Here is a 55,708-nt window from a genome sequence, read left to right as displayed (position 1 = left end):
ACACGGCGATTGCCGTCTCCCGCGTCGGCGGCTTCACCCGGCTCGCCGTGGCGCCCTCGGCACGCACGAAGCTGTTCGGCGGACAGGGATTCCTCGCCGACACGACGGGCGAGGAAGACAGCGCATTCCGTCCGCGGGCGTTCGCCTACATCGTGCTCGGCGAAACGGGGGCGTCGCTGTCGGGCGGGTCGCGGCCTGCGGCCTGGGCCACCTTGCGCGGCGCGTTCGATGACGTGCGCATGTTCGGCGCGCGTTACATGAGCCACAATGAGGGCAACGTGCTGACCCGGATGGACGCGCAGGCGCTTATGCCGGCGGTGAAGGGCGAGCAGCTGATCGTGTTCCAGGCGAGCCGGGCGAGCGACCTCAACGCAATCATGGATTTCAAGGAGCAGAACCCGTCGCTGAAGATTGCGATTGTCGGCGCGGATGAAGGCTGGCGGGTGGCCGACCGCCTTGCCGCGCTCGACATTCCGGTGATCGTCGATGCGTTCTCGAACCTGCCGGCGACGTTCTCGCAGCTGGCCGCGACCAGCGAGAACGCAAAGCGACTGTCGGAAGCCGGCGTGACGGTGGCGATCGTGAACCTCGACAATGACAGCCATCTTGCGCGCCTTGCGACCCAGATCGCGGGCAATGCCGTCGCCAACGGCATGTCGTTCGATGCCGCGATGGAAAGCCTGACGACGGCGCCGGCCGAGATTTTTGGCATGACGGGGCTCGGCGTTCTGGCGCCCGGCGCGCGGGCCGATGTCGTGGCCTGGGACGGCGATCCGCTGGAAGTGGCTTCGGCGCCGAGCGCGGTTTTCATCGACGGCGAGACGCAGTCGATGGTGACCCGCCAGACCAAGCTGCGCGACCGTTACCGCACGCTGGACGAGAGCCAGAAGCCGTTCGCCTACAGGCACTGACCGGACTTCGCGCAGGAGGCGTATCCGGCCCGATCCTTGCTTGAACAGGCGCAGACCCCGGGGGTTTGCGTCCGGGATGGCAAGGGGTGGTTCATGGCGACGGGAATCCTGACCGATTGGGACAGCCAGAAGGCGTCCCGCTTTGGGAAAGACCTGATCGTGGCGGGCCATACGCTGCACCAGCGGCCGATGTTCTCCGATGACGGGCTGGCGGACCTGCTGGACCGCTATCCGCGCGAGGCGTTCGGTATCCACACGATGGGTACGCAGCGCTCCGACAAGGACGGCTTCCGGAAGGGGATTCCGGGCAACCTGAATGGTGCGCAGCTGCTGGAAGCTGTGAAGCGCGGCCGGCTGTGGATCAACCTGCGCAATGCAAACGCCCACCTGCCGGAATATGCGGCGCTGTGCGATGAGATGTTCGGCGAGCTCGACGCGGCCAACGGCGTCAAGACGATGAAGCGCGATGTCGGCGTGCTGATCTCCAGCCCGAACGCGCGCGTCTTTTACCACCTCGACATTCCGCTGGTGACGCTCTGGCAGATCAAGGGCGAGAAGACGATGTACGTCTATCCGCGCGGGGGGAAGTTCGCGACAGACCCGCAGATCGAGGCGATCGTGCTGCGTGAGCAGGAGGAGGAGATCGACTACGATCCGGCTTTCGACGCGGAGGCCACGGCCGTCCACATGAAGCCTGGCGTGGTGGCCAACTGGCCGCAGACGGCGCCGCACCGGATCGACAATGGCAACTGCCTGAACGTCTCGCTGTCCTGCGAATTCATGACCTTCGACGCGCTGGTCCACGCCAATGCGCTCTATGCCAACGGGGCGATGCGGCGGTGGTGGGGGATGAACCCGTCGATCGAGCGCGACGGCCACATTACAAAAATTTCAAAGGCGGGACTGGCCCGCGGCCTGAAGCTGTTCAACTCCCGTAAATCTTTCGAGAAGCACGCTCGTCCGACCTTTGTTGTCGACCTTGATGCCGAAAACGCCGTGCGGGACCTGTCTGCCGCATAGCCGCCGCAATCGGGGGCGATGACTCACCACCGCTCGGGACGGGTAGAGTCATGTTGATCGCGTTTTTGATGTCGCTGGCCATGGCCACGGGCTCCGGCCCGATGCATGCGGCCCTGGAAGCCACAGAGGCGCCCGAGACGCTGCGCGCCGCGTTTACGGTCGAACTGGCCTCCAACAGTGCGCGCCAGACCTATTATTTCGATCCTCGTCTTGCCGCCGGCGCGCGCTGGGTGCTCGTGTCGCGCTATGGCAATGATCCCGAGCTTGACCGCGTGGCCGCCGACTGGGCCGCAGAACTCGCGCCCGACAGCCGCCTGTTTCCTGACGACCTGCGCGCCAGCCTCGGGCCATCGGTGGACGTGAACACCGATGGGGACGCCTGGCGGCTGAGCTTCCGCCACCATCCGAACTACAACGACACCGAGTTCGACGTCTGGGCCGCCGAACGGCTGAAGGCGACCGCTTGGCTCGACCCGGTGGGCGAGCGATTCCAGCGCATCGACTACACGCTGCCGAAGCCGGTGAAGGGCCCGTCCGGCGGAAAGCTGACGCGGTACGACCAGAGTTATGAGCTCAAGACCGAGCCGCACTGGGGCTTTTCCTATGTGTCGGGGTTCACGGTCGATCTCGAGGCGCGGGCGGCTTTCAAGAAGATCGAGCGGCGCCTTGAGGCGCGCGTGACGGACGTCACCTTCTTTTTCGCCAGCCCGAGCGCCGAGGCGGAGTTCGATGCGCGGCGGGCCGCGACGCTACAGATGGCCTCTGGATTCGCCTCGCCGCCGCGCTAGACTCTGCGGCATGACGATTCACATGGTGAAGCTCTGCGTCGGCGCCGACACGATCGACGACCTCGCCGACTGGCAGGCGCGCCAGATGAAGAAACTGGCCAATCCCGTCCACCACACCCGCATGGCGCCGAAGCGCGCCGAGGAAATGCTTGACGGTGGGTCGATCTACTGGGTGATCAAGCGGGCCATCCGCGTGCGCCAGCGGATCGTCGACCTGCGGGCGGTCGAGGACGATGAGGGGCGCGCGATGTGCGAGCTCGTATTCGACCCGGTGCTGGTGCGCACCTATGCCCAGCCGAAGCGGCCTTTCCAGGGATGGCGCTACCTGAAGCCCGGCGAGGCGCCGCGCGACCTGAAATCGGGCGAAGCGGCCGTGGACCTGCCCCCGAGCCTTGATGAAGCGCTGAAAAGCGCAGGCGTCTGGTAGGTCGCCGCTTCCCGTCAACGGATAGTCCGGTTGACCCGATCCCCCCACATTCTACGCCTTGTGGAGTAAGAGGGGGGAATTGTGCATGAAATCCTTGGCCTGGATCCTGATGGCGAGCGCGCTGAGCGCGTGTGCCACGCCGCGCATGAGCGCGCCGATCGCCCGCGACACGGTCGCCTATTCGAACGAGATCGCGCGCGCGCAGCAGGAACAGCTGCTGCTCAACATCGTGCGGCTGCGCTACAATGATGCCGTCAGCTTCGTCGAGATCGAGAAACTGACGACGGAAGACACAAGGTCGGTGGGCCTGGGGCTCGCCACGGCTTTTGGCCTCGATGACGGGCCATTCAATGAGGTGCTCGGCGCGGACGCCGCCGTCGGCAAATCGGAAACGCCAACCGCGATCTACAACGTGCTGCGCGGGGGAGCGTATGCGCAGCAATTGCTGCAGCCGGTGGCGCCGGAGTCGATCTTCCTGCTCAGCCAGTCCGGCTGGAGCGTCGAACGCCTGTTGCTGTGCTGCGTCGCGCGGATCGGCGATCTCGACAATGCGCGCTCGGCCGCCGGGCCGACGCCCGAACTGTTGCCGGACAACCGGGACTTCCGCGAACTGGCGCGCCTGATGCGCCGGCTGCAATTGTCGGGCGACCTGCTGGTGCAGGTGCTGGACGACAAGACTGACCACCCTCCGCGCGTGATTGTGACGTGGCATGCCGGTTCGGCAGACGGGGAAGCGCTGGCGGGCATGTTCAAGAGCCACAAGGTGGCGGCCGCCTTCAGCGTCGAGAATGAGCTCTATTCCGCCGAACTTGCCACCCGCAGCGAGAAGAAAGGCGATGCGCCGCTGCGCGGGCGCAGCCTGCTCGGCATGATGGCCGCGCTGTCGCACACGGTCGATGTGCCGCCGGAACACCAGGCGCTCGTCATGCAGACACAGGGCGGCACGCCGGGCGCGGGGCCCGGACCCTGCAAGCCGGCTGCGCCTTGGGGTGAGGTGATCGGGGATTATTTCGCGGTCAGCTGGAGCCGCGAGCGCCCGGACACCGCGTCTGTGGCGGTGCCGTATCGCGGTGTCTGGTTCTACGTCGACGACAGCTGCCGGAATGCCAAGTCCACCCTCGACCTGATCGGCCACCTGTACGCGCTGCAGGCGGGGCTTAGCCAGTCGGGCGCGCGCGACACGTTGTTGCTGATCGGCGGTTGAGAAAACCGCCGGCCGGCATTGAAAACGCCCTCAGGCTGTTGGAAACAGTCGCATTCCTTCTTTGAGACCTGAAAGGCCGCCCGCATGCCCCAGTTTGACATGATCCTGATCACGCCGCGCGAGGCGCAGGGCGCTGATGTGCTGGAACACACGGCCGGCTCGCCCGTGCGTGAGGGCGGCGGCGACGAAACCTACCGGTGCGGCGGGTGCAAGACCAAGCTGCTGGTCAACGTGGCGCACCGCGACGCCCATGGCGTGGTCGTGAAATGCGGGAAGTGCGGCAAGCTGAACACGGAACCGCACCATCATCACCATTGAGCGCTGCTGACAGGACGCATGCATCGACTTTGAGGTTGCGGGCCAGTATGGCCAGCCGATGACCGACTTTCTCAGCCAGTACGGCTTCCTCATCATTTCGCTTGTTGCTGTCGGCCTGTTCGCCGGACTGGTGGCAGGGATGTTCGGAATTGGCGGCGGCGCGGTGATCGTGCCGGTGCTCTTCTTCCTGTTCGACGGGATGGGATTTTCCGAGACCGCGATGCACGTCGCCGTGGCGACCTCGCTGGCGACGATCATCCTGACGTCCATGCGCAGCGTCGCAGCTCACAACAAGCGCGGCGCGGTTGACTGGGAGGTGATCCGGGGCTGGGCCCCGTGGATCATGTTCGGCGCGGCCTGCGGGATCGGCCTGTCGGGCCTGATGTCGCGGCAGATGCTGCTCGGCCTGTTTGGCACGCTGTTGTTCCTGCTCGCGGCCCAGCTCGCCTTCGGGCGGCCGACCTGGCGGCTCGCCGAGCAGATGCCAACCGGCGCCGCGCGCGCCGGATTCGGCACGTCGGTCGGGATCCTGTCGGCGCTGATGGGGATTGGGGGCGGAACCTTCGGCGTCAGCCTGATGACGCTGTGCGGCGTGGCGATCCACCGCGCGGTGGCAACGGCGGCCGGTTGGGGCGTTGCGATCGGCTTGCCCGGCGCGATTGCCGCAATCTTCGTCGGCTGGGGGCGTGACGGCCTGCCGCCTCTGTCGATGGGGTTCGTGAACCTGCCGGCATTTGCCCTGATTTCGGTGTTCACCGTGATGATGGCGCCGGTCGGCGCAGCGCTTGCGCACAAGCTGCCGGCCGACAACCTGCGCAAGCTGTTCGGTCTGTTGCTGGCTATCGTGGCGGCGCGGATGGTCTGGCAGGCGGCCGGCGGCTGAGCCTCAACCGCGCCAGAAACGCGGCGTGAGGACGACGAAAACGACCAGGAATTCGAGCCGGCCAAGCAGCATCATCACGGTACAGACCCACTTCGAGGCGTCGCTGAGGATGCCGTAGTTTGTCGAAGGGCCGACGACGGGACCGAGGCCCGGACCGACGTTGGAAATGCAGGCTGCAGCGCCGGAGATGGCGGACATGGTATCGAGTCCGGTGAACGAGAGCAGCGCCGCGCCGACCATGAAGGTCACGAGATACAGGAACAGGAACACCATCACCGACTGGAGCGTGTCTTCGTCGACGACGCGCCCGCCATAGCGGATCGGCGCCTTGCGGTGCGGCTGGACCATGCGCTGCGACCAGGCGATGAGCGCCTTGGACGTGATCTCCAGACGGAACATCTTGATGCCGCCGGCGGCCGAGCCGGCACACCCGCCAAGGAAGGTGACGAACAGTAGCACGGCGGCAACCGGCGGGCCCCATGTGTCGTAAGGTGCGGTGGCGAAGCCGGTGCCCGACAGGACCGAGAACACGTTGAACACCGCCTGCACGCCTTCGTTCCAGCGCTCGCTGAAGGTCGCCTGGGTGAAACTTGCCTCGCGGTAGAGGATGACGATGACCGACACGACGATGCCGATGCCAAGGAAAACGCGCGGCTGGGGATCGCGCAGCAGCGGGCCGGGGCGGCCATTGAGCAGCATGATGGCGAACAGGCTGAACGGCATTGCGGCGACCGACATGAACACGATTGCCACATAGATCGCGCCGGTGCCGTTGAACGTGCCGAACGAGGCGTCGTAGGTCGAGAAGCCGCCGGCCGAGAGGGTCGACATGGAGTGGTTGATCGCATCGAACCAGTTCATGCCGGTGATTCCGTAGAGCAGCGCGCACAGCGCGGTGAGCGTCACATAGGCGAAGCCGATATACGCGGCGATATCCGACACCTTGGGCAGGAACTTGCCCGTGCGGTCCGAGCTTTCGAGGTTGAACAGCTGCATGCCTCCGACCCGGAGCTGCGGCAGCACGGCCACCGCCGTCACGATGATGCCGACGCCGCCGATCCAGTGAAGGATGGAGCGCCAGAGGAGAAGCCCGCGGGGCATTGTATCGAGCCCGACGAGCACGGTGGCCCCGGTCGTCGTCATGCCGGACACGCTCTCGAAGAAGGCGTCAGTGATCGAATAGCCGGACACGAGGAAGGGCAGGGCGCCGACCGCGTTGATGACCACCCAGATGCTGACGGTCAGGAGGAAGGCTTCGCGCTGGCCGATGTTGAGGTCGTCGCTGCGGGCCATGACCCACAGGAGGCTGCCGACGAGGAAGGAGATGGCGCCGGACATCACGAAGACGTGCTGCTTGTCGGTGCCGTCGGCGATGTCGATCAGGGCGCAGGGGATCATCGCCGCCGTGACCAGCAGGATCATCATTCCGAGCGCGTAGATGACGGGGCGGAGCTGCATGCGCGCGCACCTTAGGCCGTAAACCCTGCAAAGGTGTCAATACGCGCCTTCCGGGCCCGGAAGCGCTGGTTGACCCTGGGGTAGTGGCACGGCTAGAGCGGCGGAACTGGTTTCATTTGCAACCCTTTCTGAGTCGCGCCGATGTTTGATAACCCCTCGTTTGACGGCCATGAGGGCGTTCATGCCTTCCACGACGCCGCCACCGGCCTGAAATGCGTGATCGCGGTGCATTCCACGGCGCTTGGCCCCGCCGCAGGTGGCTGCCGGATGTGGAACTACCCGACCGGCGACGCGATGCTCACCGATGTACTGCGCCTGTCGCAGGGCATGAGCTACAAGAATGCGATGGCCGGCATCCCGCTGGGAGGCGGCAAGGCGGTGATCTGGGGTGATCCGAAGTCCGGCAAGTCCCCAGAGCTGTTCCGGGCGTTCGGGCGCGCCGTCGAAAGCCTCGCCGGCGTCTATTACACCGCCGAAGATGTGGGCGTGGATGTCTCCGACATGACGGTCGTGCGCGAAGAGACCCGGTACGTGGCGGGCCTCGATGAAGGCGCAGCGGCCAGCGGCGATCCATCGCCGGTGACCGCGCGCGGGGTGTATCTCGGCATCCGGGAAGTCGCGCGGCGCCTGTTCGGGACGGACGACCTCAACGGACGCACGATCGCGGTCCAGGGTGTCGGATCGGTGGGGGGCTATACCTGTGACCATCTCGCCGCCGCGGGCGCAAAGCTGATCATCACAGACATCGACCAGGAAGCGCTGGCCGAGGTGGCCCGGCGGACGGGCGCGCAGGTCGTGGCGCCGGCAGATATTTATGACGTGGAAGCCGACATCTTCTCCCCGAACGCGCTAGGCGCGGTGGTCAACGAGAAGACGCTGGCGCGCCTCAAGGTCAAAGGCATCGCTGGCGGCGCCAACAACCAGCTGGTCGTGCCCGAGATGGGCGAGTTCCTGCGGCGCAAGGGTATCCTCTATGCGCCGGATTATGTGATCAATGGCGGCGGCATCATCAACGTGGCGGCCGAGATTTCGGGCAGCTATTCGCGCGAATGGGTCGACGCGACCCTTGCGCGCCTGATCGTCACGCTGGGCGACGTACTCGACGAAGCGCTCAGGAATAATCAGCCCACGAACTATGTGGCCGACCGGATCGCTCGGGCGCGGATCGCGGCTGCGCGGCCAATTACGTAGAAGCCCTTAATTTCGACCCGCGACTGTCGTATTATCTAGTCTTCAACGACCCGCCCCCGGGCCAGAAGGAGGCTGACATGTCGATTTATGCCGTGCTGCAAGGAGTGGTCGATACTGACCGCGAAACCACCCAATCCGCCGTCGCGCTGGCGCGGCTCCTGAAACGACCGCTCACCGGCGTGTGCGCCTTGCCGGATCCGCAATCCGCCCTGATGGTGGTCACCACGCCGGAATCTGCCGGCATTTCGGCCGCCGCCGCAAAAAGCCTTATCGACCTGCAGAAGGACATGCTTGAAGCGGCAGAAAGCGCGTTTCGCGACGCGACCGCATCAAGCGGCGTTGACAGCACGTTCCTGCACCGCGTCGGAACCGCCGAGGGCATTGCGGCGAGCGCTGCGACCTTGTCCGAGGCCATCGTCTTTCCTCGCAGCGCTGCGCAAAGCGGTGAGCCGCTGTCGATCGCGTTCGATCATGTGATGATGGACGAACGCCTGCCGCTCATCCTCGCCGGCAACAAGCCCTATGCGGCTGGCCCCGTGATCATCGGCTGGGATGGTTCGAGCGGCGCAGCGCGCGCCGTGCGTTTCCATGCGCCGTTGATCGAAGCCGCGGGCGAGGTGATCGTTGCGCAGAACCGGCAGGACGCGGAGCGCGATGGCGCGCGGCCGCAAGTGTCGCCGGACTCGCTGGTGAAATGGCTTGGCTATCGCGGCGTGAACTGCCGCACGGAAGCGATTGAGGGCGACGTGGCCGGCGCGCTGCTGGGCCTTGCCGACCGGTCTGGCGCGACATTGATCGTAGCCGGAGCATATGGACATTCGCGCCTGGGAGAGCGCCTGTTTGGCGGAACCAGCCGCCGTTTGCTGGCTGCCGATGTGGCGCCGGCGCTCGCGCTGGCACGCTAGGCAAAGGGGAGACTGGAAATGACGTTGCAACGCATCACGCTGCAGCTCGCGCGCAATCCCGGCTTGCCGGCAGGCGCCGCCGACCAAGGCTACACGATCATCGCGCCGGTGACGAAGGACGGCAAGCTGGACGCCGACGCATGGCGCGCGCACCGGAAGGCGTGCCGCGTGGTACGGTTCCATCCCGATCCCGCCGAAAGGGCCGATGGATGGCTGAGCCATCGCGGCAAACATTGGTTCTTCCACTACGACGAAGAGGCCGAAGGAGAGGATGAAGCCGTCTTCCGGCTGGCCGAGCACACCTTCCGCGAAGGCGAGTATGTCACCATCGATCATCCGGGCCGCGAGGCACAGACCTACAAGGTGACGGACATCTCGCCGGCCTGACGGGCGGCAGGTGTTGACGAAACCTGAAGGCGGCGCACCGAATTTCCGCACGGGGCTCAGCGCGATGTTTTCCTTAATGGCTTAGACAAGCCTCATGGAGAAGATTGCTGCCCCTATCATCGCGCTCGTGAGCATATTCCTGTATTTCACGCATGACGCCGGATTCAACTTCGAACGCGCCAGCCTCGAGAAGCGGATCGCGTTTGTCGAGCGCCAGGCGCATCAGGCCGCCGATGGCGGGCATTTCACCGTCAGGTCCGGCGCAGACGCCTTCTATATTTCAGGCGACCAGATGCTGGCGCGACTGAAAATGAGCGCTGATGGACTGGCTTTCGGCCGCAACCGCCCGGCAATGGTCCGCCAGGCATGTGAAGGCTACGTCGGCTCGTACCTGGACGAGCACTCGATTGCGCTGCGGCTCGAATTCTACCGCGATGCCGGCACGATGGCCGGCACCATTTCCCTGTCGCCGAGCGCCTGCGCAAGCTACGTCGCGCAGGCCAGCAAAGGCTAGAAGTCGAAACGCACCTGCACGCCATAGGTGCGCGGCTCGTTCACAAAGCCTGTCAGGTTATTGAAGTCGATCGCGCCTTCGAGCGCCTCTTCATCCAGGATGTTCCGCACAAAGACGGAGGCATCATAGCCGCGGTCGGACTTGTAACCGAACTTCAAGCCGCCTTCCCAATAGCCTTCCTGGCCGAACTCGACGCTGTCATACAGGAAGAAGTTCGTCTGGCCCTTGTAGGCCCAGTCGGTGTAGCCGTAATACTCGCCGCCCATCACCGGGATGGCGTAGCGAGCAGTCATGTTGGCGATCCACTCGGGCGCATTCGGGAACGAATTGCCAGAGATGTTGTAGCCGAGCAGGTTGCCGAGGCCGTCGAACACAGCCGGATCGAGTACCGTGCAGCCGCCGCCGCAACCGGGCGCCAGCAGCACATCATCCTTGATCTCGGTCTTGTTGTAGGAAAGGCCCGCCGTGACGAACAGGTTGTCGAGCGGAACGGCTTCGGCGTCGATTTCAAATCCGTAGCCTTCGCCCTTGTCGCCGTTGAACAGCGCGACGGTATTGTTGATGCCGCCCACGATGGTGAGCTGCTGGCCTTCAAGGTTGTAGAAGAACACGTTGCCGTTGAGCCGCAGGCGGCCGTCGAGCATTTCGCTCTTTGCCCCCGCCTCGTAGGACAGCACTGTTTCGGAGTCGGCGGTCGAGAAGTCTTCGCCGAAGACGAGGCGGCCCTGGGTTGAGGGGCCGCGGAAGCCGCGCGCGATGCGCGCATACAGGTTCAGGTCGTCCGTGTACGCATAAGTGGCCGAAATGTCCCAGCTGATGTCGTCGTCGGATGTGCTGCCGGTGATCGGTCCGAGCGGCCCGGCGCCAATGGGGCTTGTGAGCCGCTCGACGGTGAAATCCTTCTCCTCGTCCGTCCAGCGCGCACCGCCGGCGACCGTCAGCTTGTCCGTTAGATCGTAGGAGAGGGAGGCGAAGATGCCGATACTGTCCGTCTTGCCCGAGCGGGTCGCGCGGCCGTTTTCGGGTTGGCCGGGCGTCAGGGAGTCGAAGCTGAGCGAGGTGATGAAGACATCCTCGTTGAACAGGAAGACGCCGGCCTGGCCGCGCAGGGCGCCGCCGGCATCATAGGCAAGACGCAGTTCGTGCGTCGTCTGCTCGAGGTCATCGACAGCGCCGGAGCTTTCCGAAGGGAACGGGATGAAGCCCGGTCCGAAATTGCCGGCGCCGAGGAAGGCAGCACCGAAGCCGCCATCGATGTCGCCGCGGCTTTCGATTTCGGCCGTTTCATAGCCGAAGACGTAGGTCGCCGTGACGGACTTGGTCAGGCCCTTGTCGAGACGCAACGTGACGCCGGAGGTGTCCTGCGTCAGGAAGTTCTGGCCATCGAAGAACACGGTATCTCGGTCGAAGCCGGCGCCGAGGCCCTTGCGGCCGGCATCGATGATGTTGGCGCGGAACAGGCGCGCGTCGCCATCATTCGAGCGTGCGTGCAGGTTCAGGAGCGCGGTGAAGTCATGGCCTTGCGGCGTGAATAGCACCTGGCCCCGGCCTGCGACTTCCTTGAAGCCCTCATAACGGTCGTCTTCGCCGGTGAAGGCGTTGTCAACGTATGGGTCGCGCTCCTGGTAGAGCCCCGAGACGCGCACCGCCAGCACGTCGTCGATGACGGGCAGGTTCAGTGCGCCTTCGAAATCGCGGGTGTTGTAGTTGCCGTAGGCGGCGCGGATGTAGGCTTCGAATTCATCCTGCGGCTTGCGCGAGTCGAACTTGATGATGCCGCCCGGCGTATTGCGGCCGAACAGCGTGCCCTGGGGTCCGCGGAGGACTTCGATCTGCTCGAGGTCGAACACCGGGAAGCCCTTCAGGATCGGGCTCTCGTAGGGCACGTCGTCGTAGACGAGGCTCACCGGCTGGGAGGCGTTGAGGTCGAAATCTGTGTTGCCGATGCCGCGGATGTAGAAGCGAGGGAATGCGCGTCCGAACGAGCTTTCGGCGATGACGCTGGGCACGCGGGCCGAGAGGAAGCGCACATCGGCGCCAGATGATTTGAGCGTGTCGAGTTTTTCGTCCGACAGGGTCGACACCGAGATCGGCACATCCTGGAGATCTTCCTCCACCCGCTGCGCCGTGACGATGACAGCGCCGAGCCGGGCTTCTGATTCGTCGTCCGTGGACTGGGCGAGCGCGGGCGCGGCGAAGGCCGAGAGCGCGATGAAGCTGGCGCCGGCAATCATGCGGCGGAACGAGGAGTAGGACGGCATGATGATCACCTGGTGGGAATGGCGGGGAGGCACGCATCGACGCTGCTCGCGTCCGAGCGGGTCTCTCACACCGGCGGGCAAAAAAGAATGCAGGTCGCCAATCAGGCGAGTGCTTTTGCGCCGATCTTCAAGACAGCGTGCTTTGATCGCCACAACTGCCTGAAGTTGAGGCTAGTTCCAGGGATTGAAGCGCCGCGGATTGCCGGGCTCGGGCGCGGCAGGTGCGGTCTCGCCGGGCAGGTCCATCGGCCCTGCCACCGGCGTCGATGGCGGATAGGACTCGGCACTCACTGTGTCGTCATAGTCGCTGGGCGACACATCCGGCAGGTCCAGTGTGCCGTCGATGACGATCCGCTTCGGCGCTTCGGCTTGTTCCGCGGCAGGCGCGGGCGCAGCGGACGTGGATGGATGCGACGGTGTGCCGACTCGCTGCGCCGCGCCGAGGCCGAAACCGAACGGGATGGAGGACAGCGAAATCGGCTGGGTGAGCGTCGGAACGACAGGTGCGGGCGCTGGTTCAGGCGCGGGCGCGGGTGAAGGTTCTGGAACGTGCTCGGGTTCCGGCGCGGCCTGGACCGTCACGGGTTCCGGTTGAGGTTCGGGGGCTGCGACTTCGAGTGCGGTCTCAACCGGCGCGGCCGGCTGCTCCTGAACGAACTCGCCGAAGGTGCCGAACGAACCGGGTTCGTCGGACGCGGCGAGCTCTTCGGGCGCCTCGATCGCTGCCTCAATCACGACTGTCGTTTCGGGTTCGGGCTCGGCAACGATTACGGGTGCGGCGGCGATTTCAGGTTCGGGCTCAGGCTCCGGTTCGGGGGCGGGCGACACGGCGACCACTTCGGCTACCGGTTCAGGCTCCGGTTGCGGTTCGGGCTCAGGCGCGGCCAATTCTGCCTGCGGCGCGGGCGCAGCTTCGGCTGCCGGGCCGTTGATCTGGTCGGCGAGCGTCGCCACAGCGGCCGTGATCTCGGTTTCGCTTTCGCTCGGCAGTGTTTCGTCGGTGGCCGCGTGCGGCGCTTCGATCAGCCGGACGGGCGGCGCGGCTTCAGCGCGTGCCGCCTCGGACTCGACCGCGTCGAGGCCCGCGAGCAGGGTGCGGATCGCCTTTTCGGTGCCGCGCGCATGGCGATAGGCTTCGCGGTAGAGCTCGGCGATGAACTTGGAATAGGGCCGGCCGAGGGAATCGACATCGTCGGCGAATTCTTCCGGCTGGCAGGTTTCGATCTCGCGGCCGAGCGCGTCGGTCAGCAGCACGGCGTGAGGCTCGGGCGTCAGCACCACGCGGTAGCCTTCCGTGTCATGCACGACGGCGGCGTTCTCGCCTTCGGTCCAGGTGACCCGCTGCTTGCGCGTCATCTCGTTCAGCTTGTCGATGAGACGCTTGGTGGAGGGATGCAGCATTGCGGCTTGCTTTCCTGTTGGGGCAATTCGTGACTTTGGCGTCAGGTTAGCCCGCCCGGCGCCAAGTTTCAAACCTTGGAACCAGAATCCCTGCAAACGGCGCCGAATCGGCTGGCCTGCACGCGGTATGCCAGGCGCTCGGTGCGATCAGGGCACTTCGGGCGCAAATCTCAATTCCACCAGCAGGGCATCGCCGTTGGGCCGGTCTGCCGAATCGGCACCGCCTTCGAGCCGGTAAACGCGGGTGAACTGCTCCGGCGCGGCGGGGTCCGGGCAGGTGAATTCATGACCGCCATTGGCGGGCAATGGATCGGCGCACAGCGCGCGCTTTTCAAGCGGCAGTTCGGCGAAGCGGGCTGCCCCGATCTTTTCACCAAGCGGTCCATGCACATCGCCCGACCGGCTGCTCACGATGGCCACGTATCCGCGTGACCAGTCCGACTCCACAATGAAGCGGGCCGCTTCGCTCCCGTCCGGGCGGATTTCGAAGCTCGATGCGCCGCTTTCAGGATCTACGATGGGAATGACATCGAAGTCCGGGAAAGCCTTTTCCACGGCCGAGACGGTAAACGCCGTGTCAGCGTCCAGGGACGCAACGCCGGCCGCCGAGATCGTGCGGCGGGTCGCATCGCGTACTTCGCCGCGTACCCGCGCAATGTCCTTGATGAAGCTTTTGACGGGCTGGTCTTCGACCACCGAAAGATCGGTGCGAAAGCCGCGCACGATGCCGTCCGGGGAGACGAGCAGGTAGCTTGGCGTCCAGCTGATCTGCAGGGCATCGCGGACGCTGGCGTCCGTGTCGATGACCACCGGGAATGAATAGCCGGCCGAGGCGAAATAGGCATCGAGTGATCCGTATTTTCCGAACATCTCTTCCGGCGTCGCCCGCGCCGCGCTGGCGGGCACATGGATCGACAGGAAATCGAGATCCGGATCCTGGGCAATCGCGCGTTCGAGAGCGGCGACATACGGCCCGTCTGCAACGCAGTCGCTGCACCAGGCGCCCCAGACATCGATCACCGTCCAGCGGTTCAACGCCGTTGAGTCAAACGTACGGCCGTCGGACATCGGCGCAGTGAAGGCAGGCAGCTTCTGGCCCAGCAGGGCATAGGCGAACGGGCGGCCTTCGGCGTCGCGATAAACGCCGTCGCCCTTGGTGTCGGCTGCGCTCTGGGGCGGTGTTTCATTCGCGGTCAGGAACTTCGTGGCCTTCACGTTTGCGGCGGACTCGGACGGCGCGGCTTCGGGCGCCGCGACGGTGTTTTCGGTGACGTCTGGCGCTTCGCACGCTGCAATCAGGACGAGGGCGGACAAGCTGAAAAGGGCGCGCGGGGACATGCGAAAGCTCCAGGAACTGGTCATTTCATTGCCACGGTACTGCGGCATCTAGAAGGCAGCGCGGCTTCACATACGCATGAGAAAAGGGCGGCCCTTACGAGCCGCCCTTTTCAGTTTGACCGAAGTCAGGGTCAGATCAGTTGTAGAATTCGAACAGGCCGGCTGCGCCCATGCCGCCGCCGATGCACATGGTGACAACGCCCCACTTTGCTTTGCGGCGCTGGCCTTCGAGCAGGATGGAGCCGGTGCAGCGTGCGCCGGTCATGCCGAACGGGTGGCCGATGGAGATGGCGCCGCCGTTGACGTTGTATTTCTCGGGGTCGATGCCGAGACGGTCACGCGAATAGAGGCACTGCGAGGCGAAGGCTTCGTTCAGTTCCCAGAGGTCGATGTCCTGGACCTTCAGGCCGTGGCGCTCGAGCAGGCGGGGGACGGCGAAGACCGGGCCGATGCCCATTTCGTCCGGGTCGCAGCCCGCAACGTTGAAACCGGCGAAGCGGCCGAGCGGTTTGAGGCCGCGTTTTGCAGCTTCCTTGGCTTCCATGACGACGACGGCGGCGGCGCCATCCGACAGCTGCGAGGCGTTGCCGGCGGTGACATATTTGCCTTCCTTGACGACCATGCCGCCCGAGAAGACCGGTTTCAGGCCGGCAACCATTTCATAGGTCGTGCCCGGACGGTTGCAGTCGTCCTTGTCGGCAACGACATCCTGGAAGGTTTCTTCCTTGGTGTCTTTGTTGATCAGTTTCATGCGGGTTTTCAGCGGCACGATTTCCTGCGCCATGTAACCCTTCTGCTGGAATTCGGCCGTGCGGCGCTGGCTCTCGACAGAGTACTCGTCCTGGTATTCGCGGCTGACCTTGTAGCGGTCGGCGACGATCTCGGCGGTTTCGATCATCGTCATCCAGATGGCCGGCCAGGTTTTCGCGAGTTCCGGCTCGAAATACTTGTAGCGGTTCGACTGGCCCGAGCCCTGGACGAGGCTGATGCTTTCCACGCCGCCGCCGACGGTGACGGCTGCGCCTTCGTTGATCACGGTGTGCGCGGCGTTGGCGATGGCCTGCAGGCCCGAGGAGCAGAAGCGGTTGATGGTGGCGCCCGACGTCGTGGAGGGGCAACCGGCGGCCAGCGCCGCGTTGCGGGCGACGTTGTGGCCGGTGGCGCCTTCCGGCGCGGCGCAGCCGAGGAAGACGTCTTCGACGGTTGCGGCTTCGACGCCGGCGCGCTCGAGGGCGCCCTTGATGGCGTGGCCGGCCATCGTGATGCCGTGGGTGTCGTTGAGGGCGCCGCGACCTGCTTTGGTCAGGGCGGTACGGGCTGTAGAGACGATAACTGCTTCGCGCATGGCTTCCTCCGGAATGATTGGCGTCTTGTTGCGCCGCACCCTATCGAGTGGAATCCGGCAACACCAGACTTCCCTTAACGTCAACTTGGCCTCTCGTTGCCGGTTGAAGCTGGCTTCCGGCGCGATTAGCACTGCTGAAGCCATCCAGTCCGAAAGGAGCCGAAATTGAGCCGACCCTATTCGATGCGCACCTTCGCGGCTTTGATCACGCTGACAGCGGCGGCCTGCACCACACAGGCGCCGGAGATCGTCCCGGTCGTTGAACCGGCGACGCTGTCCGAATGGGGTGCACACCTGGCGGCGGACGCGCGGGCCATGCATCAGCAGATCGCGGACAATCATCCTGGCAGCGTCGACCCGCTCAATCCCGGCTTTGCGGCAATCAATGATGCCGCGCTCGCCCGCGCACTTGAGCATGCGCCAGAAGCGCAGACGATGGCTGGCTGGTGGTGGGGCCTGCGCGAGTATGCGGCGGCCTTCAATGACGCACACCTCGAAATCTTCCTGAAGGACCAATCCCTCAGCTTCCAGCAGGAGTGGGCAGGCTTCCTGACCGCTTGGCGCGCAGGAGAATTTGTGGTCGGCGTCCGCGACGAGACTGCCGCTGAGACGCCGCCCGTTGGCGCTCGTCTGGTCAGCTGTGACGGGGTGGAAGCGCAGGCCTTTGCGGCTGACCGCGTGGGGCGATTCCGCGGCCGCTGGGACATGGACGCCCAGAAGCTGACGCAGGCCCCCTGGCTGTTTCGCGATACCGGGAATCCCTGGGTGGCAAAGCCGCAGGAATGTCTTTTTGAGGCAGGCGGCCAAACTCAGGCTTACAGGATAAACTGGCATCCCCTGACGCTGGATGAACTGGGGCAGAAGCTTGATGCCGTTCGTCCGCCCATGCGTATCGATATTTACCTCAAAGCCCTCGGCGATGGTGGCTACTGGATCGCCCTGCCGGATTTCACGGGCGACCCGGACGCAACCCTCTATCCGAAACTTTCGGCATTGATGGACGAGATCGCGGCGAAGCAGGCGGATCTGCGCGCCGCGCCCTACGTCGTTCTGGACCTTCGCGACAATGGCGGGGGCTCGTCGCGCTGGTCGCAGATTGTCGCCGATGCGCTGTGGGGCGAGGGCTGGATCGCTGCCCATCCGGTGCCGGCTTCGACTTCGGTTGATTGGCGCGCGTCGCCGGCCAACCTTGCAGCGCTCGAGCCATATGTCGAACAGTTCCGGCAGGCCGGTGATCCCGTGATGATCAACTGGATCGAACAAGTCGTCGGCGGGCTCCGGCGCGCGATGGAGGCGGGCGAGCCTTACTGGGTGGACGTGAGCGGCGAAGAAACGGAAGCCAGCGTTGAAGCCGGCGCGCCGCCCGTGTCGCTGACGGACGGAAAGGTCTTTGTACTGACGGATGCGGCCTGCTTCTCCGCCTGTCTGGATGCCGTAGACCTGTGGAAATCAGCGGGCGCGATCCAGATCGGGCAGGTGACCGGCGCGGACACAGTCTACATCGAGAATCGCGAAGCTGATCTTGCCAGCGGCTTTGCGGGGCTTTCCTTGTCGATGAAGGTCTACCGTGGCCGCAGCCGCGGAAACAATGAACCGCAAGTGCCGGAAATCTTTTATCCGGGCGATCTCGGCGATGACGGGGCCGTCGAGGCCTGGGTCAGCAAACTGGGCAGCGGCGACTGAAAAAAGCCCGCCGGGTGACCGGCGGGCTTTGTCGTCAGGGTAGGGCCGGAAATCAGGCCGGAGTCTTGGCCTTCGGTGCAGCGGCTTTCACAGCGTCGTCCACATAGGCTTCGAACTTCTTGAAGTTCTCGACGAACATGTCGGCAAGCTTGGCGGCCTGTGCGTCGTATGCCGCCGTGTCCGCCCAGGTCGAGCGCGGGTCGAGAATCTTGGAATCGACGCCTGCAACGGCGGTCGGCACCATGAAGCCAAACGTGTCGTCCTTGCGGAACTGAACATTGTTCAGCGAGCCATCGAGGGCAGCGTTGAGCAGGGCGCGGGTGGCCTTGATCGGCATCCGGTTGCCCTGGCCATACGGGCCGCCCGTCCAGCCGGTGGACACCAGCCAGCAATCCACGTCATACTTGGCGATGAGGCGGCGCAGAAGATTTCCGTACTCGGACGGATGACGCGGCATGAACGGGCCGCCGAAGCAGGTCGAGAAGGTGGCCGATGGCTCGGTCACGCCCTTCTCGGTGCCGGCAACGCGCGCCGTATAACCCGAGAGGAAGTGATACATCGCCTGCGCCGGGGTCAGCTTCGCGATCGGCGGCATGATGCCGTAGGCGTCGGCCGTCAGCATGATCAGGTTTTTCGGCTGGCCGCAGCGCCCGGTCAGCGAGGCGTTCGGGATCGCTTCGATCGGGTAGGCGCCGCGCGAATTTTCAGCGAGGGCTGCCGAGTCGAGGTCAAGCTCGCGCGTGGCGGGATCCATCACGACGTTCTCGAGCACGGTGCCCCACTGTTTCGTGGTCGCGTAGATTTCCGGCTCGGCTTCTGCCGACAGCTTGATCATCTTGGCGTAGCAGCCGCCTTCGAAGTTGAAGAGGCCGTTTTCCGACCAGCCATGTTCGTCATCGCCGATCAGCGTGCGCGAAGCGTCTGCCGAAAGCGTCGTCTTGCCGGTGCCGGAGAGGCCGAAGAAGATGGCGGCGTCGTCCTTGTCGGACGTGTTGACCGAGCAGTGCATCGGCATCACGCCTTGGTCGGGCAGCAGGTAGTTGAGGATCGTGAAGACCGACTTCTTCGTTTCGCCGGCATAGGACGTGCCGCCGATCAGCACGAGGCGCTTGGCAAAGTTGACCGCGATCACGGTTTCCGAACGCGTGCCGTGTTTCGCAGGATCGGCGCGGAAGCTCGGGCAGTTGATGATCGTGAAGCCCGTGCGGAAGGATTTCGCTTCATCCGCGGTCGGAAGGCGCAGGAGATGGCGGATGAACAGAGAGTGCCAGGCGAATTCGGTCACAACGGTGACCGGCACGCGGTAGTCGAGGTCAGCGCCGCCGAACAGGTCCTGCGAGTAGACGTCCTGGTTTGCAAGGTGAGCCTTGAAGTCCGCCCACAGAGCATCGAAATGCGCAGGCGTCATCGGGGCGTTGTTGTCCCACCATACGGTGTTCTCGGTCAGTTCATCGCGAACCGTGAATTTGTCCTTTGCAGAGCGGCCGGTGTGCTGTCCGGTCTCGACAACCAGGGCGCCGCCTTTGGCAACGCGGGCCTCGCCGGAAGCGACAGCCGTTTCATAAAGGCGCGCTTCATTCCAGTTCTTGCGCACCGATTTGGTGCGTACGCCAAGCTCGGCGAGAATTGCTACTGTGTCGCTCATGATTACCCTCGGGATTCGCGATTTTTTCAGGGCCGCCCCGGCCTCATCACCATGCGCCCATTAGCGCCCGGCAGGTCCATTTTGCAACATCCGTGCCCGTGTTGATTGCGACGCAGCGCAGCAATTGGACGGGCTTTGACAGCCCGCAATTAATGTCCAGCGGTGTCAATAATTCTTCTCTTATTCGCTGGCGTCGGCCTCTGCCCAGTTTCGGGACTGAAACGCGGTGGCGATTCTCGTCGTTCTATCTAGAGCGCTTCATCCGGCCGGGAGAAATGGGATCATCCTTAATTCCTTCACCCGACTTTAGGCGCGCGGGAAATCTCGGCCTCAGGATGCCCGGCACAAAAGCCAGGCTTGCGCGGCGGAGGTCAGCGGCGAGGGGAGGTCGTCGAGCTTGAACCAGCCCCAGCCGCCATGCTTGTGCGGCTCAAGTATTTGCGGCTCACCGGCAATGATCCGCGCATCGTAGACCGGGGCCACCCAATGGCGTCCGTCGCCCTTGTCGATCGTCTCGGCGATGCAGGCGAGACCGAGGATTTCGATCTCGATGCCGAGTTCTTCTGCAATTTCGCGCCGCGCCGTTTGCATGGCCGGCTCGCCGAAGTCGATCTTCCCGCCCGGCAGGCCCCAGGCCCCGGCTTCCGGCTGGCGCAGCCGCTGGATCAGGAGCAGCCGGCCGGCGTCATCGAGGATGGCAGCGCCGCACCCTGCTTCAGGCTTTCGGAGATCGGGATCGCTCATGTGACCAAGCTCACTGCAATTTTCTTTCGGAGACTCAAGTACCGATTGCATCCCTGAAACGTAGCCCGTTGGCCTGAGCGAGTTGTTCGCCTCGCGCGCCCCGCGCCAAGCTTGAACAGTCTGCGCCAATCAAAAAAGGCCGCCAAGGATAACCCTGGCGGCCCGAGGAGAAGCTTGGAGAGAGATCGAAGCTTATTTCTTCACAGCGGCGTTGCACTCTGCGAGTTCTTCGGCCGTCAGCTCGGAGCTGGTGTTGCGAAGCGCAGAAAGTTCGCCGACTTCTTTCGCGATCTTCTTGCAGATGCGAACGGTCGGCGCCTTGCGGTCGAGTTCAGCGGTGCAGGTGGTGCCTTCGCACGACCAGACGACGCTTTCGGCGACGACGCGCTTGTCCTTGACCGGATTCACGGTCTCGAACGTGTAGGAGCTGCTGGCGAAAGCCGGGACGGCGAGAACCGCGAAAGCTGCGGTGGCGATGATGGAACGGAGCATGGGAGGCTGCCTTTCGTTCGGGGTTGAGACTGCAAATCGGTGTCAGGCGTGTGGCCTGATCCATTGACTATCGAACGCTGAATAATTCGTCAAGCATTCAGAGCGCTCAATTCAGAATTATTGGAGAACTATTCGTTCCGTTATCCTGAAAGTCGCGCGGCGCTTGCCCCGGCGGCACAAATTGCCGCTTCGCGTGACAGGCGTATGGTGCCTTGCAGACAGGGACACAAGGGAGAGACACCATGGATTTCAATATTCCCAAGGACATTGCCGACTACCTGGTGGTGCTCGACAAGTTCATCGAGGACGAGATCAAGCCGCTGCAGGCGCAGGACGACAACGAGCGCTTCTTCGACCATCGCCGCGAATGGGCGCGCACAGATTTCGAGAATGAAGGCCTGCCGCGCCCGGAATGGGAAGCCCTGCTGCGCGAAGCCAAGAAGCGCGCCGACAAGGCCGGTCACCTTCGCTACGCGCTGCCGAAAGAGTTCGGCGGCCAGGATGGCTCGAACCTCGGCATGGCGATCATCCGCGAGCATTTCGCGCGCAAGGGACTCGGCCTGCACAACGACCTCCAGAACGAGCATTCGATCGTCGGCAACTTCCCGCAGATCCTGATGCTTCGGGACTTCGCCCGTCCGGACCAGAAGCACCTTGCGACGGCGGCGCTGGAAGGCAAGTTCATCGCCTGCTTCGGCCTGACCGAACCGCACCACGGCTCCGACGCGACCCACATGGAAACCCGCGCCGTGCGCCACAAGAAGGACGGCAAGGACGGCTGGCTGATCAACGGCGAGAAAATGTGGATCACCGGCATGCACGTTGCCACCCATATCATGCTGTTCTGCCGCACCAGTGGAAAAGACGGCGACGCGAAGGGCATCACCTGCCTGATCATCCCGGCGCGTGACCCCGGCGTGATCATTGAAGAGTACATGTGGACCTTCAACATGCCGACGGATCACCCGCGCCTCACCATCAAGGATGTCTGGGTGCCGGAAGATGCCGTGTTCGGCCCGCCCGAAGGCGGCCTCGCGCTGGCCCAGCACTTCGTCCACGAGAACCGCATCCGCCAGGCGGCCTCCTCCTGCGGCGCGGCGATCTACTGCATCAACGAGAGCGTGAAGTATGCGCTGGAGCGCAAGCCCTTCGGCAAGCCGCTGGCGACCAACCAGGCGATCCAGTTCCCCCTGGTCGAGCTCGCCACGCAGGCCGAGATGCTCCGCCTGCTGATCTTCAAGACGGCCTGGGAAATGGACCAGATGTCGAAACCGGAAGTGGCGATCAAGCTCTCCGACAAGGTGTCTATGTGCAACTATTACGCAAACCGACTTGTGTGTGAGGCGGCCGACCGCGCCATGCAGGTGCACGGCGGCATCGGCTATTCCCGCCACAAGCCGTTCGAGCACATCTACCGCCACCACCGCCGCTACCGCATTACGGAAGGCTCGGAAGAGATCCAGATCCGGAAAGTGGCTGGCCACCTCTTCGGCTTCATGGGCCCGAACAAGCATGGCCAGCCAAAAGGCGAAAAGGGCGCGGACGGCAAGAGCGTGGAGCCGACGGATTTTGCGGTTCGTTAGTCCGAGACAAACAAGCCAAAGCCGGGCAGGGCGCAGCGCCTTGCCCGGCTTTTCTTATTTGAGCCGGTAGCGCACCGGCAGGCTTTTCAGACCCGAGACGAAATTGGCGCGCGTGTTCTTCGGCTCGCCCGCCAGTTCGATGGATTCAAGGCGTGGCAGAAGTTCGGCGAACAGCGCCTTGATCTCCATCCGCGCCATATGCATGCCCAGGCACAGGTGCACACCGTGGCCGAAGGCGACCTGCTTCTTCACGTCGCGGTCGACTCTGAACTCGAACGGCTGGTCGAACACCTCCTCGTCGCGGTTTCCGGACCAGTAGAACAGCGTCAACCCGTCACCCTTGCGGATCGTCTTTCCACGGAGCGAATAGTCCTCGGTCGCGGTGCGCATGAAATGCTTCACGGGCGTCACCCAACGGATCATTTCCTCGACGGCGTTGGGCAGCAGCGCCGGGTTCGCCTTAAGTTTCGCCATCTGTTCAGGCCGGCGGATCAGCTCCAGCAGGCCGCCTGAGGCGGTAGAACTGGTCGTGTCATGACCGGCGGTCGCGACGATGATGTAATAGCTCATCGCTTCCCGGTCGCCGATGGGCTGGCCGTCGATCATGCCATTGGCAATCACGCTCGCAAGGTCATCTGTCGGGTTTGCTCGGCGCGCGGTGGTGATGGCGCCGAAATAGGCGAACAGTTCCTGCGCGGTCTGCAGGAGGTTGACGCCCTGGTCGCTGGTAACGGATTTGCCGTCCTCGGAAAGGTTGTCGCTCTCGGCGGCGACATCGGGGTCGCCGGGTCCGAAGATTTCCTGCGTCATCTTCATGATGAACTTTTCATCCGACCTCGGAACACCGAGAATCGAATTGATGACACGCAGCGGATACCAGAGCGCCACTTCCTTCACGAAGTCGCATTCGCCGCCAAGGCTGGCCATATGGTCCACGTGTTCCTTGGCAAGGCCCGCAATACGCTCCTCCAGCTTGCGAAGGTTCGGCGGCATGAACCAGCCCTGCGTCAGGGCGCGCAGCTTCATGTGCACCGGGTCGTCGAGGTCCACCAGCGTCCGGAAGAGATGCGTGTCTCCCGTCATCGACTTGATCCACGCCTCGCCCGCAATCGGGCTGAGGTAGGTGCGCTGGCTGTTGGTGAAAATCTGGTGCTGGCGCTCGATCTCGAGGATGTCCGCCTGCTTGGTCACCGACCAGAAGGGCCGGAAGCCTTCCGGCTCGGTCCAGTGCAGCGGGTCGTCCCGGCGCAGCTTCGTATAGACGTCGTGGATTTCCTCGCTCGCATAAAGCTCCGGATTGACGATCTCGTCATCCAGCCGCCCGCGCTTGAAGCCTTCAAACTGTGCATTCGCGCCATCTTCCGCCATCGTGTTCCTCCCGTTTATTTTGGGGAACACTGGAATGCCTGCCGCACGGGCCGTCAAGCAGAGGCTAGTCCTGCTTCTTCTTGCCCCGGCGCACTTCTGTCGCCAGCGATTCCAGCTTGTGTGTCCAGAAGCCCCGGAAATGTCCGAGCCAGTCATCGACTTGCCGGAGCGGCGCCGCATCCAGTGTATAGATGCGCCGTGTGCCTTCGGCGGCGACGGTCGCAAAGCCGTTCTCCCGCAGCACCTTCAGATGCTGCGAGACGCCGGCCTGCGAGATGCCGAACTCGGCCTGGATCACTTCAACGACCTCGCCGGAGGACCGGCTGCTCTCGGACAGCAGTTCCAGAATGCGCCGGCGAACGGGGTCGCCGAGTATGTCGAATGCGTGCATCAGCCGCCGCCCGGAGGCGCCTCGCCCAGATAGAATGCCGTTGTACTCGCTGCGGCAGGTCCTGCAATCGCCGGATCGTTGCCGGCGGCAATCGACGCCTCGCGCCAGCCATCGCTGCTGGTCCGCACGAAGGATTTGTAGTCGGCGGTCTTCCCGTATTCCTCGTCATGCCCTTCCGGCTTCGACCAGCCCGACGCAAGGTGCGTCTGCAGGCCGAGCATCCAGAGATCCCAGCCAACCCCGACCGCGCCCGGGCCATACTTGGCGGCCCAATCCGGATCGACATGGGCTTCGTGAATCAGCTGCAGGTGCGTTTCTTCAGCATTGACCGCGCGCAGATGCACTTCGACCCAGCTGATCCCACCCGCAAACTCCCACGTCACCTTCAGCGTCTTCGGCGGATCGCATTCAAGGATGCTGCCGGCCGCATTGCCCTCGATCTGGAAACGGCCGCCGAGCTTGTATTCGCCGCTGACATTTCCGAACCAGCGGGGCAGGCGCTCCGGGCTCGTGAGCGCGTCCCAAAGATCGTCAATGCCGGTGTCATAGTTGCGTTCGGCGACAACCGCTTCCATCGGTTTGCCATCGCGCTCGCTCTTGCGGACAGTACGGCTCGTTGCGCCGATGGCAGCGCTGATATCATGGATCATGACAGGACCTTTCTATAATTCAAAACTTATATAAGTGTAGAATTATAAAAAGGTCAACCGGCTCAGAGCTTCGCAAACTCCGCCGTGAAATGCCGCATCATCGGCGGCTCCTTCACGATGCGCATTCCGCGCAACGTGTCCTTTGCTGCCGCCACCTCCTCCAGCACTTCCACCACATAGTCGGCATGGCTTTGCGTATAGACGCGGCGGGGCATGGCGAGGCGGACGAGGTCCATGGCGCCGGGCGCCTCGCTGCCGTCCGGTTTGCGCCCGAACATCACCGTGCCGATCTCGCAGGCGCGGATGCCGCCGGCCTCGTACATCGCGCAGGTCAGCGCCTGACCCGGATATTGCAGCGGCGGAATATGCGGCAGGAAGGCGCGCGCATCGATGAACACGGCATGGCCGCCCGCAGGCTTCACCACGGGAATGCCCATCGCGTCGAGGCGTTCGGCGATGTAGGAATTGCTCCGTACACGGTAACGCAGGTAATCTTCGTCGATGATTTCCTTCAGGCCCTGCGCAATCGCGTCAAGGTCGCGGCCCGCAAGACCGCCATAGGTCGGGAAGCCCTCGGTCTGGATCAGCAGCGTGCGCGCCCGCTCGGCGAGCGCATCATCGTTCAGCGCCAGCCAGCCGCCGATGTTCGCGAAGGCATCTTTCTTGGCGCTCATCGTCATGCCGTCGGCGACTGCAAAGGTGTCGCGCACGATGTCCTTGATCGAGCGGTCCTTCTGGCCTTCTTCGCGCAGCTTGATGAACCAGGCGTTCTCCGCAAACCGGCAGCCGTCGATATAAAAGGCCTTGCCGAACTTCTTCGCCAGCGCCGCCGCGCCGCGAATGTTGGCGAGGCTGACAGGCTGGCCACCGCCGGCATTGTTGGTGATCGTCATCATCACAGCCGGGATGCGCGCGCCGTGCTCCGTCAACACGCGCTCGAGGGCCGCAAGATCCATGTTCCCCTTGAAGGGGTGGTCCAGCGACGGCACGCGGCCCTCCGCAATCGGAAGATCCAGCGCTTCAGCGCCCATCGCCTCGATGTTGCCGCGCGTCGTGTCGAAATGCGTGTTTGACGGGATGAGGTCGCCCGGCTTCGCGATCAGCGTGAACAGCAGGTGCTCCGCCGCCCGGCCTTGGTGCGCCGGAATGATGTGACGGAAGTCCATCAGATCCTTCACCGCCGCTTCGAACCGGTAAAAGCTCGGCGCGCCGGCATAGCTTTCGTCGCCGGTCATCACCGCGCCCCACTGGGCCGCGCTCATCGCCGAGGTTCCGCTATCGGTCAGCAGGTCAATGATCACGTCGTCCGAATGCAGCTTGAACAAGTTGTAACCTGCGGCCTTGAGCAAGGCTTCGCGTTCGGCGCGCGTGGTCATCCGGATCGGCTCGACGGACTTGATGCGGAACGGTTCGATGATGGTCTTCATGTGTCACTCCCGGGCGTTATGTCCCTGAGTGAAAAGCGGTTTTGCCGCTCCGCGCACAGGAACTCCTGCGCTGCGGTTGCCCTCCCGGTAGGCCGGAAGACGGCCGCGCTCAGCGCCTGTTGCGATGGCAGGGCCATAGCACGACCCGGCCATTCCTGCCAAGGCGGCGAGGCGGGGTTAACAGCGCATTCACCATCTTCGAACACCTTCGCCGGAATCGAACCGCCGCCCCGAAGGACAAGGCCATGACCCTGCTCGAACGCGTGATCCGCAATCACCGCTGCCGCTCGACGCACCATTTCATTGCGTTCGATGCGCTGTCGCTGATTTCGGGCGACGAGGGCGAAGCGTGGAAATCCCTGTTCCTCGTCCACCACGAACATCTCCTGAAAGGCGCAAAGGCGCCGGACGCCGAGTTCAAGGATTTCAAGAACCACGTCCTCCACGTCTCCGAAGGCGAGTGGGGCGGGGCGCGCGGCAAGGCGCAGGAATGGTATGCGCGCGGCGTCGAATTACTCTCGAAGAAGCGCTGGAGCGAGGCGGCTTACGCGTTCGGCGTCCTCAGCCATTACTATGCCGACCCGATCCAGCCCTTCCACACCGGCCAGACCGAGGCCGAAGGCGTCATCCACCGCGCGGTCGAATGGAGCATTGCGAAGTCACGCGCCGAAACGGACGCCCGCATCGAGACGAGCGGCTATCCGGAGATCGATGTGCCGGACGGTATGGGCTTCGTGTCCGACATGGTGCGCGAAGGCGCCGAGCGCAGCCATGCTCACTACGACACCTTCATCGACCATTACGATTTCGATGCCGGCGTCGCCAACCCGCCAGCCGGCCTGGACGAGACAATGCAGGCGGCCATCGCCGATCTCGTTGCCTACGCGACAGCAGGCTTCGCCGCGATCCTGTCGCGCGGCATCGAGGAGGCCGCCGTGGCCCCGCCGAAAGTGAACCTGACCCTGCAGGGCTATTTCGAAACGCTGGATATTCCGCTGCGCTGGATCACGGCCAAGCTCGAAGACGCCGCCGACAAGCGCACCGTCGAGCGCATGTATGCCGAGTTCCAGAAGACGGGCAAAGTGATCAAGACCCTCCCGGCTGACGACAAGAAGATCCGTGCCCTGCATGCCAAGGAAGTGCGCCGCATTCCGCTGAAGCAACTCGACGCTGAAGAGATCGCGCCGATCGGCACGCTCAACGAGAACCGCCTCGCTGCCGAGCCGCTGGAGCTTACACAGCAGGCGGAGGATATCGTCGACGACATCCCGCCCGCCGAGCTTGCCGAAATCTCCCGCCGCGATTCCACCAAGTCCGGAATCCGCGGGCTTTTCGGCACGCGCAAACGCAGCGCGCCGGAGCCGGAGGAAGCCGAAGTCGCTGCGGACGCCGAAGAGGCCAGCTCCGCTGAAATCCTTTTCGACGCCGAAGAAGAGCCGGCCGAGACGGTCCAGCCTGCGAAGGCACCGAAGGTCGAGGAGGACGGCTCGCCTCGCCGCCTGGCGTCGATCACGCGCGACGATCCGGTCGTCGACGCACCGTCCATCGGCCGCAAGACCGCCAAGCAGCTCGCGCGCGCCGGCATCACCACAATCGGTGACCTGCTCGACTGCGATGCGGACATGGTGGAACTCGAACTCAACGTGCGCCACATCACGTCGGAAGCGATCCGTACCTGGCAGGACCAGACCCAGTTGATGATGGATGTGCCGGGCCTGCGCGTCCACGATGCCCAGCTGCTGGTCGGCGCCGGCATCACCACGCGCGACGACCTCGCCGGCGCGTCGGCGCATACGATCTTCGAACTGGCGATGGAATTCCTGGCGACGCCGGAGGGCGAGCGCGTCCTGCGCGACGACCAGGTGCTGCACGAAGATGAAGTCGAAGAATGGATCGGCATGGCGCAGGACGCCGCCTGATCAGGCCGGGCGGTCGACACCCGCCGCTGCATACACCGCATCGATCAGCGCCATGTTGGCCACCGCATCTGCCCCGCCCGTCAAAGGTGGGGCATTTGCTTTCATCACGTCTATCATGTGCCTCAGCTGGTGGTCGTAGGTCGTCTGCCCGTCCACGGTGTAGCGTTCAGTCGACCGGCCCCGCCGGATCGTGATCGAATGGCCGTGCGAGGGGTGCAGCGGGTTGCGCGCCACCAGCACGCCCTCTGTGCCTTGCAGCGCGAGCAGGGCTTTGAAGCGCTGGCCTTGCATCATTGAGGTGCGCACCTTCGCGGTCACGCCGCCGGCAAACTCCAGGTTCGCTTCCGTCTCGAGGTCCACGCCGTGTTCGCTCAGCGTCGCGCTGGCCGATATTAGGTCCGGCTCTGATCCCGCAACCGTGCGTGCCCAGTGCAGGGCGTAACATCCGAGATCCATCAGCGCGCCGCCGCCCAGTGCGGGATCATGCCTGAGTTCGCCCGGACGGTACTTGATCGCGACCGAAAATTCCGAACGGATCGCGCACAGCTTGCCGATCGCGCCCGCATTTACCTGCCGGAGTATTTCGCCGAACATCGGATGGAACCGGTAATGGAATGCCTCCAGCAGCGGCCGGCCGGTGCGCGCCGCCGCATCGGTCATTGCCCGCGCCTCGCGCGCATTCATCGCAAACGGCTTCTCGCACAGCACGGCCTTGCCGGCCTCCAGCGCCGCGATGGTCAGGTCCATGTGCCGGTGTGGGGGCAGGGCATTGTAGATGAGGTCGATGTCCGGCCGCGCGATCAGCGCTTCATAGCTCTCGGCGACATCCCGGATGCCATTGGCGTCGGCATAGGTCCGCGCGCGGGCGCCGTCGCGCGCGGCCACCCAGGTGATTTCGCAATCGCTTCGCCTTTCCACAGGTTTGATGATCGCCATCGGCGCGATCTTCGCCGCGCCAAGAATTCCGATACGGATCATGCAAGCTCCGGTTTTACTGCGGTTTTCGGCGCAACATTACAGCGAGGGTAAACGAATCCGCGCGCTCTGTTTACCCCAGCCTAACGCGCCTTAATCGCTTTCTTCATCCGGGGTGAAAAAAAGTTCACGCCGGTAAGATTCCAGAAACCACGCGCGGCGAAGTTGGTCCTGTCACCGAGGCCATTGATCTTAGGAGAGCCTTTGCCAATGATGATTGATCTGATAGCGCATCTCGCTACATGCAATGGTCTCGGCGACACCCAAGCCAAACGCGCGCTGGGTATTGTCCTGAATGGCGCAGAGCGTCAGGGCAGCCCGCTCGCAGAAGTCATGTTCAAGAAGGTTCCCGGCGCGCGTGTCCTCGCTGCGCGGACCGGTGACGAGATCGGCGCCCCGACCGGCGAGATCGCACGCCTGATCGAGCAGACCCCGGGCGGCCGCCGCCGCGTCGCCCTTTCGATGATTTCCGCACTCCAGGAAGCCGGCCTTGATCACAGGCAGATCGGCACGCTCCTGCCGTCCATCGGCAGCTGGATGCAATCCGTATACGGCATGAATGACTTTGGCCATCTGGGTGACCTGATGAGCCCTGCGGGATCGCCGGCCCGCGGAGAGGAGGTGCGCGCCGCGTAACGCACTGGCCCTGCGAAGGGGAACTGACGCTGCCTTATCCAGACCCTTTGTTGGTCATCGCGTCGTTCCAGAGTATCCGGGCCGCCCTTCGGGGCGGCCCTTTTCTTTTGCGGCCGTGCCCGCTAGACGCCTGTGGCTGCCACGGAGACCCGAGATGAGCGACACAGTCCTGACCCGCCCGGACGAGGCGATTGCCTTGCGCCTGATCCAGGTCATCCGGGCCGATGCTGAGGCCAGATGCGCGCCGGATGCGGTCGACCTCGTCTCGGTGACCTTCGACGTCGCCGCCGCCGGAGCAGATCCCGCAAAGCTCACCTATTCGCCCCGCGTGGACCGCAAGACGCGCACCATCCTGTTCACAGGCGGCGCAGCCCAGGGCGACGGCGCCACCGTGATGACCGCAACGGCGGTTTACCGGATCACGCCGCAGGCCTAGGCTCTCCCGGAACAGGATTTCCGGAGAACCACCCATGCCGACAACCCTCATCACCGGCGCCAATCGCGGCATCGGCCTCGCCCTCGTGCGCGCGTTCCAGAAAAACGGCCACAGCGTCGTAGCAACGGCGCGTGATCCCGCCGCGGCTGCAGACCTGAAGTCGACCGGCGCCGAGCTGCACGCACTCGATGTTGCCGACCCAGCCTCAATCGCGGCGCTCGCCGCCGCGCTGAAGGGCAAGCCGGTCGACTATCTCATCAACAACGCCGGCCTCGGCGACCGGGCCGACATGCCCCGGCTTGACTATGACCGGTTCGAGGAATTGCTGCGTGTGAACACCGTTGCGCCGATCCGCGTGCTCGATGCGCTGACGCCCAACCTCGAGGCCGGCAAGGCGAAGGTCGCCGTCGCCCTGTCCAGCCAGCTGGGTTCGATCCAGAACGCCGATGCCGCTTTCGGCCTTGCGTACCGTGTGTCGAAAGCCGGGCTCAACATGGGGCTGCGCACGGCGGCGCACTCTCTGGCGGCGAAAGGCATCACGCTCCTCGCCCTGCATCCGGGCTGGGTGAAAACCGACATGGGCGGCGAACAGGCGCCCGTCGAGCCGGCGGACAGTGCCGCCGGCCTCTACAAGGTCATCACCGGATCAGGCGCCTCGAAGGAACTTCGCTTCATGGATTATCAGGGCAAGACGCTGCCCTGGTGATCATTCTGCGGCGGGTGGCAGCAGGTTCTTCTTTTCGCCCACGTCGTTGGCCGCGCTTGGCACCGCCTCGTCTTCGCCGTGCGCGGCCCAGGGGCTGTACCGGTTCCAGAGACGCTTGCTGAGGCGCTCGAACCGGTCTGGCACCAGAAGCCAGGTCGGCGTCACCAGCAGGATGACGATGGTCGAGAAGCTGAGGCCGAACACCACGGCTGTCGCCAGCTGCACCCACCATTCGGAGCTTGCGCCGCCGAAATTGATCGCGCCTTCGCGGAAGTTCACGTTCATCTGGAAGATCATGGGGAGCAGACCCAGAACCGTCGTGAACGTGGTCAGCAGGATCGGGCGGATGCGCTGCGCCGCGGTTGCGATGGCGGCATCTTCCGACGAGCGGCCGTCTTCCTTCAGGCGGTTGTAGGTGTCGATCAGGATGATGTTGTTGTTCACAACGATCCCCGCAAGCGCCACGATGCCCGTGCCGATCATCAGGATACTGACATAGGGCAGCAGCAAGTTGATGCCGACGAGCACGCCCGCCGTCGAGATGATCACTGCCGACAGTGTCAGGACGACCTGCCAGAAGTTGTTGTATTGCCAGAGCAGGATCACCGCCATCATGAACAGGGCGGCAAGCGCCGCGCCCACGAAGAATGCGCCGGCTTCCGCGGTGTCCTCGTCGGCGCCTTCAAACTTCACTTCGAGGCCGGTCGGCAGGTCTTGCGTGCTCAGCCATTCCTTGAGCTCCGCCACGATCGCGGCGCCCGCGCCCTGTTCGCGCGCATTGCCGCGCACGTCGATCACGCGTTTGCCGTCGCGCCGTTCGATCTGGCTGATCCGGGGCGCTGCCTCACGCGTCACGAACAGCGACAGCGGTACGTTGCCTTGCGGCGTTGCGATCTTCAGCGCATCGATGGCGGAGGCCGAGCGGTCTTCTTCCGGGAAGCGGACACGGATGTCGACTTCCTCGTTGGAGTCGTCGGGGCGGTAGCGGCCGACGAGCACGCCATTGGTGATCAGCTGGACGGCTGCGCCGACCTGAGCGACATCAACGCCGAACTTGCCGGCCTCGGCACGGTCGACCGTGAGCTGGTATTCGACGCCGGGCAGGGGCCGCGAGTCGTCGATCTCGATCACGTCGCTGCGCGCTTCCAGCCAGCTACGGATGGCCGTGGCGGTCTTGTCGAGGTCTTCCGTATTGTTGCTCAGCAGCGCGACCTGGATGTCCTTGCCGCCCGGCGGGCCTTGCTCGCGCGACTGGATCTCGAACCGCATCGCCGGAAGGGCTGAAAGCCGCGCGCGCACTTCATCAAGCGTCTGGCGCGCATCATAGGGGCCGTCAGACGTCGTGTAGAGATCCATCAGGATCTGGCCGATCGTGTCCTGCGGGATGTCGCCGACACCGTCAAAGCTGATACCCTGGCTCACCCCGGTGCGCGTCGAGAGCGCCGCGATCCCGTCAAGGCCGGCGATTTCGTCCTCCGCCACCTTTACCAGTTTGGCCTTTTCTTCAGCCGACAGGGCGCCCTGCGCCTGCACGAACACGTAGGCCTGCTCAGGTTCGATATCGAGGAAGAACTCGGTCTTGTGCTGCTCCGAGCCGAACCACATGAAAATTGCAATCACGGTGGCGAACACGGCTGCGGTGGTGATCAGCGGCCGGCGTACGGTTTCCGATACGACCTTCACGTAAGCGCCGATCCAGCCGGTCGTCTTGCGCGGGTCGCCGTCTGCGGCCAGCGCCGACAGGTTTTCATCCTTGCCGCCTGAGCGCCCGCCAATCACCGTGCCGAGCACCGGCAGGAAAATCAGCGCCACGACGAGCGATGACGTCAGCACGAAGATCAGTGTCAGCGGCAGGTATGCCATGAACTTGCCGGGCATCGAGTTCCAGAACAGGAACGGCACGAACGCTGCCAGCGTCGTCAAGGTCGAGGACACGATCGGCCAGAACATGCGCTTTCCTGCGAGGGCGTAGGCGTCCTTCCGGTTCATGCCTTCGGCCATCTTCCGGTCGGCATATTCGGTCACCACGATACCGCCATCGACGAGGATACCGACGGCAATCACCATGCCGAACATCACCATCATGTTGATCGTGTAGCCGAACGCGCCGAGGAACAGGAACGCGATCACGAACGACGAGGGGATCGCGATACCGACCAGCGTCGCGGACCGGATGCCGAGCGCGGCAACCACGACGATCATCACCAGTAGGATGGCCGTCATGATCGAGCTCTGAAGCGTCCCGAGCTGCGAGCCGATCAGTTCGGACCCGTCCGACGTAATTTCGGCGCGCACGGTCGGCGGCCATTTCTTGCTTTCGTCCTTGACGATGTCGCGGACATTGTTTGCCGTATCGAGAATGTTGGCGCCCGTGCGCTTCACAACTTCGACCAGCAAGCCCTTCTCGCCGTTGAACGTCGCAGAACCCGTTGCGTCCTTGAACGTGCGGCGCACCTCGGCCACGTCGGACAACGTCACCACGGCGTCGGCCGTGCGCTTGATCGGCAGGTTCAGCGCGTCAGCGCCGGTCCGGATGATGCCGGGAACCTTGACCGAGAAGCTGCCCTGTCCGGTGTCGATCTGGCCGGCCGGAACCAGCTGGTTGTTCGACGCAACAACCGAATAGATCTCCTGGTAGGAGATATTGTAGGCCTCAAGCTTGACGGGATCGATGACGATCTCGAGCAGTTCTTCGCGCTTGCCCTGCACGCGCGCTTCCAGCACGCCGGGGTCGGTTTCCAGGCGGTCCTTCAGGTCCTCGGCAATCTTGGCAAGCCCGCGTTCCGGCGCGTCGCCATAGATGTTGATCACCATCACAGGAAACTGCGCGGCGTTGAATTCGGTCACGATGGGTTCGCGCGCGTCAGCGGGGAAATACCGCTTCGCCATGTCCACCTTGTCCTTGACGTCCAGCACGGCCTGGTCGACGTCCACGTCGATCTCGAAGCGCAGGATCAGCGTCGCGGCGCCTTCAGCGGCGTAGGACGAAAACGTGTCCAGCCCTTCGAGCGATTGCACTTCCTGTTCGATCGGGCGCACCAGCAGCCGTTCGGCGTCTTCCGGCGTCACGCCCGCGAGCGGCACGGTGATCGCAACGACCGGGATCGGAATGTCCGGGTCGGCTTCCTTGGGCAGGTTGATGTAGGCCATCGTGCCCGCGATGACCGAGCAGATCAGGATGGCAATCACCATCCTCGCGCGGCCAATGGCGCCGTCGATGAGGGCGTTCATGGCGTTGCTCCGCCTTGCGCAACAGGGTTCACTTTCACGCCGTCATTCAGGTAGTCCTGACCGATCGCAATCAGCGTCGCGGTTTCCGGCAGGCCCGTCACCCAGGCGCCGGCCTGCGTCTCGTCGATCACCCGGATCGGCGCGAATGCAACCGTCTTGTCGGCCTTCACGTAGCGCACGCCCAATTCTCCGGCGTCGGACAATGTCAGCAGCGAGCGCTGGATCAGTGTGGCCGGCACCTTGCCAGCGGGCACCGTCAGCGTTGCGGTCACGCCGGCCGAGACCGGAGCGTCGCCGGTCACCAGTTCAGCTTCCACCGGAAAGGTCCGCGTCTGGTTGCTGGCCGCGCGCGCCACGTAGCGCAGCTTGGCCGGGAAGGTGCGTCCGTCGGCCAGCAGGGCCGTGCCCTCCATACCCGGCTTCAGGAGGCCAGCTTCGGCTTCGGTCACTTCCGCCGCCACGATCACCGGGCTGAGGTCGACCAGCAGGCCGCACGCAGAACCCGGTCCAAGATAGTCGCCGGCCTCTGCCAGGCGTTGTTCGAACACACCGTCGAACGGCGCGCGGATCTGCGTCCGGCCGAGTTCCACCCGCGCGGCATTCACAGCGGCCTCAGCCGAGTCCAGCGAAGCCTTCGCGGCCAGTTCGCGGTTGGCCGGCGCGAGGCCCTTCGCGGCCAGCGACACCGCGGCTTCATAATCGATGCGGGCGGAGTCGCGCGCGGCTTCCGCTTCCTTCACGCGCGCGCTGCGGGCTTCCACGTCCAGTCCGCACAGCAGCGCGCCCTGTTTGACGAAGGTGCCTTCGCGCACGGGGGTCGACACAACCGTGCCCGACGTGCCCGATTTCACGGTCACGGATTTGTCCGGCGCCGAGCGGCCCTTGGCGATGATCCGCAATTCGTGCGGCTCGCTGGCGGCCTGCAGGACAATCGCATCGGTGACGTCGGCCGGCGCCTGCGAGGCGACCGGCGCGTTTTCCGAGCCAATGCTTCCGCGCATCAGGCTTCGGGCTCCAAAATACAGCACGATGGCTGCCAGGATGGCGGCGGCAATGATCGTTGAACGGTTCACGGGGGCGGGCTTTCCTGGGAGGTGTGCGCGGTAAGATAGTATTGAGTGACGCGAGAGTCATCTTTCGCGCCCGCAATAATTATCTCAGCACCACTTTCCACCCGGCAAACAACCGGAAGATTATGGTTAATTCAGCCGTCAGAAGTCTTCAGTTTCAGGGCCTTCCGGGGCGTCAGGCAGCCGAAACCGGCGGCTTCCGGCTCGCCCAGGGTCGCGCCGCTTCCAGCTCAAGCGCCAGCTCGAACAGCAGGCCGTCGTCGCCCTTGCGGCCGGAGAACATCGCCCCGATGGGCAAACCGCCCGGCGACCAGGCCAGCGGCACACTCATCGACGCCGCCCCGGCCACGTTCATCGGGGACGTATAGGCGACAAACCTCAGCACGTTCGCCATCACGGTATCGAAATCCCCGTCCGGCGCCTGCTCGCCAATCGGAACGGCGGGGCTGCCGGTCACCGGCGTCAGGATGATGTCCAGCGAACTGAAGAAGGTCTCGTACTGGGCTTCGAAGGCCTTCAGGTAGGCAATCGTATCCGGAACTTCGCCCATGCGCTGCGCCGCCATGCCGGCAAGTCCCAGCGTCCACGGCTCCACGATGTCGGGACCCACCGGCTTGCCGGCGAATGCCGACACTTGCTGCGCAAACTGCGCAGCGCCAGAGGCCCAATACAGAATGAAGGCATCGGTGAACTTCGGCCCGTCCATCGGCAGGGTGTAGTCCACCACCGTATGGCCGAGGTCGCGGCACAGCTGCGCCACGCCTTCCAATCCCTTGCGTGTGTCGGCGTCCAGCGGCGTTCCCCCAATGGGCTCAGGCGCAAACCCGATCCGCAACCGCCGCTGCAACGGCTGGATCTCGCCGAGCGGCGGGTAGGTGCCGTCATTCGCTTCGGCCATCCGGAACAGCGCGATCGAATCCCGCACGCTGATCGTCACGGCATGGTTCACGGAGATTTGCAGCGGCGGCGCTTCGCCCGGTTCGCTGTAGGGCAGCCGGTCGCGCGACGGCTTCAGGCCGAACACGCCGCAGGTCGAGGCCGGAATGCGGATCGAGCCGCCGCCATCGCTGGCGTGCGCGAACGGCACGACGCGGGCCGCCACCAAGGCTGCCGCCCCGCCGGACGATCCGCCCGGAATCCGTGTCAGGTCCCAGGGATTGTGCGTCGGCCCGTTCGACAACGGCTCGGTCGACGAAATCAGGCCCGCTTCGGGCGTGGCGGACTTCCCGAGCGAGACGAGACCTGCGCCGCGCCACTTGCTGGCAAACGGGTTGTCGCTGGTCGCCACCCGGCCCGCGAGCCCCCGGCTTCCCGCGAGCGTGGGTGCACCCTTCCAGTCGATCAGGTCCTTGATGAAGGTCGGAACGCCCGCGAATGCGCCGGACAGTAGTCCAGCCGCGTCCGACCGCGCGGACTCGAACGTCTCCGTAACAATCCCGTTGACCTGCGGCTCGACCGCCTTGGCCCGGTTTATAGCGGCTTCAACCTGTTCCAGCGCGGTCGTTTCGCCGGCGGCAATCCCCGCCGCCATCGCGACCCCGTCGGCATAATCGGGCACCACGCGCGCCGGCGCGGGCGTCTCTTCCTTCGGCGCGCGCGAACAGGCGGCAACGGCAATCGTTGCGGCGCTGCCGGCCAGCATGGCGCGGCGGGACAGTCTTGGCATGTGATCCTCCCCGGATTCTCTTGCCGGCCACCGTGCCGCCGGGCGCGCCGCCGCGCAAGACAGCTCGCAACTCCATTGCCGCCGTCGCGGCGCGGGGCCATACCTTGCGCGTCGGCGCCGCCGCGCCGGCTGGGGGACGAATTGCCATGCAGCACCCGATGGACGAATTGAACGCCATCGCCCGGCGCCATCAGGAAGATCAGGAGGCGGCCCGGCAGGCGGCGTCAGGCGGACCTCGCGGACCGGCCGTACTCAAGGCGCCCATCGTTTCGGCCTGGCTGATTGTCGGCGGCCTCATGGGTTTCGGGCTCGGCTACCTGGCCTTAGAAGCCATCCCGCCCGCCGCAGTCTGCGCCGTGCTCACGGCGGTCGCTGCCCGGCTGTTCCAAGGCATGATGCGCGGCTTCGGCGCCGGCGCCGTCAACCGCAGCCTCGGCGGACTGCCGCAATGGCTTATCGTCGGCGGGCTCATCGGCGGCCTTGGAGCGGCTGGGTTCATGGTCTGGCTCGACGGTCTCAACGCCGATGTCGTCACACCCGCACTCGCGGGCGCGCCGGCCGGGGCCATCCTTGGCGTCCTGCTGCGCGGCGTCCTGCTCCTGTTCGGTGCGGGACGCCGACGCTGACCGACAGCGTCAGTTCATCGCGCCGCACGCCACGCGCGCACCCGCGCCGCCAATCGGCTGCGTCGTGTGGTCGTCGGGCGAGGCATGGATGATCAGCGCAAGGCCGTCATCGTCGAGCGCCGGTGCGAGTTCAAACAGGCTGGAATAGGCTTCGTATTTCGCTGACCCGTCAGCGCCCGCCCAGATGTTCGGGAGGTCGCCCTCCTCGGGCCCGGCCGGGTTGAGCAGGCCGTGCCCGCCTTCCATCATGCCTTCATGGCCGCCCGAAAGCTTGTACGTGCCGGTATCGGAGCAATCGCCGACCGCATGCAGGTGGATGCCATGCCAGCCTTCGGTCAGCCCGCCCGCCTCGATCTCGACGCGGATCAGCACGCCTTTCGTGCCCTGGACCGCGCTCAGCGTGCCGATCGGGCTGCCATCCATGCCGAGAACGCTCGTGCTCGCACTGGCTGGCGCAGGCACCGGCGTCATCATGTGCGCGGCGTGATCTGCCGCCGACATGTCGTGCCCTGCACCTTGGGCACTTGCGCAGGCCCCCAGCGTGAGGGCAGAGGCAGCGAGGGCGAGGCGAACGAACATGGCGAGTCTCCTGTCGAATTGGCTGAAAGTATAAGGCAATCTACGCGCATGTCAGACAGAAGTTCACCAGAAACCGGCCGCGCCGATAAAATGCTTGTCGCGCTCGGCCATTTCGGCAGCCGAGCCGCCGCGCAGGCCGCAATCGCCGCCGGCCACGTCACCGCAAATGGAAAGCGCGTCGCCAAGCCGTCCGAAACGCTCTCCTCCGATGCCGTCATCGAAGCCGAGGCGGCGCACCCTTACGTCTCGCGCGGCGGCCTCAAACTGGCGCGCGCGCTGGACGTCTTCGGCATCGATCCGGCAGGTCTCACCTGTCTCGATCTCGGCGCGTCGACCGGCGGCTTCACAGACGTGCTGCTGCGCGCCGGCGCGGCGCATGTCACCTGTGTCGATGTCGGCCACGGCCAGTTGCATGAGAAGATTGCAGGCGATGCGCGCGTCACTTCGCATGAACGTCTGAACGCCCGCGATCTCACGCCCGGGAGGCTCGCCGCGCCGCCGCAGCTGATCGTCTGTGACCTGAGCTTTGTCTCGCTCGCCAAGGTGCTCGACGTGCCCCTGTCACTCGCCGCGCCGGGCGCCGTGCTCATCGCCCTCTTCAAGCCCCAGTTCGAAGTCGGCCCGGCGAATGTCGGCAAGGGCGGCCTCGTCACGGATGACGCCGCGACTGAAACCGCGCTCGCAGCTTTCCTCGTCTGGCTCAATGAAAAAGGCTGGGTTCCCGAAGGTCCCCAGCCCAGTCCCGTCCCCGGCGGCGATGGCAACCGGGAATGGCTAGTCTGCGCGCGGGCTCAGTAGCCGTAGGGCGCGTCAGTAAACCCGTCCTGCACCTGCCAGGTGCGCGTGCGCTCGTCCCAGCAGGCAGTCACCGGATCGCGTTCGACCTGTCCGTCGGGCAGGCGCGTCTCGCGCTGGATCACGCGGCAGTCACGTGCAGGCTCCTGATAGCGCGGCTCGTCACGATAGTCCGGGTACGAAGGATAGGACGGCTGGGAAGGATAGGCGGCCGGATAGCTGCCCGGCCGGCCCATCGTCTCCGGCCCGCCATAGAGACCGTCGGTGGTGCGCGGGATCGAGCCGCTGGGCGAGGAGGAATAGCCATAGGGCGCATACGCCACCTGGCAATCCGGGCCCGTATCCTTGGCAACCGAGTTGCCGATGGCGCCGCCCGCAAACGCGCCGATCAGCGCGCCGGCGATCACTTCGCCGTCATTGTCGTCGTGCCCGCGATGTCCGCCATAATAGCCGCGCCCGTATCCGCGATGGCCGTAGCCGCGTCCCCGGTGACCGTGGTCATCGTCGGCAATCTCGTTGCCGATCGCACCCCCGATCAGGGCGCCGGCCAGCGCGCCGACAATCGTGCCGGCCGCCGAGTCGCTCGATTTCTGCCGCTCGCACTGCACATTGCGCACACCCGGATCGCTGTAGGGATAGCCATACTGCGCATGGGCCTGCATCGGCAGGGCCAGTGCCATCAGGCCGAGGCTGCCAGCGGCAACGGTCATCTTCATCATCACCCGTCTCCTTCGGCGTCACAAGGCAAGGTGCGCCAGTTTCGGATGCCAACCTGCCTGCGCCAACCTGAACGGAGCCTGAAGGCTGGACGGGGGCCCCGGCGGCCCGCATATTCCCGGTATGAGACTGATCGACCGCGCTGCGAAAACCGCTGGCCGGGCGCGTTATGCGGCCGGGCAAGGCCTGCGTTCGGCCTGGTATGCCGCCCAGATGCAGGCCGCCCGGCGCCAGTCCGGCGGCTTCACCCGCCCCGGCGAGCCTGAATTCCGCCCCTCAAGCGGCCCGCCGCAGATGGCCGAACTGCGCAAGGCCTATGTCCGCCTGTTCCTGCAGGACCGCGCGAATGTCGAAGCCGGCCTCTATCCCGCCCCGGATGATCTCGACTTTGCGGCTGTCCCGCGCGCCCTGAAATCCGCCCGCGCCTTCCTGCGGGACGCGGCCGAGGTCAACCGGCGCCGCCTCGCGCGCGACGGCACCGAGATCCGCCAGCAGGTGGGCGAAGGATCGAACCGTTATCCCGCCTACTATCTGCAGAATTTCCACTACCAGTCGGGCGGCTGGTTCACCGACGACAGCGCCGAACTCTACGACACCCAGGTCGAAGCCCTGTTCTCGGGCACGGCAGACGCCATGCGCCGCGCCGCGTTGGCCGAGATCAGCCGCGAGCTGAAAGGCCGCGACCAGCGCACCGTGTCGCTGCTCGACGTCGCCTGCGGCAATGGCCGCTTCCTCGAAAAAGTGCTTGGCGTCTGGCCGAAACTGAAAGTCACCGGTCTCGATCTTTCGCCGACCTATACCGAGGCGGCCCGTGTCCGCTTGGCGCCCTGGCGCCAGGCCAGCATCATCCATGATGCCGCCGAATCGATGCCGCTGGACGCGGGCTCTCAGGACCTCGCCGTCTCGATCTTCCTGTTCCATGAGCTTCCGCCGAAGGTGCGCCCACAAGTCCTTGCCGAGATATTCCGTGTACTGAAGCCGGGCGGCACCTTCATCCTCGCCGACAGTGTCCAGTTTGGTGACTATCCCGCACTCGACGGCCTGCTCGAATATTTTCCGCATGGATTTCACGAGCCGTATTACAAGGGGTATCTCGGCTGGGACCTGCAACAAGCTGTTGAATCCTGCGGATTTGTAAAGGCTCGCCAGTCCCTCGCATTCCTTACGAAAGTTTCAGTCTGGCGCCGTCCGTAGGGGAACAATCCGGCGCCGCCGCTGCCAGATTACGCGAATTTCATTTTCTGTGCTTTGTCCGTCACAGGGGCCGGCTGAAACGATTTCCTTGCTGCCACACGCTCTGGTTTACGCCGCCGGCATTGCTATTTCTGCGGCGCGCTGTTTGCGCAGAGTACGGAGAAAAAAGAAAATGAAACTTGCACTCGCTTCCCTCCTCGCCATCGTCGCTGCCCCGATCGCCGTTGCCCAAGGCAACGTCGAACTGAGCGGCGCCTATTCGAACATCGATGGTGACGGCGCTGATGTCGGCGCCCTCACGGCCCGTGGCACCTACTTCTTCAACCGCTATATCGGCGCTGAAGGTGAAGTGTCGATCGGCATCGACGAAGCCGATGTCGGCGGCGGCACGGTCGAACTCGACAACTCGCTCGGCGCCTTCGGCGTCCTGCGCGCTCCGGTTTCCGATCGCGTCGAACTCTTCGGCCGCCTCGGCTATGCCACGTCGGAATTCAATGCCAGCGTTCCCGGTCTCGGCAGCGGTTCGGCAGATGTTGACGGCGTCGCCTATGGCGTCGGCGGCAAATTCTTCCTGACCGACAAATTCGGCATTCGTGCCGATGCCTCGCGTTACGAAGGTGACGATTCCGAAGCCGACGTCTTCTCGATCGGCGGCGTCTTCCGCTTCTGATAATCCGTTTACGGATTTGACTGGAAAGCCCCTGTGCAGAACGCACGGGGGCTTTTTCTATCGCCCCGTTTGCCCCCGGTGGCGCAGTTTCGCATCCGCCAGGACGCACGCCAGCATCGCTTCGGCCACCGGCACCGCGCGGATGCCCACGCAAGGGTCATGGCGCCCGATGGTGCGCACGTCTACTTCCTCGCCGTCCCGCGTCACTGATTTCACCGGCGTCAGGATCGACGAGGTCGGCTTGATCGCAATCCGCACCACCACGTCCTGTCCCGTCGAAATGCCGCCCGCGACCCCGCCATTGTTGTTGGCAAGGAAAGTCGGGCCGTCGTTGCCGGCGCGCATCTCGTCGGCGTTCTCTTCGCCGCTCATTGCGGCCGCCGCAAAGCCCGCGCCGATCTCTACGCCCTTGGCGGCGTTGATGCTCATCATCGCCCCGGCAAGTTCGGCGTCCAGCTTGCCATACACCGGCGCGCCCCATCCGGCCGGCACGCCCGAGGCATGCACCTCGACAATCGCACCCGCCGAGCTGCCCGCCTTGCGCGTCTCGTCCAGGAACTCTTCCCAGCGCCCCGCCATGTTCGCATCCGGGCACCAGAAGGGGTTGTTCTGCGTCTCGTCCCAGTTCCAGGCCTCGGGGTCGATCATGTGCGGCCCGATCTGCACCACCGCGCCCCGGATCACGATCCCGTCGCCCAGCACCCGCCGCGCCACCGCGCCCGCCGCCACCCGCGCTGCCGTCTCCCGCGCCGAGCTGCGCCCGCCGCCGCGATAGTCGCGCACGCCGTATTTTGCGTCATAGGCATAATCCGCATGGCCCGGCCGGTAGCGGTCGCGGATCTCGCGGTAATCCTTGCTGCGCTGGTCGGTGTTCTCGATCATCAGGCTGATCGGCGTGCCAGTCGTCACGGGCCCACCCGTGCGGTCGTCTTCGAATACGCCCGACAATATCTTCACCAGATCGGCTTCCTGCCGCTGCGTCACGAAACGCGAGGTGCCCGGCCGGCGCTTGTCGAGGAATTGCTGGATGAACGCCTCGTCCAGAGCCAGTCCCGCCGGGCACCCGTCTACCACACAGCCCAGTGCCGGCCCGTGGCTTTCGCCCCAGGTCGTGACACGAAACAGATGGCCAAATGTGTTATGCGACATGTGACAGCCTGCGCCCTCGCGGTTATGCCCCGCCTCCTATATGAAATCGCCAGCCTTACAAACCGCCAAATAGGCCGCCCGATGTCTTCTCCCGTGATCCCGCCGACCCCCAGCGCCGCCGACTATGCCAACAGCGGCGACCGCGCCTTGATCCCGGAAACCAGCGATCCCATCGCCCTGTTCCAGCAATGGATGGCCGATGCGCGCGCCTCGGAGCCGAACGATTCCAATGCCATGTCACTCGCCACGGTCGACGCCGGCGGCAACCCCGATGTCCGCATCGTCCTCCTGAAGGGGGTCGATGCGGCGGGCTTCACCTTCTTCACCAACCTTGAAAGCGCCAAGGGTGTGCAGCTGGCCGCGCACCCTTACGCCGCCCTCGGCCTCCACTGGAAAAGCCTGCGCCGCCAGGTCCGCATCCGGGGCAGTGTCGCGCGCGTCTCCGACGCCGAGGCCGATACCTACTTCGCCTCGCGCGCCGCGCAAAGCCGGATCAGCGCCATCGCCTCCGACCAGTCGCGCCCGATGGCGGACCGCTCGGTGTTCGAACAGCGCATCGCCGAAGTCTCCACCATCTACGGCGACGGGCCGGATATTCCGCGTCCGGAGTTCTGGGGCGGCTTCCGGCTCACGCCGACGGAGATCGAGTTCTGGCAGGACCAGGCCTTCCGCATGCACGACCGCCTGAAGCTCTACCGCAAGGGCGACGGCTGGGTCAGCGTGCGCCTCTACCCCTGACCGTCAGCGGCAGCAGGCGCGTGTCCTCTGCCGCCGCGGTCCGGTGTCCGATGCCGGCGAGATAGGCCGCGTTCTGCTCGAAGGCGAGGAAGGTTTCCATGTCCTTCTGCCGCACCAGCATCGCTATGTCCCAGCGTTCATCGACCGGCCCGACGAGCCAGTCACCGCCATCTGCGATGAGGTCCAGCCCGCCGCCACTCGCTTCGAGGAAGGGCAGGGTATGCGCTACATAGAGGTCATACGCCTGCCGCCCACTGATGGGTGCCGGCGGCGCGAGATGCGGGTCGGCCGAGTAATCGGCAACCGTCCGCAGGCGGATCAGGTTGAGCATCAGGATCGGCCCGCCGCGTCCGCTCATCACGAACCGGCGGCCCGCCTCCTGCGTCGGATAGAGAAACGCCATCAGACGAGCCCTGCGCTGACCCGCGCAACGCCCATGTGAGGCTCGCCGTCACTTGTCCGGAACGTCGAGATGCCATCGGCTGACACCGTGATGCGCACCTGCGTGCGAAAGTTCGAAAAGCTTTCGAACTCCACCACATCGACGGGTTCATCGAACCGGATCGTCAGGTCGTAAGCCGCCCCGCCGCCAATCTCGCGCACAGCGAGGAGGCGGCCCTTGAACGGCTGCTTCAGGTAGGCGCCGGCGACGTGGTCGCCGACCTGGAAGGGCACGTCCGGCTCATTCGAGAGGCGCGCCGACGCGGTGTTCCAGTCGCGGTAGCCAAGCTCGGCCGCAACGCGCTCCAGCGCCTGGGCATGGGAAATCGGCGTGCCGGCACTTGCCAGTTCAGCGCGCAGGTCTCGCGCGCGGGCTTTCGCCTGCTCGCGCGTGAAAATCTGGGAAGTCATCTCAACAGTCCTTCAGTCCGGGCAGTCACGTTGCAGCGGGGCTCGCCTTGCCGCGGAACTGCCGGTGAAGACATGTTTCCGTGAAATGTCGCGGCATCCCTGCCGGGGGAACTTCACCGTCAGGCCGAAGCCTGTGCGAGCGGCGGGCGTCCCAGGCCCGCGCGTCTCCTACTCCGCATGCGGACGGGCGTCAATCGCCGGGCCCCAACTATTGGGGCTTCGCGCAAGCCTCCCAGCCCGCATCGTCCGCTTCCAGCCACTCGGCCACCCGGTAGGGCTCGTCCGTCGCGATCAGCACCACGCCGTCATCCACCAGCCGCTGGTACTCGCTGCCGTCGCCGTCTTCCCAGTAGAGGTCGTCCAGCCGCTCGCCCGCGCGGCCCAGCGTCCCGAAGGCCGGCTCCACGCCGATCTCCCGCAGCCGCTCGAACGCCGGCACATCCGGCTGGGCCACGCCCGTCCAGCCGACCACGCGTTCGGGGTCCACGCCGAGCGCCTCCAGCTTCCCCATGTCGCGGTCGCCGCGCGCCGAAGCCGTCATCATCAGCGTACGGTCGATGCCGGCAATCGTGCCGGCTTCCTCGTCCGTATACGAGATCATCAGCACATTGTTCTCCGCGCCCGCCGCCTTCACGGCCTCGGCGATCTCCCGGAAGCCGGTCGTCTTCTTGCGGTCAAGTTCGAGGATCGCGCCGGTCTGCTTGGCCCAGAGCAGGGCGTCGGTCAGCTTCGGCGGATGGAAGTCCGTCCGCTCCCCCTCCGTATCCTTCAGCGCGACCCGGGCCACATCCTCCCAGTCGGTGTCGGATACATAGCCATTGCCCTGCGAGGTGCGGCCGAACCGGTCGTCATGGTGCAGGAACAGCACGCCGTCGCGGCTCGTCGCGACGTCGATCTCGAACACCCGGATGCCCTTGTCGAAGCCGTACTGCAGCGTCTCCACCGCATTCTCCGGATAGCCCGGCGCCCCGCCGCCCCGGTGCGCCGCCACCAGCACGCCGCCGGTCTCCCGCAGGCAGTCGAACAGCGCGGGCAGGGGTGCCAGCACCACGTCCACCGGCTCGGCCACCGGCGTTTCCGGCTCAGGCGCCGCCACCGGCGCCTCGCCCACCTGGGCCGCCTCGGTGCACGCCGCCAGGGCCAGGGCCGTCATTCCTGCTACCAGAAGCCGCTTCATGGGCCTTGTCCTTTCCTTGCGTCAGCGCATTTGCCCGCATAGACAGGGCATCGAAAAATCACAAGCGCCGCCGCCCCGCGAGCCGCGCCCACCCGGAGGGAAGACCAAATGAAAGGCATCATGCAGGACTGGCCGCTGACCGTGGACAAGATCCTCGAGCACGCGCGCCTGCAGCACGGCAACCGCGAGATCGTCACCCGCCGCGTCGAGGGCCACATCACCCGGCTCACCTATGCCGGCCTCTACGACATGGCCAAGCAGGTCTCCACCGCCCTGAAGGATGAAGGCATCGGCCTCGGCGACCGCGTCGCCACGCTTGGCTGGAACTCCGAGCGCCACATGGCCACCTGGTACGGCGCGATGGGCATCGGCGCGGTCCTGCACACGATCAACCCGCGCCTCCACCCGGAGCAGATCGCCTGGATCGCCAACCACGCCGAAGACAAGGTTCTCGTCTTCGACAAGACCTTCCTGCCCATCGTCGAGCAGATCAAGGACCAGCTCACCACGGTGAAGCACTTCATCATCTATGCCGGTCCCGACACGATGCCGGACAACAAGCTCGGCGCCACCGCCTTCGACATGTGGATCGACGGGCGCTCGACCAATGTCCGCTGGGGCGACTTCCCGGAAGATACCGCCTGCGGCCTCTGCTACACCTCCGGCACCACCGGCAACCCCAAGGGCGTGCTTTATTCCCACCGCTCCAACGTGCTCCACACGCTGGTGACGATGGGCAAGGACGCGATGGGCATGGGCGCCGCCGATTCGGTCCTGCCGGTCGTGCCGATGTTCCATGCCAATGCCTGGGGCCTCGCCATGTCGTGCCCGGCCACCGGCGCCAACATGGTGATGCCCGGCGCCCAGATGGACGGCGCCTCGATCTACGAACTCCTCGACACCGAGAAGGTCTCGATCACGGCCGCCGTGCCCACGGTCTGGCTGATGCTGCTGACCCACCTGCAAGCCAACAACCTCAAACTGCCCCACCTGAAGAAGGTCATCATTGGCGGCTCGGCCATTCCCGAGAAGATCTTGCGCGCCTTCGAGCAGGACTATGAAGTCGACGTCGTCCACGCCTGGGGCATGACCGAAACCTCGCCGCTCGGCACGCTCGGCGCGCTGCCGCCGCACTTGATCGATGCCGACATCGACACCCGCATGCAGCAGAAGCTGAAACAGGGCCGCCCGCCCTTCGGCGTCGAGCTCACCCTCGTCGACGATGACGGCAACCCGGTGCCGCGCGACGGCAAGACCTCCGGCCGCCTCCTCGTGCGCGGCGCCGCGATCGCCGGCGGCTACTTCAAGGGCGCGGGCGGCAACGTCCTCAACGCCGAAAACTATTTCGACACCGGAGACGTCGCCACCATCGACGAATACGGCACCATGACCATCACCGACCGCGCCAAGGACGTCATCAAGTCCGGCGGCGAGTGGATTTCCTCGATCGACATCGAGAACATCGCAGTCGGCCACCCGAAGGTCGCCAACGCCGCTGCCATCGGGATCTACCATCCGAAATGGGATGAGCGTCCGCTGCTGATCATCCAGCCGGCGCCGGGCGAAAAGCCCACCAAGGAGGAAATCCTGAAATCGCTGGAAGGCAAGATCGCCAAATGGTGGACGCCGGACGACGTACAGTTCGTCGAGCTCATCCCGCTCGGCGCCACCGGCAAGATCAACAAGCTGGCGCTGCGAGAAACCTTCAAGGACTACAAGCTTCCGACCGCCTGAAAGGACCCAGGTCATGACTGAAGTTTCCGGAACGCCAGCCGCCACCGCCGGTTGGCGCGGCAAGCTGGCAGGCTTCGCGCTTGCCTTCGCCATCTTCTCGATCCTCTGGTTCGCCGCCGCCGCAGTCGGCACCAAGCTCGGCCTGTGGACCTGGCAATTCGGCCTCGGCAAGATGACCATCGGCTGGGGCCCGATGCTGCTGATGGCCGCGCTCGGCCTCTCGGTCATCGCGCTCATCGTCTCGCTGATCGCCGCACCCCGCAAGAAAGCCTTCATGCTGGCCTTCGGCGCGCTGCTCATCTCGGGGCTGGCCTTCGGCCGGGTCGCTGCCTTCGGTATCAACGCCGCCCAGCTGCCGCCACTGCACGACATCCAGACTGACTGGGACAATCCGGTCCAGCCGAGCGACGCCCTCGTCACCCAGCGCGAAGCCACCGGCGCCCTGAACCCGATCGAGGATGATCCGGTCATCGACGCCGCCGCCGACGGGCGCTGGCCCGGCATGGGCGGCAAGCGTGTCGCCGAGGTGCAGGAAGCCGCCGAGTTCGACACCGCCACCCACGAGAACCCGAAGGAAACCCCGTATCCCCACATCGCCCCGCTGGATACGGCGGCTGCCCCGGACGTCGCCTATGCCCGCGCTCTGGAAGCGGTGAAGGCGCGCGGCTGGACCGTGGTGCTCGCCGAGCCGCAGGAGGGCCGCATCGAGGCCACCGAGGAGAGCTACTGGTTCGGCTTCAAGGACGACATCATGATCCGTGTCCGGAGTGAGGGCGAGGGCAGCCGGATCGATGTGCGCTCCACCAGCCGCGTCGGCCTCTCCGACCTCGGCGCCAACGCCCGCCGCGTCCGCGATCTCCTCGACGAGATCGAAGCGCGCATCGCCAAAGGCGTCTGACACCGGATTTTCGTTGCACAAGTTCGCCCTTGTGCAACGAAATCGGAGCGGGCCGCAAACTTTCCCCGTGTCATCCCGGCGAAAGCCGGGACCCGGAAATCCAAGCCGTTCAAGGTCTTCTGGGGCCCGGCTTTCGCCGGAATGACAGAGCCCTGAACTTTTTTGCGCTTTCCCAATCCGGCCGGGTCCGCAGCCAGTCTATACTGCGCAGATGTCGGCTTTCCTCAGCATACGGAACTACGTGCACTTTCGGCGTCTCTTCGACGCCGTGCACCCGTTCTTCTGGCCGATCCTCTATTGGCAGCTGAAAGCCGCCTGGCTCGCCCTGCAGCGCGAGAAGCGCACCGGCTTCCTGCTCGGCGTCAGCTGGTGGGGCGGCGTGCGCATCGTCCACCGCGGCGACAAGATCGAAACCCCGAAACACGATCCCCTCGCACCGCTCAAGCCGCGCTACGACGACCCCATCTGGTCCACCGGCCTCCCGGCCTGTCTCTGTGCCGAAGGAACCTGCAACGCACCCCTCTCCCGCAAAGCGGGGGAGGTGGCGCGCGCGCAGCGCGTGACGGTTGGGGTCTTGATCTCAGACCACAACGCCCGCCCACCTTAGGTCGGCGTTAACCCCCGTTCTGCAACTCCACCCTCAAGCACCGGCCAGCGACCCGCTGCGTCCGGACGCCCGTGTTGCCGCGTCCGAAAAATCTGCATCGCCCTGCATCCATCCCGTCCCTCACCTGCATCTTACAGGCAAAGACCCCGACACCCGGGTCGCCAAGCTCCCAAGGACCAACGCCATGAACACGCTTCCCGCTTCCCGCACCGAAACGCCGGCCTCCTCGCCGGTGCTCGACCGCATCTTCACTGTCGCTGCGCCCCGCGCGGCCGGCAACGACACCAACTATGCCCGCACCGCGCTGATCGTTCGCCGCCGCGAACGCCAGAACCGCCTCAACGCGCGCTGATCCGTTTCGCTCTCTCGCGAAATACTCCGGGGAGCAGCTTCAGGGAGCTGCTCCTCTTTTTTCTTCAGACGCCCGCGGCCTTCCAGGCTTCCTTCGGCCAGCGGCGATGCTGCCAGAACCATTGCCCCGGATGGGCTCGCACCTGCGCCTCGATGAAGGCGCTGATCCGTTCCACCGAGCGGCGGATGTCGGCTTCGGAATTTCCCGTGTCGTCCGGCACGAAGGGCGCGTGGAACTCGACCCGGAAACGGCCCGGTCCCGTCCGCACGGTCGAGACCGGCACGATCGGCACCTTGTACTTCAGCGCCATGCGCGTCGGCCCGGGCGCCGTCATCGCTTCATGGCCAAAGAAGGCGACCGGAATGCCTTCGTTGAATTTCTGGTCGTTCATCAGCGCAACCGGCGAACCTTTCGACAGCGCCCGCATCAGTTCGCGCGTGCCGATGCCCTTCGGCGCGTTCACCTGCGTGCCATAGGCCGCCCGGAGATCCGCGATACGCTTGTCGATGTGCGGATTGTTCAGCGCCCGGTAAGTCATCACGGCCTGCGGGATCCGCTTGGTGATCGCCGCCGGCATGATTTCCCAGTTGGCAAAGTGGCCGGAAATGAACACAGCGCCCTTGCCGCTGTCGCGGATCTGGTCGAGCAGTTCGGCATTGACGATCTCGACGCGTCCGCTCGTGTACGGATCAATCGAGGGCAGGTGGGGCATTTCCCCCGCCGTCCGGCCGGCACTTTCCCAGGCGGCGAGGGCGGTCTCCTCGACCTGCGCTTCGGTCCAGTCCGGGAAGGCGAGACGGAGGTTGCGGCGCATCGTCTTGTGCTGCGACAGCATCGGCCCGATCTTCTTCATCAGCCAGCCGCCGAAGTCGGACGCCTTGTCAGGCCCGAGCATCTTCATCGGGCCCCAATAGATGAGGTCCCAGGCAATCGTCTCCAGCCGCCACTGGACCCGCTGCCAGAAACTGGCGCGGTTATCGATGTCCTTCGGGCGGACATATTCGGCTTGGGTCGGCTCGGTCATGGGCGTGAGGTGAGGTTGAAGATCGGCCCGATCAAGGCGTCAAGCGCTTCCGGCGTCTCGAAAACGGCCCGCACCGGACGCACCAGCGTTTCCGCGCGGAATTCGGGGGGAAGGCGCACATGATCTTTCGAAGTCGTAATCAGCCGCGCCCCGTTATCGGCCGCCAGCTGGCGCAGGTAAGCGAGGTCGCCCGGCGAATAGGGATGGTGGTCGGCGAAGGGAACCGCATCGCGCAGGTCGGCGCCGTCCGCCTTCAGGCTATCGAAGAACTTCTCGGGACGCCCGATGCCGGCAAAGGCAACCAGCGGTCCGGCGGGCATCGGGTCGGTCGCTTCGATGTGGGCGCGCAGCACAGGCTTGCCGCTGGCGATCACTTCCGGCGGCACGGGGCCGGCGCCCATGAGGATCACGGCATCGGCCCGCGAAAGGCCTTGCGCAACCGGTTCGCGCAAGGGGCCCTTTGGAAGGACATGGCGATTGCCGAACGGCGCTTCGGCGTCGATGACGACAAAGGTGAAGTCCTTCGCCAGCGACGGATTCTGGTGGCCGTCATCCATGAGGATCGCCTGTACGCCGGCGGCGGCCATCGCCCTTGCGGCGTCTGGGCGATCGCGGCCGATCCAGGCCTCGCCGCTCGCTGCGAGCAGGAGCGGTTCGTCGCCGGTGTCCCGGAAGGAATGGAAGCCGGGGTCGACTTTCAGCGGACCGGCCTCGCTGCCACCATGGCCGCGCGACAAGGTTGCGGCGCGCAGGCCGAGGGCATTTATCCGGGCACGGAGGGCTTCGGCGACCGGTGTCTTGCCGGCGCCGCCGGTTGTCAGGTTGCCGATGCAGATGACCGGAACCGTCGCCTTGAACGGCGCGGCCGATGCCAGCTTCCGGTTCAGGCCCCAGAGGTAGAGCCAGCTGAGCGGCGTCAGGAGTGCGCGGGTAAGCGGGGCGGCTTCGCGCGATTTCGGGTCGAGACCCGCCGACCAGAAGGCAGGCGGTTTCACCGGCCGCTTCCCGACGTGTCGAGGAGCGGGCGCGGGATCAGCGGCAGCAGCGCTTCAAGCGTCGCATTCATCGGCGCATCCGCCTCGGCTTCCAGCGCGGCGACGGCCGCTTCGTTGACGACCGGCGGGCCTGCGAGGCCGTCGGCAAGGTCGCCCGCATCGATCACGGTACGGACGAGTCCGCGCGCTTCGAGGTCGGCAAACATGGAGGCAAAATTGAAGACAGACGGGCCCGACAGCACCGGCCGGCGCAGCCGCACAGGCTCAAGCGGATTGTGCCCGCCGACGTCCGGCGTATGGCCGCCGCCAAGATATACGGCGGTGGCAAGGCGCAGCCAGACGCCCATTTCGCCCATCGTATCGGCGAGGAGAACGCGGTCGCGGGGCGAAGAGGCTTCGCCTTTCGAACGGGTGGCGAAGGGCAGGCGCCGCGCCTTCAGAAGTTCGGCGATCTCGGGGCCGCGCTCGGGATGGCGCGGCACGATGATCAGCGCGGCATCGGTGAAGCGCTCCGTGGCGTCGAGGAACAGTTCCTCTTCGCCGGGATGGGTCGAGGCGGCGACAAAGCATCGCCGGCCGTTGACGAAGGTGGATGCAATGCGCGCGAGATCGGCGGGATTGGCCTCCGGCGGAGACTGCGCGGATTTCAGGTTGCCGGGCGATCGCACGGCGCGGCCAAGCAGGCGCTCGAGCCGGGCGCCGGTGTCGGTGTCCGCAGCGAGGATCACGTCGAAGCCGCCGATCAGTGTACGGAACAGACCCTTAAAACGTGCCCAGCCCTCAGCCGAGGCGTCGGTCATGCGGGCGTTGACGAGGGCGCGGCGCGCGCCGGCCTTGCCGGCTTCGAGGATCAGGTTCGGCCAGATCTCGCCTTCGGCGAAAATGCACAGGTCCGGCTTCCAGTGCTGGACGAAGCGCCGCGCCGCCATCGGCGTGTCGACCGGCGCCATCACATGAAACGCGCTTTCCGGGATTTCCTTGCCCATCAGGCGCGCCGAGGTCAGCGTCTGGCTGGAGAAGACCAGCATCACGCCCGGCCGGGCCGCGATCAGGCGGCGGCCAAGTTCCAGCAGCACGCGACTTTCGCCGACGCTGGCGCCGTGCAGCCAGACCAGCGGGCCGGGGCGGCGCGGCGGCAGGCGCCGGGCAAGGCGTTCATTGAGGCGAAGAACGTCTTCCTTGCCGTTGCTGGCCCGCACTTTCAGCGCAAATCCTACCAACGGCGCGGCGAGGCGCGTCAGCAGTCTGTAAGTGAACAACGCAGGCGTCATTCAGGTGCCGGCTCCCGCAGGATCACGCCCGGCAGGATAGCCTGCCAGTTCTTCGGCCCGGCGCGTAGCCGTATCCATGCCGGTTTGCAACGCCTCGCGCAGCGCTTCGGCATCAGCCGCCCGGTCGCAGTCGATGGGGGCGCCGAACACGATTGCGCCGCGCGCGAAGGGAAGCGGCAGCACGAAGCGGTCCCAGGAGTCGAACCGGTGGGCGGGCCGCGAAATCACCGCGTAGGGCAGCACCGCCGCGCCGGCCCGCTGGGCGAGGGTGACGGCGCCGGCCGAGGCGATGCGGCGCGGGCCGCGGGGCCCGTCGGGCGTCATGCAGATCAGCCCGCCCTCCTTCAGCCGCTTCGACGCCTCGGCGAGGGCGCGCAGGCCGCCCTTGTCCTTGGCCGCCTTCTTCTTGTTGGACGCCGAACCGCGCACCACGTCGATGTCGAGATGGCGCACAGCGTCGGACACGGCAGCGCCATCGGGCGAAAGCGAGACCATCATCGCGGCGCGGGCCCGGCGCTCCGGCCATGCGCGGATCGACTGCACCCAGCCCGACGGGATAAGCAGGATGTTCTCGTGCCAGCAGGCCACGACCAGCCCGGTTTCGCGGGTGGCCAGCGACGTCCGCGCCGCGTCGGCGCCTTCGATCTTCCAGCGCGTCGTGCGGGCAACCATCACCATCCATCCCCAGATGATGTAGCCGAGCACGGTAACAACGAGGGGCGAGCGGAGCAGCGATTTCATCGGAGGGCTTATACTGCGCTTCGGCCCGGACGCTACAGGGAGTGGGAGCTGGACGCGGCGAAGGATGGTGGGCGATGCAGGGTTCGAACCTGCGACCCCTGCCGTGTGAAGGCAGTGCTCTACCACTGAGCTAATCGCCCGCCGCGAGCGGGTGGGTTAGTCGGCAAGCAGGAACAGGTCAAGCGGGGATGTAAGCGGAGCAAAAAACCATCGATTCGGCGCATGTTGACCCCGGTATCAGTGCCTGGCGCGCTTCGGAGCATGTAATAGCTAGGTGCTTGAGATATGCATTTGTGCATGCAAGCGGGGCAGTGTCCCGGGATTTCGTGACAGGCCGTGTCGTGTTTGTGACAAGGCACCCCGCGAGCGGAAATGACCTAGCGTCCGCTGGGTTCGGGACTTTTGCGCGGTGAAGGCAAAATGAGGCATGAAAATGAACAACCGTTCAGAATGAACAACTGTTCATCTTGCAAACTAAACAAAGCGTCACCCTAATAAGGTCTTGAGAAAACCTGCAAACGTTGTCATCTACGCGACATACAAGACGGGTCAATCAAGGTCCGCAGTATGAACTGAAGAAGGACAGGCACGGCGGCAAAGCCGCCAGCGTTAATAACAAGCCTGGAGAGAGCAGAGTGAAAGACTGGTGTGACGAAGACGGCGCAAAGCGCCTTCGCGAAAAGATCAATGCGTACTGGAGCGAGCGTGGATATGAGGTCGATGTCGACCTCGTGGAAGCCGGTTTCGTTCCTGCCATGCGGAGCGCCCGCACCGACGTGCGTTCCAACATGGTCAACGGCATGCCCCGCCGTCGCGCGCTGGGTGAAGGCGGCTCGGCCCGCCCGACCTATCGTCCGCGCGGCGAAGCCACGGCCTGATTTTTCAGGTCAGACAAAGCTGAGACAAGCTGGTTGTAGTGGCTGATGGAGACATCAGCGCCTATCGCCTCCACGGTTTCAGCCTCGTAGCCGAACGTTACGAACACGAAGGGCAGTCCGGCATTCCGGGCTGCCCTTTCGTCTGTGCGGCTATCGCCGACAAACAGCGCCCTGGCCGGATCGCCGCTGGCGGCCGTGATCGTCTCGAAGGGATGCGCGGCATCGGGCTTGCGGGCGGTGGCGCGGTCGGCGCCGAAGATCACGTCGAAATAGTCCAGCATGCCGAGCGCGCTGATCAGCGTTTCGCTCAGGTCCTGGCGCTTGTTGGTGCAGACCGCAAGCGTGGCGCCCGCTTCGCGCAGCACGTCCAGCGCATCGAGCGCGCCTTCGAACGGGCGCGAATGGACCGCAATGTGATCGACATAGTAGGCGATGAAGCGCTCGAACGCGGCGTCCATTTCTGTAGCGGACAGGACAGCGCCCTGACTCCAGAGGCCGGTCTCGATCATCGCGCGGGCGCCGTGGCCGATCATCTCGGCGATGGTGGGAAGGTCGACGGGTTGGAGCGACAGGCCGGTGAGGACATGGTTCAGTGCGCCGAGCAGGTCGGGCGCCGTATCGACCAGCGTGCCGTCCAGATCGAACAGGATGGTCCAGCCTTCGAAGCCGGTGGTTTGCGCGTCATCCATGCCGGGTTCGCCCTCGCCAAGTTGCGGGGTTTCGTCTAGGCGAATGGGCTACGGAAAGCGAGAGGGAGCCCGCATTTGACCCAAGCGCCACAACAGCGCGCCGCCGTGATCCTCGCGGCCGGAAAAGGCACACGGATGAAGTCGGCCCTGCCGAAAGTGATGCATGCCGTGGGCGGCCGGCCGATGATGGACTGGTCGGTCGCGCTGGCGCGGGAGACGGGCTGCGGCCGCATCGTGGCGGTCGTGCACCCGGCGCAGGAGGTGCTGATCGCGCACCTCAAGGCGGCGCACCCGGATGTGGCGATTGCCTTCCAGGATCCGCCGCAGGGGACCGGTCATGCGGTGCGCTGCGCCGAGGCGGCGCTGGCCGGCTTCGACGGCGAACTGGCCGTGCTCTACGGCGACAGCCCGCTGGTGCCGGCGGCGGTCATCGACGAGCTGTTTGCCGGTGTGGCGGGCGGAGCGGCGCTGGGCGTGCTGGGCTTCGAGGCGGCCGATCCGGGGCTGTATGGCCGGCTGATCACCAATGCGGCGGGCGACCTTGAGGCGATTGTCGAGGCGCGCGAGGCGACGCCGGAGCAGCTCAGGGTGCGTATCTGCAACTCAGGGGTTATGGCGGGTCGCGCCAAGGATATGTTCCGGCTCTTGCAAAAAATTACAAACGCCAACGCCAAAGGCGAGTATTACCTGACCGACCTGGTGGGGCTCGCGCGGGCCGAGGGGGGGCGCTGCGCCCTGGTGACGGCGACCGAGGACGACCTGATCGGCTGCGATTCGAAGGCGGACCTGGCCGAGGCCGAAGCGATTTTCCAGACGCGCCGCCGGAAGGCGCTGATGGAGGCGGGCGTGACCATGGTGGCGCCGGAGACCGTATTCCTTTCGCACGACACCGAGATCGCCGCCGATGTGATCGTTGAGCCGAACGTGGTGTTCGGGCCCGGCGTGCGGGTGGCGGCAGGGGCGCGGCTGAAGGCGTTCAGCCATCTTGAAGGCGCGGTGGTCGGCGAGGAGTGCGAGATCGGCCCGTTCGCACGGCTGCGGCCGGGCAC

General features: G+C 65.1%; 55 protein-coding genes and 1 tRNA gene (2 of these 56 running past the window's edge). 28 read left to right on the top strand and 28 right to left on the bottom strand.

The window, feature by feature from the left end; genetic code table 11:
• The 7 genes from IPK75_01100 to IPK75_01070 form a co-directional block, all read left to right on the top strand.
• Positions 1–911: the 3' portion of an amidohydrolase family protein gene (locus IPK75_01100; protein ID MBK8196935.1), read on the top strand. Its footprint begins 355 nt before the window's first position; 911 of the gene's 1,266 nt are visible here — the last part of the coding sequence; its start codon lies beyond the left edge, outside the window; the stop codon is at positions 909–911.
• Positions 912–1,004: 93 nt separating this feature from the next.
• Positions 1,005–1,931 carry a hypothetical protein gene (locus tag IPK75_01095; protein MBK8196934.1) on the top strand — a complete coding sequence of 309 codons (927 nt, stop codon included), beginning with the start codon at positions 1,005–1,007 and terminating at the stop codon, positions 1,929–1,931.
• 50 nt (positions 1,932–1,981) lie between these two features.
• Positions 1,982–2,719: a hypothetical protein gene (locus IPK75_01090; GenBank protein MBK8196933.1), complete on the top strand. Its 738-nt coding sequence runs from the start codon at positions 1,982–1,984 to the stop codon at positions 2,717–2,719.
• 10 nt (positions 2,720–2,729) lie between these two features.
• Positions 2,730–3,146 carry a DUF1489 domain-containing protein gene (locus tag IPK75_01085; protein MBK8196932.1) on the top strand — a complete coding sequence of 139 codons (417 nt, stop codon included), beginning with the start codon at positions 2,730–2,732 and terminating at the stop codon, positions 3,144–3,146.
• Between the two features lie 85 nt (positions 3,147–3,231).
• Positions 3,232–4,350, top strand: coding sequence for a hypothetical protein (locus IPK75_01080; GenBank protein ID MBK8196931.1), 1,119 nt, complete (start codon positions 3,232–3,234; stop codon positions 4,348–4,350).
• Between the two features lie 84 nt (positions 4,351–4,434).
• Positions 4,435–4,668, top strand: a complete 234-nt coding sequence (locus IPK75_01075) for a hypothetical protein (protein ID MBK8196930.1) — start codon at positions 4,435–4,437, stop codon at positions 4,666–4,668.
• Between the two features lie 58 nt (positions 4,669–4,726).
• Positions 4,727–5,551 (top strand): sulfite exporter TauE/SafE family protein, encoded by an 825-nt coding sequence (locus IPK75_01070; GenBank protein ID MBK8196929.1) that lies wholly within the window; start codon positions 4,727–4,729, stop codon positions 5,549–5,551.
• Positions 5,552–5,554: 3 nt separating this feature from the next.
• Here the strand turns inward: IPK75_01070 and IPK75_01065 are convergent, their stop codons facing one another.
• The gene (locus IPK75_01065; GenBank protein MBK8196928.1) at positions 5,555–7,009 is read right to left on the bottom strand and encodes a TrkH family potassium uptake protein; all 1,455 of its coding nucleotides are present in this window, start codon (positions 7,007–7,009) and stop codon (positions 5,555–5,557) included.
• A 141-nt stretch (positions 7,010–7,150) separates the two neighbouring features.
• Here IPK75_01065 and IPK75_01060 point away from each other — a divergent pair, with 141 nt between their 5' ends.
• From IPK75_01060 to IPK75_01045, 4 genes are all read left to right on the top strand, one after another.
• The gene (locus IPK75_01060) at positions 7,151–8,200 is read left to right on the top strand and encodes a Glu/Leu/Phe/Val dehydrogenase (protein ID MBK8196927.1); all 1,050 of its coding nucleotides are present in this window, start codon (positions 7,151–7,153) and stop codon (positions 8,198–8,200) included.
• A 77-nt stretch (positions 8,201–8,277) separates the two neighbouring features.
• The gene (locus tag IPK75_01055; GenBank protein ID MBK8196926.1) at positions 8,278–9,105 is read left to right on the top strand and encodes a universal stress protein; all 828 of its coding nucleotides are present in this window, start codon (positions 8,278–8,280) and stop codon (positions 9,103–9,105) included.
• Between the two features lie 18 nt (positions 9,106–9,123).
• The gene (locus tag IPK75_01050; GenBank protein MBK8196925.1) at positions 9,124–9,492 is read left to right on the top strand and encodes a hypothetical protein; all 369 of its coding nucleotides are present in this window, start codon (positions 9,124–9,126) and stop codon (positions 9,490–9,492) included.
• Between the two features lie 94 nt (positions 9,493–9,586).
• Positions 9,587–10,006, top strand: coding sequence for a hypothetical protein (locus tag IPK75_01045; protein ID MBK8196924.1), 420 nt, complete (start codon positions 9,587–9,589; stop codon positions 10,004–10,006).
• Here the strand turns inward: IPK75_01045 and IPK75_01040 are convergent.
• From IPK75_01040 to IPK75_01025, 4 genes are all read right to left on the bottom strand, one after another.
• Positions 10,003–12,267: a TonB-dependent receptor gene (locus IPK75_01040; GenBank protein MBK8196923.1), complete on the bottom strand. Its 2,265-nt coding sequence runs from the start codon at positions 12,265–12,267 to the stop codon at positions 10,003–10,005. The two genes, IPK75_01045 and IPK75_01040, sit on opposite strands and share 4 nt — an antisense overlap.
• Positions 12,268–12,438: 171 nt before the next feature.
• Entirely contained in the window at positions 12,439–13,668 is a 1,230-nt protein-coding gene (locus tag IPK75_01035) for a hypothetical protein (GenBank protein ID MBK8196922.1), read from the bottom strand.
• Between the two features lie 147 nt (positions 13,669–13,815).
• Positions 13,816–15,006 carry a TlpA family protein disulfide reductase gene (locus IPK75_01030; GenBank protein ID MBK8196921.1) on the bottom strand — a complete coding sequence of 397 codons (1,191 nt, stop codon included), beginning with the start codon at positions 15,004–15,006 and terminating at the stop codon, positions 13,816–13,818.
• Positions 15,007–15,142: 136 nt separating this feature from the next.
• Positions 15,143–16,351, bottom strand: coding sequence for an acetyl-CoA C-acyltransferase (locus IPK75_01025; protein ID MBK8196920.1), 1,209 nt, complete (start codon positions 16,349–16,351; stop codon positions 15,143–15,145).
• A gap of 165 nt (positions 16,352–16,516) precedes the next feature.
• Between IPK75_01025 and IPK75_01020 the strand changes: the two genes are divergently transcribed.
• Positions 16,517–18,034 (top strand): peptidase S41, encoded by a 1,518-nt coding sequence (locus tag IPK75_01020; protein MBK8196919.1) that lies wholly within the window; start codon positions 16,517–16,519, stop codon positions 18,032–18,034.
• Between the two features lie 52 nt (positions 18,035–18,086).
• On the opposite strand, the gene IPK75_01015 is transcribed toward IPK75_01020, so the two are convergent.
• The 3 genes from IPK75_01015 to IPK75_01005 form a co-directional block, all read right to left on the bottom strand.
• Positions 18,087–19,679, bottom strand: coding sequence for a phosphoenolpyruvate carboxykinase (locus IPK75_01015; GenBank protein ID MBK8196918.1), 1,593 nt, complete (start codon positions 19,677–19,679; stop codon positions 18,087–18,089).
• A gap of 330 nt (positions 19,680–20,009) precedes the next feature.
• The gene (locus tag IPK75_01010; GenBank protein MBK8196917.1) at positions 20,010–20,423 is read right to left on the bottom strand and encodes an NUDIX domain-containing protein; all 414 of its coding nucleotides are present in this window, start codon (positions 20,421–20,423) and stop codon (positions 20,010–20,012) included.
• Positions 20,424–20,615: 192 nt separating this feature from the next.
• Positions 20,616–20,915, bottom strand: a complete 300-nt coding sequence (locus IPK75_01005; GenBank protein ID MBK8196916.1) for a hypothetical protein — start codon at positions 20,913–20,915, stop codon at positions 20,616–20,618.
• A 242-nt stretch (positions 20,916–21,157) separates the two neighbouring features.
• Here IPK75_01005 and IPK75_01000 point away from each other — a divergent pair, with 242 nt between their 5' ends.
• Positions 21,158–22,498 carry an acyl-CoA dehydrogenase family protein gene (locus IPK75_01000; GenBank protein ID MBK8196915.1) on the top strand — a complete coding sequence of 447 codons (1,341 nt, stop codon included), beginning with the start codon at positions 21,158–21,160 and terminating at the stop codon, positions 22,496–22,498.
• 54 nt (positions 22,499–22,552) lie between these two features.
• Here IPK75_01000 and IPK75_00995 read toward each other — a convergent pair whose 3' ends face one another.
• The 4 genes from IPK75_00995 to IPK75_00980 all read right to left on the bottom strand — a co-directional run bounded on the left by IPK75_00995 (position 22,553) and on the right by IPK75_00980 (position 26,334).
• Positions 22,553–23,866, bottom strand: coding sequence for a cytochrome P450 (locus tag IPK75_00995; protein MBK8196914.1), 1,314 nt, complete (start codon positions 23,864–23,866; stop codon positions 22,553–22,555).
• Between the two features lie 64 nt (positions 23,867–23,930).
• Complete coding sequence (locus tag IPK75_00990; protein ID MBK8196913.1) at positions 23,931–24,257, bottom strand: helix-turn-helix transcriptional regulator; 327 nt, start codon at positions 24,255–24,257, stop codon at positions 23,931–23,933.
• Positions 24,257–24,907 carry an SRPBCC family protein gene (locus IPK75_00985; protein ID MBK8196912.1) on the bottom strand — a complete coding sequence of 217 codons (651 nt, stop codon included), beginning with the start codon at positions 24,905–24,907 and terminating at the stop codon, positions 24,257–24,259. The genes IPK75_00990 and IPK75_00985 overlap by 1 nt, the downstream gene beginning before the upstream one ends.
• A 62-nt stretch (positions 24,908–24,969) precedes the next feature.
• Positions 24,970–26,334: a tryptophanase gene (locus tag IPK75_00980; protein MBK8196911.1), complete on the bottom strand. Its 1,365-nt coding sequence runs from the start codon at positions 26,332–26,334 to the stop codon at positions 24,970–24,972.
• A gap of 245 nt (positions 26,335–26,579) precedes the next feature.
• Here IPK75_00980 and IPK75_00975 point away from each other — a divergent pair, with 245 nt between their 5' ends.
• The gene (locus IPK75_00975; GenBank protein ID MBK8196910.1) at positions 26,580–28,253 is read left to right on the top strand and encodes a DUF4332 domain-containing protein; all 1,674 of its coding nucleotides are present in this window, start codon (positions 26,580–26,582) and stop codon (positions 28,251–28,253) included.
• On the opposite strand, the gene IPK75_00970 is transcribed toward IPK75_00975, so the two are convergent.
• Entirely contained in the window at positions 28,254–29,231 is a 978-nt protein-coding gene (locus tag IPK75_00970) for a Gfo/Idh/MocA family oxidoreductase (GenBank protein ID MBK8196909.1), read from the bottom strand. It abuts the gene before it with no gap.
• Positions 29,232–29,438: 207 nt separating this feature from the next.
• On the opposite strand from IPK75_00970, the gene IPK75_00965 reads away from it, so the two are divergent.
• The 3 genes from IPK75_00965 to IPK75_00955 all read left to right on the top strand — a co-directional run bounded on the left by IPK75_00965 (position 29,439) and on the right by IPK75_00955 (position 31,006).
• A complete protein-coding gene (locus IPK75_00965; protein MBK8196908.1) occupies positions 29,439–29,864 on the top strand; it encodes a hypothetical protein in 426 nt (141 codons plus the stop codon).
• A gap of 154 nt (positions 29,865–30,018) precedes the next feature.
• Complete coding sequence (locus IPK75_00960; GenBank protein ID MBK8196907.1) at positions 30,019–30,300, top strand: hypothetical protein; 282 nt, start codon at positions 30,019–30,021, stop codon at positions 30,298–30,300.
• Between the two features lie 34 nt (positions 30,301–30,334).
• Positions 30,335–31,006, top strand: coding sequence for an SDR family oxidoreductase (locus tag IPK75_00955; GenBank protein ID MBK8196906.1), 672 nt, complete (start codon positions 30,335–30,337; stop codon positions 31,004–31,006).
• Here IPK75_00955 and IPK75_00950 read toward each other — a convergent pair whose 3' ends face one another.
• The 3 genes from IPK75_00950 to IPK75_00940 form a co-directional block, all read right to left on the bottom strand.
• A complete protein-coding gene (locus IPK75_00950) occupies positions 31,007–34,237 on the bottom strand; it encodes an efflux RND transporter permease subunit (GenBank protein ID MBK8196905.1) in 3,231 nt (1,076 codons plus the stop codon).
• A complete protein-coding gene (locus IPK75_00945) occupies positions 34,234–35,310 on the bottom strand; it encodes an efflux RND transporter periplasmic adaptor subunit (GenBank protein ID MBK8196904.1) in 1,077 nt (358 codons plus the stop codon). Before IPK75_00945 ends, IPK75_00950 begins: the two co-directional genes overlap by 4 nt.
• 172 nt (positions 35,311–35,482) lie before the next feature.
• Positions 35,483–36,973 carry an amidase gene (locus IPK75_00940; protein ID MBK8196903.1) on the bottom strand — a complete coding sequence of 497 codons (1,491 nt, stop codon included), beginning with the start codon at positions 36,971–36,973 and terminating at the stop codon, positions 35,483–35,485.
• 20 nt (positions 36,974–36,993) lie between these two features.
• Here IPK75_00940 and IPK75_00935 point away from each other — a divergent pair, with 20 nt between their 5' ends.
• On the top strand, positions 36,994–37,599 hold the full coding sequence (locus IPK75_00935; protein MBK8196902.1) for a hypothetical protein: 606 nt from the start codon (positions 36,994–36,996) through the stop codon (positions 37,597–37,599).
• 9 nt (positions 37,600–37,608) lie between these two features.
• Here the strand turns inward: IPK75_00935 and IPK75_00930 are convergent, their stop codons facing one another.
• Positions 37,609–38,178: a superoxide dismutase family protein gene (locus IPK75_00930; GenBank protein ID MBK8196901.1), complete on the bottom strand. Its 570-nt coding sequence runs from the start codon at positions 38,176–38,178 to the stop codon at positions 37,609–37,611.
• Between the two features lie 48 nt (positions 38,179–38,226).
• Here IPK75_00930 and IPK75_00925 point away from each other — a divergent pair, with 48 nt between their 5' ends.
• On the top strand, positions 38,227–38,976 hold the full coding sequence (locus tag IPK75_00925) for a TlyA family RNA methyltransferase (GenBank protein ID MBK8196900.1): 750 nt from the start codon (positions 38,227–38,229) through the stop codon (positions 38,974–38,976).
• On the opposite strand, the gene IPK75_00920 is transcribed toward IPK75_00925, so the two are convergent.
• Positions 38,970–39,692, bottom strand: a complete 723-nt coding sequence (locus IPK75_00920; GenBank protein ID MBK8196899.1) for a hypothetical protein — start codon at positions 39,690–39,692, stop codon at positions 38,970–38,972. The genes IPK75_00925 and IPK75_00920 overlap by 7 nt on opposite strands.
• A gap of 121 nt (positions 39,693–39,813) precedes the next feature.
• On the opposite strand from IPK75_00920, the gene IPK75_00915 reads away from it, so the two are divergent.
• Complete coding sequence (locus IPK75_00915) at positions 39,814–40,884, top strand: class I SAM-dependent methyltransferase (GenBank protein ID MBK8196898.1); 1,071 nt, start codon at positions 39,814–39,816, stop codon at positions 40,882–40,884.
• 172 nt (positions 40,885–41,056) lie between these two features.
• Positions 41,057–41,554 (top strand): porin family protein, encoded by a 498-nt coding sequence (locus IPK75_00910; protein ID MBK8196897.1) that lies wholly within the window; start codon positions 41,057–41,059, stop codon positions 41,552–41,554.
• A 57-nt stretch (positions 41,555–41,611) separates the two neighbouring features.
• On the opposite strand, the gene aroC is transcribed toward IPK75_00910, so the two are convergent.
• On the bottom strand, positions 41,612–42,703 hold the full coding sequence (gene aroC / locus IPK75_00905) for a chorismate synthase (protein MBK8196896.1): 1,092 nt from the start codon (positions 42,701–42,703) through the stop codon (positions 41,612–41,614).
• An 81-nt stretch (positions 42,704–42,784) separates the two neighbouring features.
• Between aroC and pdxH the strand changes: the two genes are divergently transcribed.
• Entirely contained in the window at positions 42,785–43,441 is a 657-nt protein-coding gene (gene pdxH, locus IPK75_00900; protein ID MBK8196895.1) for a pyridoxamine 5'-phosphate oxidase, read from the top strand.
• Here pdxH and IPK75_00895 read toward each other — a convergent pair.
• From IPK75_00895 to IPK75_00885, 3 genes are all read right to left on the bottom strand, one after another.
• Entirely contained in the window at positions 43,419–43,844 is a 426-nt protein-coding gene (locus tag IPK75_00895; GenBank protein MBK8196894.1) for a DUF1330 domain-containing protein, read from the bottom strand. The genes pdxH and IPK75_00895 overlap by 23 nt on opposite strands.
• Positions 43,844–44,293 carry a hypothetical protein gene (locus IPK75_00890; GenBank protein ID MBK8196893.1) on the bottom strand — a complete coding sequence of 150 codons (450 nt, stop codon included), beginning with the start codon at positions 44,291–44,293 and terminating at the stop codon, positions 43,844–43,846. Before IPK75_00890 ends, IPK75_00895 begins: the two co-directional genes overlap by 1 nt.
• 208 nt (positions 44,294–44,501) lie before the next feature.
• Entirely contained in the window at positions 44,502–45,446 is a 945-nt protein-coding gene (locus IPK75_00885) for a glycerophosphodiester phosphodiesterase family protein (protein ID MBK8196892.1), read from the bottom strand.
• A gap of 132 nt (positions 45,447–45,578) precedes the next feature.
• Here IPK75_00885 and IPK75_00880 point away from each other — a divergent pair, with 132 nt between their 5' ends.
• From IPK75_00880 to IPK75_00865, 4 genes are all read left to right on the top strand, one after another.
• Positions 45,579–47,204, top strand: a complete 1,626-nt coding sequence (locus tag IPK75_00880) for a long-chain-fatty-acid--CoA ligase (GenBank protein MBK8196891.1) — start codon at positions 45,579–45,581, stop codon at positions 47,202–47,204.
• Positions 47,205–47,217: 13 nt separating this feature from the next.
• A complete protein-coding gene (locus tag IPK75_00875) occupies positions 47,218–48,102 on the top strand; it encodes a DUF1499 domain-containing protein (protein MBK8196890.1) in 885 nt (294 codons plus the stop codon).
• A gap of 211 nt (positions 48,103–48,313) precedes the next feature.
• On the top strand, positions 48,314–48,709 hold the full coding sequence (locus IPK75_00870; GenBank protein MBK8196889.1) for a hypothetical protein: 396 nt from the start codon (positions 48,314–48,316) through the stop codon (positions 48,707–48,709).
• 184 nt (positions 48,710–48,893) lie between these two features.
• Positions 48,894–49,061, top strand: coding sequence for a hypothetical protein (locus tag IPK75_00865; protein MBK8196888.1), 168 nt, complete (start codon positions 48,894–48,896; stop codon positions 49,059–49,061).
• A 64-nt stretch (positions 49,062–49,125) separates the two neighbouring features.
• On the opposite strand, the gene IPK75_00860 is transcribed toward IPK75_00865, so the two are convergent.
• From IPK75_00860 to IPK75_00840, 5 genes are all read right to left on the bottom strand, one after another.
• Positions 49,126–50,085: a lysophospholipid acyltransferase family protein gene (locus IPK75_00860; GenBank protein ID MBK8196887.1), complete on the bottom strand. Its 960-nt coding sequence runs from the start codon at positions 50,083–50,085 to the stop codon at positions 49,126–49,128.
• The gene (lpxK, locus tag IPK75_00855) at positions 50,082–51,080 is read right to left on the bottom strand and encodes a tetraacyldisaccharide 4'-kinase (protein MBK8196886.1); all 999 of its coding nucleotides are present in this window, start codon (positions 51,078–51,080) and stop codon (positions 50,082–50,084) included. Before lpxK ends, IPK75_00860 begins: the two co-directional genes overlap by 4 nt.
• On the bottom strand, positions 51,077–52,339 hold the full coding sequence (locus IPK75_00850; GenBank protein ID MBK8196885.1) for a 3-deoxy-D-manno-octulosonic acid transferase: 1,263 nt from the start codon (positions 52,337–52,339) through the stop codon (positions 51,077–51,079). Before IPK75_00850 ends, lpxK begins: the two co-directional genes overlap by 4 nt.
• A 12-nt stretch (positions 52,340–52,351) precedes the next feature.
• Positions 52,352–53,092, bottom strand: a complete 741-nt coding sequence (locus IPK75_00845) for a lysophospholipid acyltransferase family protein (GenBank protein MBK8196884.1) — start codon at positions 53,090–53,092, stop codon at positions 52,352–52,354.
• A gap of 65 nt (positions 53,093–53,157) precedes the next feature.
• Positions 53,158–53,232, bottom strand: a tRNA-Val gene (locus IPK75_00840).
• A gap of 495 nt (positions 53,233–53,727) precedes the next feature.
• Here IPK75_00840 and IPK75_00835 point away from each other — a divergent pair.
• Positions 53,728–53,970 carry a hypothetical protein gene (locus IPK75_00835; GenBank protein MBK8196883.1) on the top strand — a complete coding sequence of 81 codons (243 nt, stop codon included), beginning with the start codon at positions 53,728–53,730 and terminating at the stop codon, positions 53,968–53,970.
• Here IPK75_00835 and IPK75_00830 read toward each other — a convergent pair.
• Entirely contained in the window at positions 53,940–54,659 is a 720-nt protein-coding gene (locus IPK75_00830) for an HAD-IA family hydrolase (GenBank protein ID MBK8196882.1), read from the bottom strand. The two genes, IPK75_00835 and IPK75_00830, sit on opposite strands and share 31 nt — an antisense overlap.
• A 75-nt stretch (positions 54,660–54,734) precedes the next feature.
• Here IPK75_00830 and glmU point away from each other — a divergent pair, with 75 nt between their 5' ends.
• Positions 54,735–55,708 carry the 5' portion of a bifunctional UDP-N-acetylglucosamine diphosphorylase/glucosamine-1-phosphate N-acetyltransferase GlmU gene (glmU, locus tag IPK75_00825; protein ID MBK8196881.1) on the top strand. Its footprint extends 400 nt past the window's final position, so the window shows 974 of its 1,374 coding nt (coding positions 1–974); the start codon lies at positions 54,735–54,737; its stop codon lies beyond the right edge, outside the window.

It is taken from the genome of Acidobacteriota bacterium (genome assembly GCA_016712445.1).
Taxonomy (GTDB): Bacteria; Pseudomonadota; Alphaproteobacteria; order Caulobacterales; family Hyphomonadaceae; genus Hyphomonas.
This window is presented reverse-complemented; position numbering and strand designations above follow the sequence as displayed.

What these genes read in the sequence shown, in the direction of transcription:
- IPK75_01095 (MBK8196934.1), top strand. Translation starts at nt 1,005, where the DNA reads ATGGCGACGGGAATCCTGACCGATTGGGACAGCCAGAAGGCGTCCCGC.
- IPK75_01090 (MBK8196933.1), top strand. Translation starts at nt 1,982, where the DNA reads ATGTTGATCGCGTTTTTGATGTCGCTGGCCATGGCCACGGGCTCCGGC.
- IPK75_01085 (MBK8196932.1), top strand. Translation starts at nt 2,730, where the DNA reads ATGACGATTCACATGGTGAAGCTCTGCGTCGGCGCCGACACGATCGAC.
- IPK75_01080 (MBK8196931.1), top strand. Translation starts at nt 3,232, where the DNA reads ATGAAATCCTTGGCCTGGATCCTGATGGCGAGCGCGCTGAGCGCGTGT.
- IPK75_01075 (MBK8196930.1), top strand. Translation starts at nt 4,435, where the DNA reads ATGCCCCAGTTTGACATGATCCTGATCACGCCGCGCGAGGCGCAGGGC.
- IPK75_01070 (MBK8196929.1), top strand. Translation starts at nt 4,727, where the DNA reads ATGACCGACTTTCTCAGCCAGTACGGCTTCCTCATCATTTCGCTTGTT.
- IPK75_01065 (MBK8196928.1), bottom strand. Translation starts at nt 7,009, where the DNA reads ATGCAGCTCCGCCCCGTCATCTACGCGCTCGGAATGATGATCCTGCTG.
- IPK75_01060 (MBK8196927.1), top strand. Translation starts at nt 7,151, where the DNA reads ATGTTTGATAACCCCTCGTTTGACGGCCATGAGGGCGTTCATGCCTTC.
- IPK75_01055 (MBK8196926.1), top strand. Translation starts at nt 8,278, where the DNA reads ATGTCGATTTATGCCGTGCTGCAAGGAGTGGTCGATACTGACCGCGAA.
- IPK75_01050 (MBK8196925.1), top strand. Translation starts at nt 9,124, where the DNA reads ATGACGTTGCAACGCATCACGCTGCAGCTCGCGCGCAATCCCGGCTTG.
- IPK75_01045 (MBK8196924.1), top strand. Translation starts at nt 9,587, where the DNA reads ATGGAGAAGATTGCTGCCCCTATCATCGCGCTCGTGAGCATATTCCTG.
- IPK75_01040 (MBK8196923.1), bottom strand. Translation starts at nt 12,267, where the DNA reads ATGCCGTCCTACTCCTCGTTCCGCCGCATGATTGCCGGCGCCAGCTTC.
- IPK75_01035 (MBK8196922.1), bottom strand. Translation starts at nt 13,668, where the DNA reads ATGCTGCATCCCTCCACCAAGCGTCTCATCGACAAGCTGAACGAGATG.
- IPK75_01030 (MBK8196921.1), bottom strand. Translation starts at nt 15,006, where the DNA reads ATGTCCCCGCGCGCCCTTTTCAGCTTGTCCGCCCTCGTCCTGATTGCA.
- IPK75_01025 (MBK8196920.1), bottom strand. Translation starts at nt 16,351, where the DNA reads ATGCGCGAAGCAGTTATCGTCTCTACAGCCCGTACCGCCCTGACCAAA.
- IPK75_01015 (MBK8196918.1), bottom strand. Translation starts at nt 19,679, where the DNA reads ATGAGCGACACAGTAGCAATTCTCGCCGAGCTTGGCGTACGCACCAAA.
- IPK75_01010 (MBK8196917.1), bottom strand. Translation starts at nt 20,423, where the DNA reads ATGAGCGATCCCGATCTCCGAAAGCCTGAAGCAGGGTGCGGCGCTGCC.
- IPK75_01005 (MBK8196916.1), bottom strand. Translation starts at nt 20,915, where the DNA reads ATGCTCCGTTCCATCATCGCCACCGCAGCTTTCGCGGTTCTCGCCGTC.
- IPK75_01000 (MBK8196915.1), top strand. Translation starts at nt 21,158, where the DNA reads ATGGATTTCAATATTCCCAAGGACATTGCCGACTACCTGGTGGTGCTC.
- IPK75_00995 (MBK8196914.1), bottom strand. Translation starts at nt 23,866, where the DNA reads ATGGCGGAAGATGGCGCGAATGCACAGTTTGAAGGCTTCAAGCGCGGG.
- IPK75_00990 (MBK8196913.1), bottom strand. Translation starts at nt 24,257, where the DNA reads ATGCACGCATTCGACATACTCGGCGACCCCGTTCGCCGGCGCATTCTG.
- IPK75_00985 (MBK8196912.1), bottom strand. Translation starts at nt 24,907, where the DNA reads ATGATCCATGATATCAGCGCTGCCATCGGCGCAACGAGCCGTACTGTC.
- IPK75_00980 (MBK8196911.1), bottom strand. Translation starts at nt 26,334, where the DNA reads ATGAAGACCATCATCGAACCGTTCCGCATCAAGTCCGTCGAGCCGATC.
- IPK75_00975 (MBK8196910.1), top strand. Translation starts at nt 26,580, where the DNA reads ATGACCCTGCTCGAACGCGTGATCCGCAATCACCGCTGCCGCTCGACG.
- IPK75_00970 (MBK8196909.1), bottom strand. Translation starts at nt 29,231, where the DNA reads ATGATCCGTATCGGAATTCTTGGCGCGGCGAAGATCGCGCCGATGGCG.
- IPK75_00965 (MBK8196908.1), top strand. Translation starts at nt 29,439, where the DNA reads ATGATGATTGATCTGATAGCGCATCTCGCTACATGCAATGGTCTCGGC.
- IPK75_00960 (MBK8196907.1), top strand. Translation starts at nt 30,019, where the DNA reads ATGAGCGACACAGTCCTGACCCGCCCGGACGAGGCGATTGCCTTGCGC.
- IPK75_00955 (MBK8196906.1), top strand. Translation starts at nt 30,335, where the DNA reads ATGCCGACAACCCTCATCACCGGCGCCAATCGCGGCATCGGCCTCGCC.
- IPK75_00950 (MBK8196905.1), bottom strand. Translation starts at nt 34,237, where the DNA reads ATGAACGCCCTCATCGACGGCGCCATTGGCCGCGCGAGGATGGTGATT.
- IPK75_00940 (MBK8196903.1), bottom strand. Translation starts at nt 36,973, where the DNA reads ATGCCAAGACTGTCCCGCCGCGCCATGCTGGCCGGCAGCGCCGCAACG.
- IPK75_00930 (MBK8196901.1), bottom strand. Translation starts at nt 38,178, where the DNA reads ATGTTCGTTCGCCTCGCCCTCGCTGCCTCTGCCCTCACGCTGGGGGCC.
- IPK75_00925 (MBK8196900.1), top strand. Translation starts at nt 38,227, where the DNA reads ATGTCAGACAGAAGTTCACCAGAAACCGGCCGCGCCGATAAAATGCTT.
- IPK75_00920 (MBK8196899.1), bottom strand. Translation starts at nt 39,692, where the DNA reads ATGATGAAGATGACCGTTGCCGCTGGCAGCCTCGGCCTGATGGCACTG.
- IPK75_00915 (MBK8196898.1), top strand. Translation starts at nt 39,814, where the DNA reads ATGAGACTGATCGACCGCGCTGCGAAAACCGCTGGCCGGGCGCGTTAT.
- IPK75_00910 (MBK8196897.1), top strand. Translation starts at nt 41,057, where the DNA reads ATGAAACTTGCACTCGCTTCCCTCCTCGCCATCGTCGCTGCCCCGATC.
- aroC (MBK8196896.1), bottom strand. Translation starts at nt 42,703, where the DNA reads ATGTCGCATAACACATTTGGCCATCTGTTTCGTGTCACGACCTGGGGC.
- pdxH (MBK8196895.1), top strand. Translation starts at nt 42,785, where the DNA reads ATGTCTTCTCCCGTGATCCCGCCGACCCCCAGCGCCGCCGACTATGCC.
- IPK75_00895 (MBK8196894.1), bottom strand. Translation starts at nt 43,844, where the DNA reads ATGGCGTTTCTCTATCCGACGCAGGAGGCGGGCCGCCGGTTCGTGATG.
- IPK75_00890 (MBK8196893.1), bottom strand. Translation starts at nt 44,293, where the DNA reads ATGACTTCCCAGATTTTCACGCGCGAGCAGGCGAAAGCCCGCGCGCGA.
- IPK75_00885 (MBK8196892.1), bottom strand. Translation starts at nt 45,446, where the DNA reads ATGACGGCCCTGGCCCTGGCGGCGTGCACCGAGGCGGCCCAGGTGGGC.
- IPK75_00880 (MBK8196891.1), top strand. Translation starts at nt 45,579, where the DNA reads ATGAAAGGCATCATGCAGGACTGGCCGCTGACCGTGGACAAGATCCTC.
- IPK75_00875 (MBK8196890.1), top strand. Translation starts at nt 47,218, where the DNA reads ATGACTGAAGTTTCCGGAACGCCAGCCGCCACCGCCGGTTGGCGCGGC.
- IPK75_00870 (MBK8196889.1), top strand. Translation starts at nt 48,314, where the DNA reads ATGTCGGCTTTCCTCAGCATACGGAACTACGTGCACTTTCGGCGTCTC.
- IPK75_00865 (MBK8196888.1), top strand. Translation starts at nt 48,894, where the DNA reads ATGAACACGCTTCCCGCTTCCCGCACCGAAACGCCGGCCTCCTCGCCG.
- IPK75_00860 (MBK8196887.1), bottom strand. Translation starts at nt 50,085, where the DNA reads ATGACCGAGCCGACCCAAGCCGAATATGTCCGCCCGAAGGACATCGAT.
- IPK75_00845 (MBK8196884.1), bottom strand. Translation starts at nt 53,092, where the DNA reads ATGAAATCGCTGCTCCGCTCGCCCCTCGTTGTTACCGTGCTCGGCTAC.
- IPK75_00830 (MBK8196882.1), bottom strand. Translation starts at nt 54,659, where the DNA reads ATGGATGACGCGCAAACCACCGGCTTCGAAGGCTGGACCATCCTGTTC.